The organism is Streptomyces sp. NPDC037389 (assembly GCF_040636475.1).
Taxonomy (GTDB): Bacteria; Actinomycetota; Actinomycetes; order Streptomycetales; family Streptomycetaceae; genus Streptomyces; species Streptomyces hesseae.
Map to the genome: position 1 here is coordinate 649003 of NZ_JBEZUS010000001.1, position 56841 is coordinate 705843.

Annotated in this window: 51 protein-coding genes, 1 pseudogene and 1 riboswitch (2 of these 53 cut by a window edge); of the genes and pseudogenes, 27 read left to right on the top strand and 25 right to left on the bottom strand. The window is 72.3% G+C overall.

Annotated elements, in window-relative coordinates; translation table 11 throughout:
* The 9 genes and pseudogenes from yvcK to pgi all read left to right on the top strand — a co-directional run.
* Positions 1-214 carry the 3' end of a uridine diphosphate-N-acetylglucosamine-binding protein YvcK gene (gene yvcK, locus AB0E98_RS03020; protein ID WP_361697883.1) on the top strand. 839 nt of this gene lie to the left of the window's left edge, so 214 of the gene's 1053 nt are visible here — the last part of the coding sequence; its start codon lies beyond the left edge, outside the window; the stop codon is at positions 212-214.
* Entirely contained in the window at positions 205-1212 is a 1008-nt protein-coding gene (gene whiA, locus AB0E98_RS03025; protein WP_071964484.1) for a DNA-binding protein WhiA, read from the top strand. The genes yvcK and whiA overlap by 10 nt, the downstream gene beginning before the upstream one ends.
* 191 nt (positions 1213-1403) lie before the next feature.
* A pseudogene (locus tag AB0E98_RS03030) lies at positions 1404-3656 on the top strand (M14 family metallopeptidase); the annotation flags it as partial.
* Between the two features lie 323 nt (positions 3657-3979).
* A complete protein-coding gene (gene gap / locus AB0E98_RS03035; RefSeq protein WP_311613295.1) occupies positions 3980-4984 on the top strand; it encodes a type I glyceraldehyde-3-phosphate dehydrogenase in 1005 nt (334 codons plus the stop codon).
* A gap of 146 nt (positions 4985-5130) precedes the next feature.
* Positions 5131-6342 carry a phosphoglycerate kinase gene (locus AB0E98_RS03040; RefSeq protein WP_361697886.1) on the top strand — a complete coding sequence of 404 codons (1212 nt, stop codon included), beginning with the start codon at positions 5131-5133 and terminating at the stop codon, positions 6340-6342.
* A 6-nt stretch (positions 6343-6348) separates the two neighbouring features.
* On the top strand, positions 6349-7125 hold the full coding sequence (gene tpiA, locus AB0E98_RS03045) for a triose-phosphate isomerase (protein WP_361697888.1): 777 nt from the start codon (positions 6349-6351) through the stop codon (positions 7123-7125).
* Between the two features lie 117 nt (positions 7126-7242).
* Entirely contained in the window at positions 7243-7479 is a 237-nt protein-coding gene (secG, locus tag AB0E98_RS03050; RefSeq protein ID WP_311613298.1) for a preprotein translocase subunit SecG, read from the top strand.
* A 183-nt stretch (positions 7480-7662) separates the two neighbouring features.
* A complete protein-coding gene (locus tag AB0E98_RS03055) occupies positions 7663-7998 on the top strand; it encodes an RNA polymerase-binding protein RbpA (RefSeq protein WP_003957010.1) in 336 nt (111 codons plus the stop codon).
* Between the two features lie 136 nt (positions 7999-8134).
* A complete protein-coding gene (gene pgi, locus AB0E98_RS03060; RefSeq protein ID WP_361698163.1) occupies positions 8135-9787 on the top strand; it encodes a glucose-6-phosphate isomerase in 1653 nt (550 codons plus the stop codon).
* A 145-nt stretch (positions 9788-9932) separates the two neighbouring features.
* On the opposite strand, the gene pgl is transcribed toward pgi, so the two are convergent.
* The 5 genes from pgl to tkt are packed head-to-tail and all read right to left on the bottom strand — an operon-like array spanning position 9933 to position 16497.
* Complete coding sequence (gene pgl, locus AB0E98_RS03065; RefSeq protein WP_361697891.1) at positions 9933-10712, bottom strand: 6-phosphogluconolactonase; 780 nt, start codon at positions 10710-10712, stop codon at positions 9933-9935.
* Positions 10709-11740, bottom strand: a complete 1032-nt coding sequence (gene opcA, locus AB0E98_RS03070; protein ID WP_361697893.1) for a glucose-6-phosphate dehydrogenase assembly protein OpcA — start codon at positions 11738-11740, stop codon at positions 10709-10711. Before opcA ends, pgl begins: the two co-directional genes overlap by 4 nt.
* The gene (gene zwf, locus AB0E98_RS03075; RefSeq protein WP_361697895.1) at positions 11737-13260 is read right to left on the bottom strand and encodes a glucose-6-phosphate dehydrogenase; all 1524 of its coding nucleotides are present in this window, start codon (positions 13258-13260) and stop codon (positions 11737-11739) included. The genes opcA and zwf overlap by 4 nt, the downstream gene beginning before the upstream one ends.
* A 2-nt stretch (positions 13261-13262) precedes the next feature.
* Positions 13263-14378 carry a transaldolase gene (gene tal / locus AB0E98_RS03080; RefSeq protein ID WP_361697897.1) on the bottom strand — a complete coding sequence of 372 codons (1116 nt, stop codon included), beginning with the start codon at positions 14376-14378 and terminating at the stop codon, positions 13263-13265.
* A gap of 37 nt (positions 14379-14415) precedes the next feature.
* On the bottom strand, positions 14416-16497 hold the full coding sequence (tkt, locus tag AB0E98_RS03085; RefSeq protein WP_361697899.1) for a transketolase: 2082 nt from the start codon (positions 16495-16497) through the stop codon (positions 14416-14418).
* Between the two features lie 457 nt (positions 16498-16954).
* Between tkt and AB0E98_RS03090 the strand changes: the two genes are divergently transcribed.
* From AB0E98_RS03090 to AB0E98_RS03100, 3 genes are all read left to right on the top strand, one after another.
* Entirely contained in the window at positions 16955-17896 is a 942-nt protein-coding gene (locus AB0E98_RS03090) for a heme o synthase (RefSeq protein WP_361697901.1), read from the top strand.
* Between the two features lie 91 nt (positions 17897-17987).
* Positions 17988-18323: a hypothetical protein gene (locus tag AB0E98_RS03095; RefSeq protein WP_361697903.1), complete on the top strand. Its 336-nt coding sequence runs from the start codon at positions 17988-17990 to the stop codon at positions 18321-18323.
* Positions 18324-18400: 77 nt separating this feature from the next.
* Positions 18401-19462 (top strand): amidohydrolase, encoded by a 1062-nt coding sequence (locus AB0E98_RS03100; RefSeq protein ID WP_361697905.1) that lies wholly within the window; start codon positions 18401-18403, stop codon positions 19460-19462.
* Here AB0E98_RS03100 and AB0E98_RS03105 read toward each other — a convergent pair.
* The 3 genes from AB0E98_RS03105 to AB0E98_RS03115 form a co-directional block, all read right to left on the bottom strand.
* Positions 19435-20424 carry a COX15/CtaA family protein gene (locus AB0E98_RS03105; RefSeq protein WP_361697907.1) on the bottom strand — a complete coding sequence of 330 codons (990 nt, stop codon included), beginning with the start codon at positions 20422-20424 and terminating at the stop codon, positions 19435-19437. The two genes, AB0E98_RS03100 and AB0E98_RS03105, sit on opposite strands and share 28 nt — an antisense overlap.
* Before the next feature lie 66 nt (positions 20425-20490).
* Positions 20491-21261 carry an ABC transporter permease gene (locus tag AB0E98_RS03110; RefSeq protein WP_361697909.1) on the bottom strand — a complete coding sequence of 257 codons (771 nt, stop codon included), beginning with the start codon at positions 21259-21261 and terminating at the stop codon, positions 20491-20493.
* Positions 21258-22184, bottom strand: a complete 927-nt coding sequence (locus AB0E98_RS03115) for an ABC transporter ATP-binding protein (RefSeq protein ID WP_361697911.1) — start codon at positions 22182-22184, stop codon at positions 21258-21260. Before AB0E98_RS03115 ends, AB0E98_RS03110 begins: the two co-directional genes overlap by 4 nt.
* Before the next feature lie 137 nt (positions 22185-22321).
* On the opposite strand from AB0E98_RS03115, the gene AB0E98_RS03120 reads away from it, so the two are divergent.
* The 8 genes from AB0E98_RS03120 to AB0E98_RS03155 all read left to right on the top strand — a co-directional run bounded on the left by AB0E98_RS03120 (position 22322) and on the right by AB0E98_RS03155 (position 28964).
* On the top strand, positions 22322-23122 hold the full coding sequence (locus AB0E98_RS03120; protein WP_361697913.1) for a winged helix-turn-helix transcriptional regulator: 801 nt from the start codon (positions 22322-22324) through the stop codon (positions 23120-23122).
* Positions 23119-24540 (top strand): Fe-S cluster assembly protein SufB, encoded by a 1422-nt coding sequence (sufB, locus tag AB0E98_RS03125; protein ID WP_361697915.1) that lies wholly within the window; start codon positions 23119-23121, stop codon positions 24538-24540. The genes AB0E98_RS03120 and sufB overlap by 4 nt, the downstream gene beginning before the upstream one ends.
* A gap of 61 nt (positions 24541-24601) precedes the next feature.
* Entirely contained in the window at positions 24602-25783 is a 1182-nt protein-coding gene (sufD, locus tag AB0E98_RS03130; protein ID WP_361697918.1) for a Fe-S cluster assembly protein SufD, read from the top strand.
* A complete protein-coding gene (locus AB0E98_RS03135) occupies positions 25780-26100 on the top strand; it encodes a non-heme iron oxygenase ferredoxin subunit (protein ID WP_361697920.1) in 321 nt (106 codons plus the stop codon). Before sufD ends, AB0E98_RS03135 begins: the two co-directional genes overlap by 4 nt.
* 7 nt (positions 26101-26107) lie before the next feature.
* A complete protein-coding gene (gene sufC, locus AB0E98_RS03140; protein WP_361697922.1) occupies positions 26108-26872 on the top strand; it encodes a Fe-S cluster assembly ATPase SufC in 765 nt (254 codons plus the stop codon).
* Between the two features lie 2 nt (positions 26873-26874).
* Positions 26875-28128 carry a cysteine desulfurase gene (locus AB0E98_RS03145; protein WP_311613332.1) on the top strand — a complete coding sequence of 418 codons (1254 nt, stop codon included), beginning with the start codon at positions 26875-26877 and terminating at the stop codon, positions 28126-28128.
* Positions 28129-28140: 12 nt separating this feature from the next.
* Positions 28141-28605, top strand: a complete 465-nt coding sequence (gene sufU, locus AB0E98_RS03150; RefSeq protein WP_311613314.1) for a Fe-S cluster assembly sulfur transfer protein SufU — start codon at positions 28141-28143, stop codon at positions 28603-28605.
* Positions 28602-28964: a metal-sulfur cluster assembly factor gene (locus AB0E98_RS03155; RefSeq protein ID WP_311613315.1), complete on the top strand. Its 363-nt coding sequence runs from the start codon at positions 28602-28604 to the stop codon at positions 28962-28964. Before sufU ends, AB0E98_RS03155 begins: the two co-directional genes overlap by 4 nt.
* A 41-nt stretch (positions 28965-29005) precedes the next feature.
* Here AB0E98_RS03155 and AB0E98_RS03160 read toward each other — a convergent pair whose 3' ends face one another.
* Together AB0E98_RS03160 and AB0E98_RS03165 are read right to left on the bottom strand one after the other, a co-directional pair.
* Entirely contained in the window at positions 29006-30010 is a 1005-nt protein-coding gene (locus AB0E98_RS03160) for an agmatine deiminase family protein (RefSeq protein ID WP_361697926.1), read from the bottom strand.
* A gap of 71 nt (positions 30011-30081) precedes the next feature.
* Positions 30082-31290, bottom strand: coding sequence for a S8 family peptidase (locus tag AB0E98_RS03165; protein ID WP_361697928.1), 1209 nt, complete (start codon positions 31288-31290; stop codon positions 30082-30084).
* Between the two features lie 208 nt (positions 31291-31498).
* On the opposite strand from AB0E98_RS03165, the gene dapD reads away from it, so the two are divergent.
* Positions 31499-32494 carry a 2,3,4,5-tetrahydropyridine-2,6-dicarboxylate N-succinyltransferase gene (gene dapD, locus AB0E98_RS03170; RefSeq protein WP_361697930.1) on the top strand — a complete coding sequence of 332 codons (996 nt, stop codon included), beginning with the start codon at positions 31499-31501 and terminating at the stop codon, positions 32492-32494.
* Here dapD and dapA read toward each other — a convergent pair.
* Both dapA and AB0E98_RS03180 read right to left on the bottom strand, forming a co-directional pair.
* A complete protein-coding gene (gene dapA / locus AB0E98_RS03175) occupies positions 32466-33452 on the bottom strand; it encodes a 4-hydroxy-tetrahydrodipicolinate synthase (RefSeq protein ID WP_361697932.1) in 987 nt (328 codons plus the stop codon). The two genes, dapD and dapA, sit on opposite strands and share 29 nt — an antisense overlap.
* A gap of 96 nt (positions 33453-33548) precedes the next feature.
* Complete coding sequence (locus tag AB0E98_RS03180) at positions 33549-35378, bottom strand: endonuclease/exonuclease/phosphatase family protein (RefSeq protein WP_361697934.1); 1830 nt, start codon at positions 35376-35378, stop codon at positions 33549-33551.
* A gap of 264 nt (positions 35379-35642) precedes the next feature.
* Between AB0E98_RS03180 and AB0E98_RS03185 the strand changes: the two genes are divergently transcribed.
* Both AB0E98_RS03185 and AB0E98_RS03190 read left to right on the top strand, forming a co-directional pair.
* Positions 35643-37142, top strand: a complete 1500-nt coding sequence (locus AB0E98_RS03185; RefSeq protein ID WP_361697937.1) for a hypothetical protein — start codon at positions 35643-35645, stop codon at positions 37140-37142.
* 137 nt (positions 37143-37279) lie between these two features.
* On the top strand, positions 37280-38290 hold the full coding sequence (locus AB0E98_RS03190) for an MsnO8 family LLM class oxidoreductase (RefSeq protein WP_361697940.1): 1011 nt from the start codon (positions 37280-37282) through the stop codon (positions 38288-38290).
* Between the two features lie 36 nt (positions 38291-38326).
* Here the strand turns inward: AB0E98_RS03190 and AB0E98_RS03195 are convergent, their stop codons facing one another.
* Positions 38327-39505 (bottom strand): TerD family protein, encoded by a 1179-nt coding sequence (locus tag AB0E98_RS03195; protein WP_361698165.1) that lies wholly within the window; start codon positions 39503-39505, stop codon positions 38327-38329.
* Between the two features lie 133 nt (positions 39506-39638).
* Between AB0E98_RS03195 and AB0E98_RS03200 the strand changes: the two genes are divergently transcribed.
* Positions 39639-40832, top strand: coding sequence for a serine hydrolase domain-containing protein (locus AB0E98_RS03200; protein ID WP_361698167.1), 1194 nt, complete (start codon positions 39639-39641; stop codon positions 40830-40832).
* A 69-nt stretch (positions 40833-40901) separates the two neighbouring features.
* Here AB0E98_RS03200 and AB0E98_RS03205 read toward each other — a convergent pair whose 3' ends face one another.
* Positions 40902-41612 carry a response regulator transcription factor gene (locus AB0E98_RS03205; RefSeq protein ID WP_361697942.1) on the bottom strand — a complete coding sequence of 237 codons (711 nt, stop codon included), beginning with the start codon at positions 41610-41612 and terminating at the stop codon, positions 40902-40904.
* Positions 41609-42889: a histidine kinase gene (locus AB0E98_RS03210; RefSeq protein ID WP_361698169.1), complete on the bottom strand. Its 1281-nt coding sequence runs from the start codon at positions 42887-42889 to the stop codon at positions 41609-41611. The genes AB0E98_RS03205 and AB0E98_RS03210 overlap by 4 nt, the downstream gene beginning before the upstream one ends.
* Positions 42890-43107: 218 nt before the next feature.
* Between AB0E98_RS03210 and AB0E98_RS03215 the strand changes: the two genes are divergently transcribed.
* A complete protein-coding gene (locus AB0E98_RS03215; protein ID WP_361697944.1) occupies positions 43108-44208 on the top strand; it encodes an amidohydrolase family protein in 1101 nt (366 codons plus the stop codon).
* Between the two features lie 218 nt (positions 44209-44426).
* Positions 44427-45422: an SCO1860 family LAETG-anchored protein gene (locus AB0E98_RS03220; RefSeq protein WP_361697947.1), complete on the top strand. Its 996-nt coding sequence runs from the start codon at positions 44427-44429 to the stop codon at positions 45420-45422.
* A 261-nt stretch (positions 45423-45683) separates the two neighbouring features.
* Here the strand turns inward: AB0E98_RS03220 and cobC are convergent, their stop codons facing one another.
* From cobC to AB0E98_RS03270, 10 genes are all read right to left on the bottom strand, one after another.
* Positions 45684-46886, bottom strand: a complete 1203-nt coding sequence (gene cobC, locus AB0E98_RS03225; protein WP_361697950.1) for an Rv2231c family pyridoxal phosphate-dependent protein CobC — start codon at positions 46884-46886, stop codon at positions 45684-45686.
* Positions 46887-46890: 4 nt separating this feature from the next.
* Positions 46891-47277 carry a cobalamin biosynthesis protein gene (locus tag AB0E98_RS03230; protein ID WP_361697952.1) on the bottom strand — a complete coding sequence of 129 codons (387 nt, stop codon included), beginning with the start codon at positions 47275-47277 and terminating at the stop codon, positions 46891-46893.
* Entirely contained in the window at positions 47274-48722 is a 1449-nt protein-coding gene (locus tag AB0E98_RS03235; RefSeq protein WP_361697954.1) for a cobyrinate a,c-diamide synthase, read from the bottom strand. The genes AB0E98_RS03230 and AB0E98_RS03235 overlap by 4 nt, the downstream gene beginning before the upstream one ends.
* Positions 48716-49315: a cob(I)yrinic acid a,c-diamide adenosyltransferase gene (gene cobO, locus AB0E98_RS03240; RefSeq protein WP_361697956.1), complete on the bottom strand. Its 600-nt coding sequence runs from the start codon at positions 49313-49315 to the stop codon at positions 48716-48718. Before cobO ends, AB0E98_RS03235 begins: the two co-directional genes overlap by 7 nt.
* Complete coding sequence (locus AB0E98_RS03245) at positions 49315-51435, bottom strand: putative cobaltochelatase (protein ID WP_361697959.1); 2121 nt, start codon at positions 51433-51435, stop codon at positions 49315-49317. The genes cobO and AB0E98_RS03245 overlap by 1 nt, the downstream gene beginning before the upstream one ends.
* Positions 51436-51481: 46 nt before the next feature.
* Positions 51482-53035 carry a cobyric acid synthase gene (locus tag AB0E98_RS03250; RefSeq protein WP_361697961.1) on the bottom strand — a complete coding sequence of 518 codons (1554 nt, stop codon included), beginning with the start codon at positions 53033-53035 and terminating at the stop codon, positions 51482-51484.
* Positions 53032-54009, bottom strand: a complete 978-nt coding sequence (locus AB0E98_RS03255; RefSeq protein ID WP_361697963.1) for a cobalamin biosynthesis protein — start codon at positions 54007-54009, stop codon at positions 53032-53034. Before AB0E98_RS03255 ends, AB0E98_RS03250 begins: the two co-directional genes overlap by 4 nt.
* Before the next feature lie 57 nt (positions 54010-54066).
* Positions 54067-54189, bottom strand: a riboswitch (cobalamin riboswitch).
* A 202-nt stretch (positions 54190-54391) separates the two neighbouring features.
* Positions 54392-54841, bottom strand: a complete 450-nt coding sequence (locus AB0E98_RS03260) for an ATP-binding cassette domain-containing protein (protein ID WP_361697965.1) — start codon at positions 54839-54841, stop codon at positions 54392-54394.
* A gap of 179 nt (positions 54842-55020) precedes the next feature.
* Positions 55021-55260 carry a hypothetical protein gene (locus tag AB0E98_RS03265; RefSeq protein ID WP_361697967.1) on the bottom strand — a complete coding sequence of 80 codons (240 nt, stop codon included), beginning with the start codon at positions 55258-55260 and terminating at the stop codon, positions 55021-55023.
* Positions 55261-55286: 26 nt separating this feature from the next.
* Positions 55287-56549 (bottom strand): inorganic phosphate transporter, encoded by a 1263-nt coding sequence (locus AB0E98_RS03270; protein WP_361697969.1) that lies wholly within the window; start codon positions 56547-56549, stop codon positions 55287-55289.
* A 111-nt stretch (positions 56550-56660) separates the two neighbouring features.
* Here AB0E98_RS03270 and AB0E98_RS03275 point away from each other — a divergent pair, with 111 nt between their 5' ends.
* Positions 56661-56841 carry the 5' portion of a class II aldolase/adducin family protein gene (locus AB0E98_RS03275; protein ID WP_361697972.1) on the top strand. It continues 494 nt past the right edge of the window, so only the first 181 of its 675 coding nucleotides appear in the window; it begins with the start codon at positions 56661-56663; the stop codon falls past the right edge of the window.

Below are 56841 nucleotides of genomic sequence, written 5' to 3' on the forward strand. Positions count from 1 at the left end.
CGCCCCTAAACTCGCCCTGGACGTGGTGCTGGCCGACGAGGCCGCCGTGCCCGACCGGGAAAGCCTCATCGATGCCGCGAAGCGGCTCGGGGCCACGGTCGAGCTGGCGCCGGTCGCCTCGCCCGACGGCTCCCCGACACATGACCCGGAGCTGTTGGCCGCCGCGTACGACCGTATTTTTCGGATGCATGGAAGGATCGGCCCATGGCGATGACGGCAGCGGTGAAGGACGAAATCTCCCGGCTCCCCGTCACCCGGACCTGCTGCCGGAAAGCGGAGGTCTCGGCGATCCTGCGGTTCGCGGGCGGGCTGCACCTGGTCAGCGGGCGCATCGTGATCGAGGCGGAGCTGGACACCGGGATCGCGGCCAGGCGGCTGCGCAAGGACATCCTGGAGATCTTCGGGCACGCCTCCGACCTGGTGGTTATGGCCCCGGGCGGGCTCCGCAGGGGCAGCCGGTACGTGGTGCGGGTGGTGGCGGGCGGTGATCAGCTGGCGCGCCAGACCGGCCTGGTCGACGGCCGCGGCCGGCCGATCCGCGGGCTGCCCCCGCAGGTCGTCTCCGGGGCCACCTGTGACGCCGAGGCCGCCTGGCGCGGTGCCTTCCTGGCCCATGGCTCCCTCACCGAGCCCGGCCGGTCCTCCTCCCTGGAGGTGACCTGCCCCGGCCCGGAGGCGGCGCTGGCGCTGGTCGGGGCGGCCCGCCGGCTCCAGATCGCGGCCAAGGCCCGCGAGGTGCGCGGCGTGGACCGGGTCGTCGTCCGCGACGGCGATGCGATCGGCGCGCTGCTGACCCGGCTCGGCGCCCATGAGTCCGTGCTGGCCTGGGAGGAGCGGCGGATGCGCCGCGAGGTGCGGGCCACCGCCAACCGGCTGGCCAATTTCGACGACGCCAATCTGCGCCGCTCGGCGCGGGCCGCCGTCGCCGCGGGCGCCCGGGTGCAGCGGGCGCTGGAGATCCTCGGCGAGGAGGTCCCCGAGCACCTCGCGGCCGCCGGCCGGCTGCGGATGGAGCACAAGCAGGCCTCCCTGGAGGAGCTCGGCGCGCTCGCCGACCCGCCGCTGACCAAGGACGCCGTCGCCGGCCGGATCCGCCGTCTGCTGGCCATGGCCGACAAGCGCGCCCAGGACCTGGGCATCCCCGGCACCGAGTCGAACCTCTCCGACCTGTCGGACCTGTCCGAGGAGATGGCCGAGGGCATGGTCGGCTGACTCCGCCCCGCCGTCACCTCGACGCCGCCCCGCTCACCCACAAGGGTGGCGGGGCGGTGTGCTGTCCAGGGCCGGACGGAAAGTGAACGGACGGAAGCGAGCGGGCGGAAAACGCATCGTTGACATGATCATGAGGACTCGGAACCCTGGCGTCCGTGTACCGACGTGACAGTCAATGGCAAGGGGGGCTCATGAGGCGCAGAACGAGAACGGCCCTCGCGGCGGCCGCGCTGTTATGCGGCGGCGGCCTGGCGGCGGCACCCTTGGCCCAGGCGGCGCCACCCGCGACCACGGCACCACCCGCGACCACGGCGCCACCCACGACCGTGGCACCGCCCACCGGCCCCGACACCCTGACCGCGTGGACCGCCCAGGTCACCGGCGCCCAGGTCCCACTGCTGCTCCGGGCCGGCGTCGACGGCCACGAGCTGGGCCGACGCGTCACCGACGGCCGGAAGAAGGCGCCCGTCGAGGTCGTCCTCACCGGCAGGCAGGCCGAGGAACTGCGCCGCCAGGGCGTCGACATCACCGAGAAGCGCGTGCGCGACCATCAGGGCCTGGGCGCCCGGGGTGACGGGGTCTTCCGCCCGTACAGCGGGAAGAACGGCCTCCAGCAGGAGATCACCGACACCGCCCGCACCCACCCCGGCCTCACCAAGGTCGTCAGCATCGGCAGGACCGTACGCGGCCAGGACATCCTCGCCCTCAAGGTCGCCAAGGACGCGACCGCGCGCCAGGACGGCGACCGGCCGGCCGTGCTTTACATGTCCAACCAGCACGCCCGCGAGTGGATCACCCCGGAGATGACCCGGCGGCTGATGCACCACTACCTCGACCGCTACGGCAAGGACGACCGGATCACCAGGATCGTGGACTCCACCGAACTGTGGTTCGTCCTCTCCGCCAACCCCGACGGCTACGACTACACCTTCCAGAGCCCCGCCACCCGGCTGTGGCGCAAGAACCTCCGCGACAACGACGGCGACGGAAAGATCACCGCGGCGGACGGCGTCGACCTCAACCGCAACTTCCCCTACAAGTGGGGCTACGACAACGAGGGTTCCTCCCCGCGCCCGTCCTCCGGGACCTACCGCGGACCCGCCGCGGCCTCCGAACCGGAGACCAGGGCGCTGGACTCCTTCGAGAAGGAGCACCGCTTCACCTACGCCGTCAACTACCACTCCGCCGCCGAACTCCTGCTCTACGGCGTCGGTTGGCAGGTGGCCACCCCCACCCCCGACGACGTCCTGTACAAGGCGCTCGCCGGCACCCCCGAGAAGTCCGCGATACCCGGCTACCGGCCCCAGCTCTCCTCGGAGCTCTACACCACCAACGGCGAGGCGGACGGCCACGCGGCCAACGTCAACGGCACCATGATGTTCACCCCGGAGATGTCGACCTGCGAGACCGCCTCCGCGGTCGACCCCAACGACCGCTGGGACCCGGCCGACTGCCGCTCCACCTTCATCTTTCCCGACGACGAGAAGCTGATCCAGCAGGAGTTCGCCAAGAACGTCCCCTTCGCCCTCTCCGTCGCCGAGTCCGCGGGCCACGCCGACCGCCCCTCCTCCTCGGTCGGCCTCGACGCCCCCGACCTCACCCCGCACGCCTTCACCGCGTCCCACGCCCGCGACGGCGAGCAGACCGTCGCCGTCACCGCCCGCAAGAGCCTCACCGAGCTCCGCGCCCACTACAGCGTCGACGGCGAGCCCGAGACCACCGTGCCCGTCAAGGCCTGGGACGGCGGCGACCACTACGGCGGCGAGGACAACCTCCGCTTCGACCAGTACCGCGCCACGCTCCAGGGCGCCCACCCCGGCTCCACCGTCCGCGTCCGGTTCAGCGGCCTGACGCGCGACGCCCACCGGACCGCCGGCGAGCCGTTCACCTTCACCGTGGCCGACACCCCGCGCGCGGACACCCTGGTCGTCGCCGACGAAGGCCCCGGCGGCGCCTCCCGGCACGCCGGGACCTACGTCAAGGCCCTCACCGACAACGGTCGCAAGGCCACCGTCTGGGACGTCGCCACCCAGGGCGCGCCGCCCGCGCTGGGCGTGCTCAGCCACTACGACACGGTCCTGTGGTACTCCGGGGACGCCCGCCCCGACGGCGCGACCCTGCTCGCCGTCCGCGACTTCGTCAACGAGGGCGGCAAACTGATCGCCGCCGGCACCCGGGCGGGCGGCGACTCCCGGGTCGGCGACGCCGACACCGACGACTTCGCCCAGTACTACCTGGGCGCGGACAGCCGCACCGGTCACCCGGCACCCGGACGCTTCACCGGCACCGGAGAGCTCACGGGCACCACGGCGGCCCTCGCCTCCGCCGGCGGGGCCGGCCCCCTGGCGGCGGCCGGCGCGTACCGCCCGATCTCGGACGTGCTGTCGCCCGACACCTTCCCCCGGTTCCGCAGCGCGCCCGCCGGCGACTACACCGGAAAGATCACCCTCCGTGACGGCCCGGACGGCTCCGCCCGGTACGTGGCGGCCGTCACCACCCGTGACACCGCGCTGCTCGGCTTCGGCCTGGAGAACGTCCCCGACGCCCGCGAGCGCGCCGCGCTGACCGGCGCCGCGCTCCGCGCCGTCGGGGGCTGACGCCCAGGTCCCCGGCCCCCGGCCCCGTGGTCCCGCCCGCCCCGGGGGACCACGGGGCCCGTTGCCGCCAATGTCACGTACCTTCCCTGTTAGAGGTAGGGTCGGTGGTGGTCGGGGACATCCCAATACAGCCGCCGGGCAGCCCGGCACACCAACGAGGAGATCGGTTCGTGACGATCCGCGTAGGCATCAACGGCTTTGGCCGTATCGGTCGTAACTACTTCCGTGCGCTCCTGGAGCAGGGTGCGGACATCGAGATCGTCGGTGTCAACGACCTGACCGACAATGCCACCCTTGTGCACCTGCTGAAGTACGACTCCATCCTGGGTCGTCTGAAGCAGGAGGTCAGCCACACCGACGACACGATCACTGTCGGCAACATGACCTTCAAGACGATGGCCGAGCGCGACCCGGCCGCCCTCCCCTGGGGCGAGCTCGGCGCCGACATCGTCATCGAGTCCACCGGCATCTTCACCAAGCGTGAGGACGCGGCCAAGCACCTGGCCGCCGGCGCGAAGAAGGTCCTCATCTCGGCTCCGGCCAAGAACGAGGACATCACCATCGTGATGGGCGTCAACCAGGACAAGTACGACGCGGCCAACCACCACGTCATCTCCAACGCCTCCTGCACCACCAACTGCGTGGCGCCGATGGCCAAGGTTCTCGACGAGAACTTCGGCATCGTCAAGGGCATGATGACCACGGTCCACGCGTACACCAACGACCAGCGCATCCTGGACTTCCCGCACTCCGACCTGCGCCGCGCCCGCGCCGCCGCGGAGAACATCATCCCGACCTCGACCGGTGCCGCCAAGGCCACCGCCCTGGTCCTCCCGCAGCTCAAGGGCAAGCTGGACGGCATCGCCATGCGCGTCCCGGTCCCGACCGGCTCGGTCACCGACCTGGTCCTCGAGCTCGACCGCGAGACCAGCAAGGAAGAGATCAACGCCGCCTTCCAGAAGGCCGCCGAGGGTCAGCTCAAGGGCATCCTCGAGTACACCGAGGACGCGATCGTCTCCTCCGACATCGTCAACTGGCCGGCCTCCTGCACCTTCGACTCCTCCCTGACCATGGTCCAGGGCAACCAGGTCAAGGTCGTCGGCTGGTACGACAACGAGTGGGGCTACTCCAACCGCCTGGTGGACCTGACCGTCTTCGTCGGCGGCCAGCTCTGATCCCTGTCCCGGAATCCCGGCAGCTCACCGCCGCGCCGCCGGAGTAGGGCCAGCGAGATGTGAGGGACGGGGCTCGTACGACGCATCGGAGCGTCGTCCGGGCCCCGTCCCATGACCAATCCTTACGGACGTCACGGAGTCACTGCATGAAGACGATCGATGAACTGATCGAAGGCGGCATCGAGGGGAAGCGGGTCTTCGTCCGCGCCGACCTGAACGTGCCGCTCGACGGCAGCACCATCACCGACGACGGCCGCATCCGCGCCGTCGCCCCGACGATCGCCAAGCTCGCCGCCGCGGGCGCCAAGGTGATCGTCGCCTCCCACCTGGGCCGTCCCCAGGGCGCCCCGGAGCCCCGGTTCTCCCTCGCCCCGGTCGCGAAGCGGCTCGGCGAGATCCTGGGCGAGAACGTCTCGTTCGCCACCGACACGGTCGGCGACAGCGCGAAGGCCACCGTCGCCGCCCTGGCGAACGGCGAGGTCACGCTGCTGGAGAACCTCCGTTTCAACGCGGGCGAGACCAGCAAGGACGATGCCGAGCGCGGCGCCTTCGCCGACGCGCTCGCGTCGCTCGCCGACCTCTACGTCGGCGACGGCTTCGGTGCCGTGCACCGCAAGCACGCCTCGGTCTTCGACCTCCCCGAGCGGCTCCCGCACGCCGCCGGCGACCTGATCGCCACCGAGGTCGGCGTCCTGCGCAAGCTCACCGCCGACGTCCAGCGCCCCTACGTGGTCGTGCTGGGCGGCGCCAAGGTCTCCGACAAGCTGGGTGTCATCGACAACCTGCTGAAGAAGGCGGACCGCATCCTCATCGGCGGCGGCATGTCGTACACCTTCCTGGCCGCCAAGGGCCACGAGGTCGGCATCTCGCTGCTCCAGGCGGACCAGAAGGACAAGTGCCTGGAGTACCTGGCGGAGGCCGAGAAGCGGGGCGTGGAGTTCGTCCTGCCGGTCGACGTCCTGGTCTCGGCCGACTTCCCCGACCTGAAGACCAAGGCCCCGGCCTCCTACGAGGTCGTCGCCACGGACGCCATGCCCGCCGACAAGGAGGGTCTGGACATCGGCCCGAAGACGCGTGAGCTCTACGCGGCCAAGCTGGCCGACGCGGGCACCGTCTTCTGGAACGGTCCGATGGGCGTCTTCGAGCACCCCGACTACGCCAACGGCACCAAGGCCGTCGCCCAGGGCCTGCTGAACTCGGACGGCTTCACCGTCGTCGGCGGTGGCGACTCCGCCGCGGCCGTGCGCATCCTGGGCTTCGACGAGAACGCTTTCGGCCACATTTCGACCGGTGGCGGCGCCAGCCTCGAGTACCTCGAGGGCAAGACGCTCCCCGGCCTCGCCGCACTGGAGGACTGAACCACCGTGAGTGCACGCACCCCGCTGATGGCGGGCAACTGGAAGATGAACCTCAATCACCTTGAGGCCATCGCCCACGTCCAGAAGCTCGCCTTCACCCTCGCGGACAAGGACTACGACGCCGTCGACGTGGCCGTCCTGCCGCCCTTCACCGACCTGCGTTCGGTGCAGACCCTGGTCGACGGCGACAAGCTGAAGATCATGTACGGCGCCCAGGACATCTCGGCGTACGACTCCGGCGCGTACACCGGTGAGATCTCCGGTGGCATGCTCGCCAAGCTCAAGTGCTCCTTCGTCGCGGTGGGCCACTCCGAGCGCCGCCAGTACCACGGCGAGACGGACGAGCTCTGCAACGCCAAGGTGAAGGCCGCCTTCAGCCACGGCATCACCCCGATCCTCTGCGTCGGCGAGGGCCTGGACGTCCGCAAGGCGGGCAACCACGTCGCCTACACCCTGGCGCAGCTCGAGGGCGGCCTCGCGGACGTCCCGGCCGAGCAGGCCGCGACGATCGTGATCGCCTACGAGCCCGTCTGGGCCATCGGCACCGGCGAGGTCGCCACGCCGGAGGACGCCCAGGAGGTCTGCGGTGCCATCCGCGTCCGCCTGGCGGAGCTGTACGACCAGGAGCTGGCCGACAAGGTCCGCATCCAGTACGGCGGCTCCGTGAAGTCCGGCAACATCGCGGCGATCATGGCGCAGCCCGATGTCGACGGCGCCCTGATCGGCGGGGCCTCGCTGGACGCGGACGAGTTCGTCAAGATCGTCCGCTTCGCCGACCAGTAGCAGCTATGACGACGGCCCCCCGCCGTCGTACCCTGTCGGGGCCGGGACCGGCGTAAACGCCGCTGCCCGGCCCCGTAGTGTTTTCCATCCAGTCAGTCCGAGAGAGTTGGTCCAGCCGTGGTCATCGGGTTCTCGATCGCCCTCATCGTCTTCAGCTTGCTGCTGATGATGCTGGTGCTCATGCACAAGGGGAAGGGCGGCGGCCTGTCCGACATGTTCGGCGGTGGCATGCAGTCCTCCGTCGGCGGTTCCTCGGTCGCCGAGCGAAACCTCGACCGGATCACCATCGTGATCGGTCTGCTCTGGTTCGCGTGCATTATCACGCTCGGCCTGCTGATGAAGCTCGACAGCTGACGCTCCGTCGCGGACGCGGCCTATGATTGAGGGCGCGTCCTCGCGGCCGGGCTGTAACTCCTGCCACTGGACGCGCGTTGGGCCTTACGTAGACTGAGGCGCCCGCAGCGGAGCGGACTGTCGACCCCGCGGCGCAGCCGCTGTTCGGCACAGTGCAGCACCATCACGCAGGGAGTTACGACCGTGGCAAGTGGCAACGCGATCCGAGGAAGCCGGGTCGGGGCGGGGCCCATGGGAGAGGCGGAGCGGGGCGAATCAGCACCCCGACTGCGGATCTCCTTCTGGTGTTCCAACGGGCACGAGACGCAGCCGAGCTTCGCCAGCGACGCCCAGGTGCCCGACACCTGGGACTGCCCCCGCTGCGGGTTCCCGGCCGGTCAGGACCGGGACAACCCACCGGACCCGCCGCGTACGGAGCCGTACAAGACCCATCTCGCCTATGTGCGCGAACGGCGCAGCGACGCCGACGGCGAGGCGATCCTCGCCGAGGCGCTCGCCAAGCTCCGTGGGGAGATCTAGAACGACCGAGCGGCCCGGCCGGACACCTGGGAAGGTGTCCGGCCGGGCCGCTTCCGTTTGCACCGGGAATCGACGGCTGATCAATTAGGTTGGGGAGAGCGGGGAAATCACGAGGAGAAGTGGACTGATGTCCGAGATGAACGCAGAGAGCCGCACCAGGCTGGACCGCACTCCCGAGTGGAACGCGCTCGCCAAGCACCGTGACGAGCTGGGGGAGGTGCATCTGCGGGAGCTCTTCGCCGACGACCCGAGCCGGGCCGACAAGTACACCGTCTCCGTCGGCGACCTCCACCTCGACTACTCGAAGCACCTGGTCACCGACGAGACCCTGCGGCTGCTGCGCGAGCTGGCGGCGTCGGCCGACGTCGCCGGGCTGCGGGACGCGATGTTCCGCGGCGAGCGGATCAACACCACCGAGGACCGCGCGGTGCTCCACACCGCCCTGCGCGCCCCGGAGTCGGCCGTCGTCGAGGTCGACGGCGAGAACGTCGTACCCGCCGTCCACGCGGTCCTGCGGAAGATGCAGATCTTCACCGACCGGGTCCGTTCGGGTGAGTGGAAGGGCCACACCGGCAAGCGCATCAAGAACGTCGTCAACATCGGCATCGGTGGATCCGACCTCGGTCCGGCGATGGCGTTCGAGGCGCTGCGCGCCTACACCGCCCGCGACATGACGTTCCGTTTCGTCTCCAACGTGGACGGCGCCGACCTCCACGAGGCGGTCCACGACCTCGACGCCGCCGAGACGCTCTTCGTCGTGGCGTCCAAGACCTTCACCACGATCGAGACCATCACCAACGCCACCTCCGCGCGGAACTGGCTCCTCACCGAGCTGCGCGCCGACGAGGGCGCGGTCGCCAAGCACTTCGTCGCGCTGTCCACGAACGCCGAGAAGGTCGCCGACTTCGGCATCGACACCGCCAACATGTTCGAGTTCTGGGACTGGGTCGGTGGTCGTTACTCGTACGACTCCGCCATCGGCCTCTCCCTGATGATCGCCATCGGCGGCGACCGCTTCCGCGAGATGCTGGCCGGCTTCCACCTGGTCGACGAGCACTTCCGGTGCGCGCCGCCGGAGGAGAACGCGCCGCTGCTGCTGGGCCTGCTGGGCGTCTGGTACGGCAACTTCCACGGCGCGCAGTCGCACGCCGTGCTGCCCTACAGCCACTACCTGTCGAAGTTCGCGGCCTACCTCCAGCAGCTGGACATGGAGTCCAACGGCAAGTCGGTGGACCGTGACGGCCGGCCGGTGAGCTGGGAGACCGGCCCGGTGGTCTGGGGCACCCCGGGCACCAACGGCCAGCACGCGTATTACCAGTTGATCCACCAGGGCACGAAGCTCATCCCGGCGGACCTCATCGGCTTCGCCCGCCCGGTGGAGGACCTCCAGCCCGGACTGGTCGCCCAGCACGACCTGCTGATGGCCAACCTCTTCGCCCAGGGCCAGGCCCTCGCCTTCGGCAAGACCCCCGAGGAGGTCGCGGCGGAGGGCGTCCCGGCGGAGCTCGTCCCCCACAAGACGTTCAAGGGCAACCACCCGACGACGACGATCCTCGCGACCGAGCTGACGCCGTCGGTGCTCGGTCAGCTGATCGCGCTGTACGAGCACAAGGTCTTCGTCCAGGGCGCGATCTGGAACATCGACTCCTTCGACCAGTGGGGCGTCGAACTCGGCAAGGTCCTCGCGAAGCGGGTGGAGCCGGCGCTGACGGAGGGCGCGGACGTACCGGGGTTGGACGCGTCGACGGCGGCGCTCGTGGGGCGGTACCGCGAGCTTCGGGGGCGCTAGGCCCCGGGCCCGTTCGGCGGGGGGTCCGGCACCGCCGGACCGCCCCCAGGGGGCTGCCCGCCGTCGCGGCGGAGAAGTGCCCCGATGGCGATGGCCCGCTCCCCTTCTCAGGGGAGCGGGCCATCGCCATATCCGTGTGCGTGCGTCAGGGCGACGCAGGCGGGTACAGGTCCCGCGGCAGTCGCGCCGCCGCGGCCTGGTCCAGCAGCCACAGCGTGCGGCGCGTGCCGTACGCCCCGGCGGCCGGGGCCTGGACCTCGCCCGCACCGCTCAGCGCGAGCGCCACCGCCCCGGCCTTGTCCTCGCCCGCCGCCAGCAGCCAGACCTCCCGGGCCGCCCGGATCGCCGGGAGGGTCAGGGAGACCCGCGTCGGCGGGGGCTTCGGCGCGCCGTGGACGCCGACGACCGTGCGCTCCGTCTCCCGTACGCCCGGAAGCTCCGGGAAGAGGGAGGCGACGTGGGTGTCCGGGCCGACGCCCAGCAGCAGGACGTCGAAGGCCGGCACGGGGCCATGGTCCTCGGGACGGGCCGCGGCGGCCAGTTCGGCCGCGTAGGCCTCCGCCGCCGCGTCCGCGTCGTCGTACGTGCCGTCCGCCGCGGGCATGACGTGCACCCGCTTCGGGTCCAGCGGCACCGCGTCCAGCAGGGCCTCGCGGGCCTGCGTGGCGTTGCGGTCGGCGTCGCCCTCCGGGAGGAAGCGCTCGTCGCCCCACCACAGGTCGAGCCGGGACCAGTCGACCGCGTCCCGGGCGGGCGCCGCGGCGAGGGCCGCGAGCAGCCCGTTGCCGTTGCGCCCACCGGTGAGGACGACGGACGCGGAGCCGCGGGCGGCCTGGGCGTCCACGATCTTCGTGATCAGCCGGGCCGCCGCGGCCTGGGCCATCAGCTCCTTGTCCCGGTGCACGACGATCTGGGGCGTGCTCACTTCTTCGCCGCCTTCTTGGCCGGAGCCGGGGAAGGGGCGGGCTTCGCCGGGGCGGACTCCTCGGCAGGGGACTCGGCCTCCGCCTTCGGCGCGGCCGGCGCCACGTTCAGCCGGTCCACGCCGTACTTGACCGAGGACGCGTAGATGTCGTCCGGGTCCAGCCGGCGCAGCTCCTCCGCGAGGAGCTCGGCCGTGTCGCGGCGCTTGAGCGCCACGGCCCGGTCGGGCTGGCCACGCATGGAGAGCGTGGCCAGGGCGCCGTCGGGGCGGTCCAGGGTGACGACGCCGCTCTTGGTCTCCAGGCGGACGGCCGTGAGGCCGGGGCCGCCCGAGACCGAACGCGTCACCGGCACCCCGAGGCGATCGCCGAGCCACATGGCCAGCAGCTCACCGCTGGGGTTGTAGGGCTCGCCCTCCACCTCGGCCGAGGTGATCTCGATGCCGGGCTGCTGGTCCAGGGCGGCCGCGAGCATGGAGCGCCACGGCGTGATCCGGGTCCAGGCCAGGTCGGTGTCGCCGGGCGCGTAGTGCGCGGCGCGGGCCGACAGCTCGGCGACGGGCTCCTCGGCGGTGTAGGTGTCGGTGACCCGGCGCTGGCCGAGCGCGCCGAGGGGGTCCCTGGCCGGGTCGCTCGGGGAGTTGACCGGCCACCAGACCACCACGGGGGCGTCCGGCAGCAGCAGCGGCAGCACGACCGACTGGGCGTGGTCTATGACGTCGCCGTAGAGCCGCAGCACCACCGTCTCGCCGGCGCCGGCGTCCGCGCCCACCCGCACCTCGGCATCGAGGCGGGCCTGGGCGCGGTCGCGCGGCGAGCGGCTGACGCGCTTGATGACGACGAGCTTGCGCGAGGGGTGCTCGCGGGAGGCGTTGTTGGCCGCCTTGAGCGCGTCGTAGGCGTGCTCCTCGTCGGTGACGATGACCAGGGTCAGCACCATGCCGATGGCGGGGGTGCCGATGGCCCGGCGGCCCTGGATCAGCGCGTTGTTGATCTTGCTGGCAGTGGTGTCCGTAAGGTCGATCTTCATGGCCGACGCCAGCTCCGTCCGTCTCGTGCGAGCATCTCGTCCGCCTCGACCGGACCCCAGGTGCCGGCCGGGTACTGCGCGGGCTTGCCGTGCTTGTCCCAGTACTCCTCGATCGGGTCGAGGATCTCCCAGGAGAGCTCGACCTCCTTCAGGCGCGGGAAGAGGTTCGACTCGCCGAGCAGGACGTCGAGGATGAGCCGCTCGTACGCCTCGGGGCTGGACTCGGTGAAGGACTCGCCGTAGGCGAAGTCCATCGAGACGTCCCGGACCTCCATCGAGGTGCCCGGCACCTTCGAGCCGAAGCGCACGGTCACGCCCTCGTCCGGCTGCACCCGGATGACCAGGGCGTTCTGCCCCAGCTCCTCGGTGGCGGTCCGGTCGAAGGGGGAGTAGGGGGCGCGCTGGAAGACGACCGCGATCTCGGTGACACGGCGGCCCAGCCGCTTGCCGGTGCGCAGGTAGAAGGGGACGCCCGCCCAGCGGCGGTTGTCGATCTCCAGCTTGATCGCGGCGTAGGTGTCGGTCTTCGACTTGGGGTCGGTGCCGTCCTCCTCGAGGTAGCCGACGACCTCCTCGCCACCCTGCCAGCCGTGGGTGTACTGGCCCCGCACGGTCTCGCTGCCGAGGTCCTTCGGCAGCGAGACGGCGCCCAGCACCTTGGTCTTCTCCGCGGCCACCGCGTCGGCGTCGAAGGAGGCGGGCTCCTCCATCGCGGTCAGCGCCAGCAGCTGGAGCAGGTGGTTCTGGATGACGTCACGGGCGGCGCCGATGCCGTCGTAGTAGCCGGCGCGGCCGCCGATGCCGATGTCCTCGGCCATGGTGATCTGCACGTGGTCGACGAACGACCGGTTCCAGATCGGCTCGAAGAGGGTGTTGGCGAACCGCAGCGCCAGGATGTTCTGGACCGTCTCCTTGCCGAGGTAGTGGTCGATGCGGAAGACCGCCTCGGCCGGGAACACCTCGTGGACGATCCGGTTGAGCTCCTGGGCGCTCTTCAGGTCGTGACCGAAGGGCTTCTCGATGACGGCGCGCCGCCAGGAGCCCGCCTTCTGGTCGGCCAGGCCGTGCTTCTTCAGCTGCTGGACGACCTTGGGGAAGAACTTCGGCGGTACGGACAGGTAGAAGGCGAAGTTGCCGCCCGTGCCCTGCGCCTTGTCGAGCTCCTCGATGGTGGTGCGCAGCGTGTCGAAGGCGTCGTCGTCGTCGAAGTCGCCCGAGACGAACCGGCAGCCCTGGACCAGCTGCTGCCAGACCTCCTCGCGGAAGGGGGTGCGCGCGTGCTCCTTGACGGCGTCGTGCACCACCTGCGCGAAGTCCTCGTCCGCCCACTGCCGGCGGGCGAAGCCGATCAGGGAGAAGCCCGGCGGCAGCAGGCCGCGGTTGGCCAGGTCGTACACCGCGGGCATCAGCTTTTTGCGGGACAAATCGCCCGTGACGCCAAAGATGACCAGGCCCGACGGCCCCGCGATGCGCGGGAGCCGTCGGTCCAGAGCGTCACGCAGCGGATTGCTGCTGCTCAATTTCATGCCTCCGGAGCGAGGCGCTTGAGCTCCGCCTCAGTGGACTTCAGCAGGTCGTTCCACGACGCCTCGAACTTCTCGACGCCCTCGTCCTCCAGCAGCTGGACGACCTCGTCGTACGAGATGCCCAGCTTCGCGAGCGCGTCGAGCTCGGCCTTGGCCTGCTCGTACGTGCCGCGCACCGTGTCACCGGTGATCTGACCGTGGTCGGCGGTGGCCTCCAGGGTGGCCTCCGGCATGGTGTTCACCGTGTTCGGCGCCACCAGGTCGTCCACGTACAGCGTGTCCTTGTAGGCCGGGTCCTTGACGCCGGTCGAGGCCCACAGGGCGCGCTGCTTGTTGGCGCCGGACTTCTCCAGGGCCAGCCAGCGGTCCGAGGAGAAGACCTCCTCGTAGGCCTGGTAGGCCAGGCGGGCGTTGGCCAGGGCGGCCTTGCCGCGCAGCTCCTTGGCCTCGGCGGTGCCCAGCGCGTCCAGCCGCTTGTCGATCTCGGTGTCCACGCGGGACACGAAGAAGGAGGCGACCGAGTGGATCAGGGACAGGTCCTGGCCCTGGGCCTTGGCCTTCTCCAGACCGGTCAGGTAGGCGTCCATGACCGCGCGGTAGCGCTCCAGGGAGAAGATCAGCGTGACATTGACGCTGATGCCCTTGCCGATCACCTCGGCGATGGCCGGCAGGCCCGCCTTGGTGGCCGGGATCTTGATCAGGGTGTTGGGGCGGTCCACCAGCCAGGCCAGCTGCTTGGCCTCGGCGACCGTGGCGGTGGTGTTGTGCGCCAGACGGGGGTCGACCTCGATGGAGACCCGGCCGTCCTGGCCGCCGGTGGCGTCGAAGACCGGGCGCAGGATGTCGGCGGCGTCGCGGACGTCCGCCGTCGTGATCATGCGGATGGCCTCGTCGACGGTGACCTTGCGGGCGGCGAGGTCGGTGAGCTGCTGCTCGTAGCCCTCGCCACCGGAGATCGCCTTCTGGAAGATCGACGGGTTGGTCGTCACACCCACCACGTGGCTCTGGTCGATGAGCTCGGCCAGGTTGCCGGACGTGATGCGCTTGCGGGACAGGTCGTCCAGCCAGATCGCGACGCCTTCGTCGGAGAGGCGCTTGAGTGCGTCTGTCATGGGTTCTGCATCTCCTACAGGTTGTGTGCGGGCGCCGTCAGCGACGGGCGGCGTCGGCGATCGACTCGCGGGCGGCCTCGACCACGGCGTCCGAGGTCAGGCCGAACTCGCGGTAGAGCACCTTGTAGTCGGCGGAGGCGCCGAAGTGCTCCAGCGAGACGATCCGGCCGGCCTCGCCGACGTAGCGGTACCAGGTCAGGCCGATGCCGGCCTCGACGGCCACCCGGGCCTTGACGTCCGGCAGCAGCACGCCGTCGCGGTACGCCTGGTCCTGCTCCTCGAACCACTCGACGGACGGCATCGAGACCACGCGGGTCGGCACGCCGTCGGCCTGGAGCGCCTCGCGGGCCTCGACGGCCAGCTGGACCTCGGAACCGGTGGCGATCAGGATCACCTGCGGGCGGCCGCCCTCGGCGTCGAACAGGACGTAGCCGCCCTTGGCCGCGCCCTCGTTGGCCTCGTACGTCGGGACGTTCTGGCGGGTGAGGGCCAGACCGTGCGGCGCGGGCTTGGCGGTGTGCCGCTTGACGATCTCGCGCCAGGCGATGGCCGTCTCGTTGGCGTCGGCCGGGCGGACCATGTTCAGGCCCGGGATGGCGCGCAGCGCGGCCATGTGCTCGACCGGCTGGTGGGTCGGGCCGTCCTCGCCGAGACCGATGGAGTCGTGCGTCCAGACGTAGGTGACCGGCAGCTTCATCAGCGCGGCCAGGCGCACGGCCGGGCGCATGTAGTCGGAGAACACCAGGAAGGTGCCGCCGTAGACGCGGGTGTTGCCGTGCAGCGCGATGCCGTTCATGGTCGAGCCCATGGCGTGCTCGCGGATCCCGAAGTGGATCGTGCGGCCGTACGGGTTCGCCTCCGGGAGGGGGTTGCCCTCGGGGAGGAAGGACGACGACGGGTCGATCGTGGTGTTGTTCGAGCCGGCGAGGTCGGCGGAGCCGCCCCACAGCTCGGGGATCACGCCGCCCAGCGCCTTGAGGACCTCGCCGGACGCCTTGCGGGTCGCGACGTCCTTGCCGGCCGGGAAGACCGGGAGGGCCTTCTCCCAGCCGTCGGGCAGCTCGCCTGCGGTGATGCGGTCGAGGTCGGCGGCGCGCTCCGGGTTGGCCTCGCGCCAGATCTGGACCTGCTTGTCCCAGGCGGCACGGGCCGCGCGGCCGCGGTCGACGACCTGGCGGGCGTGGGCGAGGACATCGTCATCGACCTGGAAGTGCTGCTCGGGGTCGAAGCCCATGACCTTCTTGGTCGCGACGATCTCGGCCTCGCCGAGCGCCGAGCCGTGCGAGGCCTCGGTGTTCTGGGCGTTCGGGGCGGGCCAGGCGATGATCGTGCGGGCCGCGATGATCGACGGGCGCTCGGTCTCGGCCTTGGCGGCCTGGAAGGCCGCGTACAGCGCCTGGACGTCGAAGTCGCCGTTGGGGGCCTGCTCGATGCGCTGGACGTGCCAGCCGTAGGCCTCGTAGCGCTTGAGGACGTCCTCGGAGAAGGCGGTCTCGGTGTCGCCCTCGATCGAGATGTGGTTGTCGTCGTACAGGGCGACGAGGTTGCCCAGCTTCTGGTGACCGGCCAGCGAGGACGCCTCGGCGGAGATGCCCTCCTCCAGGTCGCCGTCGGAGACGATCGCCCAGACGGTGTGGTCGAAGGGGGACTCGCCCTTCGGGGCCTCCGGGTCGAACAGGCCGCGCTCGTAGCGGGCGGCCATGGCCATGCCCACGGCGTTGGCGATGCCCTGGCCCAGCGGGCCGGTGGTGGTCTCCACACCGACGGTGTGGCCGTGCTCCGGGTGCCCCGGGGTCTTGCTGTCCCAGGTGCGGAAGGCCTTGAGGTCCGCGAGCTCCAGCCCGTAACCCGCCAGGAAGAGCTGGGTGTACAGGGTCAGGCTGGTGTGGCCCGGGGAGAGGACGAATCGGTCCCGGCCGAGCCAGTCGGCGTCACTCGGGTCGTGCCGCATCAGCTTCTGGAAAAGCAGGTAGGCGGCGGGAGCCAGACTCATGGCCGTGCCGGGATGGCCGTTGCCGACCTTCTGCACGGAGTCCATGGCCAGGACGCGGGCGGTATCGACGGCCCTCTGGTCCAGTTCGGTCCATTCGAGGTCTGTGGTGGTCGGCTTGGTGCTCACCCTCGGATCAGGGCTCCTCTCCACATATGCGATCTGCCGGGGGCGGTATGTTCCGCCACGACGCGGCGCTGACGAGCCTACCCCCGCCTGGACGGGCGTTTTTTCGACTCACAGTCGGGCCGCACGGCTCTCATTTGATCGTCGAGTTCGCGTCGAGCGATCCTCGATCATCTGATCGCCGACCCGGGCAACCGCACCCGGAGGGGATTCATTCCCTCCCCGGTGCGGGGGCCTCCACTCCAGCCTGCCGGGCCCGGCGCCCGCCCGCCTCCCGGAGGGGACCGTTCTGCCGGGGTTCGGCCCCGTTCGGCCCGGTGGACCCGGCGCCTCAACACGACCCCACCCCGGCGGAGGCCCCGCTGTCCCCTGCGTCTAGAGTGGCGTAGTACGCGCAAGCCTTTACCCGGGATTTCACGCCCGGACGAGCTTGCTGGCCTTATCTCTCTCAGGGGTGTGCGTGACGGCCGTCGAATCCCGTCCTGCGGGGGTGCTCGTCGAGAGCCCTGGTCACCGGCCGTTCGGGGCCCGGGTCAAGGGTTTCGTGGCACTGACGAAGCCGCGCGTCATCGAGCTGCTGCTGATGACGACGGTGCCGGTGATGTTCCTCGCGGCCGAGGGCGTCCCGGACCTGTGGCTGGTGCTGGCCACCTGCGTCGGCGGTTACCTGTCCGCCGGTGGCGCGGGTGCGTTCAACATGTACTACGACCGTGACATCGACGCGATGATGGACCGTACGTCCCAGCGTCCGCTGGTCACGGGCATGGTCTCCCCCCGCGAGTGCCTGGTCTTCGCCTCCGCGCTGACCGTCGGCTCGACGGTGTGGTTCTGGTTCCTGGTCAACCCCCTGTCGGCGATGCTCTCGCTCGGCGCCAACGCGTTCTACGTCGTCGTCTACACGATGATCCTCAAGCGGCGTACCGCGCAGAACATCGTCTGGGGCGGCATCGCGGGCTGCCTGCCGGTCATCATCGGCTGGTCCGCGGTGAAGAACGAGGTCTCCTGGGCCTCCCTGATCCTCTTCCTCGTCATCTTCTTCTGGACGCCGCCGCACTACTGGCCGCTGTCGATGAAGGTGAAGGACGACTACGAGCGCGTCGGCGTGCCGATGCTGCCGGTCATCGCGGGCAACAAGGCCGTGGCCAAGCAGATCGTCCTCTACAGCTGGGTGATGGTCGGCGTCTCGCTGCTGCTCCAGCCGCTGGGCTACACCGGCTGGTTCTACACGGCCGTCGCCGTGCTGTGCGGCGCCTTCTGGCTGAAGGAGGCCCACGCCCTCCAGTCCCGCGCCAACGCCGGCGTCACGGGCGCGAAGCTCAAGGAGATGCGGCTGTTCCACTGGTCGATCACCTATGTGTCGCTGCTGTTCACGGCGGTCGCGATCGACCCGTTCCTGCGCTAGGACCGCGGACCGTCCGATGGGCGGCGGGGGTGGCCAAAGCCACCCGCGCCGCCCATCGCCGTTTGTGCTACCCGTCGGTAGCATCCTGGCCATGGCAGACACCAAGCAGGCAGCCACCAAGCAGGCTGCGAAACTGGCGAAGCAGATCACCGCTTTCGCCAAGAGCCACGGCGGTGGCGCGGAGGGCCAGCTCGCGCACATCGCCCGCGGCACCACCCGGATCGCCCTCGTCGGCGCCAACGGCGAATGGGGCAACCTCGTCGCCCGCGACTTCGAGACCGCGCGGCAGGCGGCCGAGCTCGCCGGGATCACCCTCCACGACGACTTCGACGGGGAGATGGCCGCCAAGGTGCGCACGGGCCCCTACGAGTGGTCCCGTATGGCCGGCATCCAGATCGGCGGGCCGAGGAACCCCGGCGATAACTGACGGCCCCCTCGTCCGTTAGACCCACCGGGAGCGGCGCCCCGGCGCCGCGCGGTGGGGACCGGCGAGGAGGGGGCGCGATGGACGGCAGGATGGACGGCGGCATACCGCCGCTCGTCGACCAGCACAGCCACGGCGCCGTCCACGCGGATCTGGGGCTGGGGGAGTTCGAGACCCATCTGGCCGAGGCCGCCGGGTCCACCGGGCCCGCGCCGCCCGGCACCACCTTCTTCGACAGCCGCGCGGGCCTGGCCGTACGCCGCTGGTGCCCGCCCCTGCTGGGGCTGGAGCCGCACTGCGCGCCCGTGAGCTATCTGGCCCGCCGCCGCGAACTGGGCGCCTACCGCGCCGGCCGGCTGCTGCTGCGCGGCGCGGGCATCGGGACGTTCCTGCTGGAGGCGGGCGCGACGGGCGCCCTCACCTCGCCGGACGAGCTGGCCCGCGCCGCCGAGGGCCGCGCCCACGAGGTCGTCCGGCTCGAACCGCTGGCCGCGCGGATCGCCGACACGACCGGAGGTTTGGACGCCTTCCTCGCGTATACGGCCGAAGCCCTCTACACGGCCTCCGGCAGCGCCACCGCCTTCGCCACCGGCGTCGCCTTCTGCGACGACAGCCCACCGGACGCGGCCGAGGTGCGCGAGGCCGCCGGACGGTGGCTGCGCACGCGTCGCACCGGCGACACGCCGGACGACCCCGTGCTGATCCGCCACCTGCTGTGGAGCGCGGTCGCCACGGGCCTGCCCGTCCAGCTGCACTGCGCGCGGCCGCAGCGGCTGACCGGCTTCCTGCGGGCCACCGCGAGCCGGGGCGTGGACCTGGTGCTGCTCGCGGACCCCTGGCACCGGCGGCAGGCGGCCCAGCTGGCCGCCGCCTTCCCGCACGTCTACGCGGACGTCGGGGCCCGGCCGGAGGAGACGCTGCGCGAGGCGCCGTTCGGCAAACTGCTGTTCTCGACCGGGGCACGGGCCCTGGCGGAGCTGTACGTGGTGGCCGCCCGGCTGTTCACCCGCGCCATGGAGCGGCTGATGCGCGACTGGGTGGCCGACGGGTGGTGCCGGGCGGCGGAGGCGGTACGGATCGCCTCCCTCGTCGCGGCCGGCACCGCGCGCAGGGTCTACCGGCTGGACGCGGCGGCCGTCTGAAGCGCCTCGTGCTCACCGGCGGGAGCGGGCAGCACCGGCGCCTCGCCGCGCTCGCGCAGCGACAGGAAGACCCGCAGCACGGCGACCCACATCAGGCAGGAGCCGAGCATATGGGCGCCGACGATCACCTCGGGCGAGTCGTTGAAGTACTGCACATAGCCGATCATGCCCTGGAGCATGATCACGACGAACAGCTCGACGACCTTGCGGCGCGGCCCCTCGGGGGACTTCACGGCCCGCAGCGCGAACCACAGCGCCACGGTGAGACCGACGACGATGTAGACGAAGTCGACGTGCAGCTGGGTGACCTCGTGCCAGTCCAGCGGGATGCGGTGGACGTCCTTGGAGGCGTCGCCCGCGTGCCGGCCCGAGCCGGTGACCACCGTGCCCGCCACGATCAGCAGGGCGCTCGCGACGACCAGCACCCAGCCGAGCTGGCGCACCGGACGGGCCACCACGTCGCGCGGCTCGTCGTCGCCCTCGCGGGTCCGCAGCCACATGACGGTGGCCACCGTCAGCAGCGAGGTGGCCGCCAGGAAGTGCGCGGCGACGATGTACGGGTTGAGGCCCGTCAGCACCGTGATGCCGCCGATGATGCCGTTGCTCGCGACGATCCAGAACTGGGCCCAGCCGAGCTTCGTCAGGCTGCGGCGGCGCGGGGCACGCGCGCGTGCCGCCACGATCGCCACACCGACCACCGCGCACAGCACGTACGTCAGCATGCGGTTGGTGAACTCGATGACGCCGTTGATGCCCATCGCGGGCGTGGGCGTCAGGCTGTCCTCGGTACAGGTCGGCCAGGTGGGGCAGCCGAGCCCGGACTGGGTGAGCCGCACCGCGCCGCCCGTCACGACGATGATCACGGACATGACCACGCAGGCGAGCGCGGCCCGCTCGACGAAGCGGGCGGAGGGCTGCCAGCGGTCGGCGACGAGCTGGAGGGGGTTCAGCGTTTTCGGCACGGAAGTCATCGTAAGGGGATGCTTGTGCACGGATTCACGAGGGTCCCGATGTGCCCCGGGCGCGTCCTACTCCCAGCGGAAGAACCGCGCGGCCGCGCCCAGGCCCAGGACGGCCCAGACGGTGAGGATGCCGAGGTCGGCCCAGGGCATGCCCGCGCCGTCGCGCAGCACGTCGCGCAGGCCGCCGGAGAGCGCGGAGATGGGCAGCGCCTCCAGCGCCGTGCGCACGGCGCCCGGGAACTTCTCCAGCGGGACGATCACGCCGCCGCCGACCAGCAGGAGCAGGAAGACCAGATTGGCCGCCGCGAGCGTCGCCTCGGCCTTGAGCGTCCCGGCCATCAGCAGGCCCAGCCCGGAGAACGCGGCCGTCCCCAGGACGAGCAGCAGGACGACGGCGAGCGGGTTGCCGTGCGGCGACCAGCCGAGCGCGAACGCGATGACCGTCAGCAGCGTGATCTGAAGGACCTCGGTGACCAGCACCGAAGCCGTCTTCGCGGTCATCAGCCCCCAGCGCGGCAGCGGGGAGGCGCCGAGCCGCTTGAGCACGCCGTAGCGGCGCTCGAAGCCCGTCGCGATGGCCTGCCCGGTGAAGGCCGTGGACATCACGGCGAGCGCCAGGACGCCCGGTGTCAGGAAGTCGACGGCCTTGCCCTCGCCCGTGTCCACAATGTCGACGGCGCTGAAGAGGACCAGCAGGAGCGTGGGGATGACCACGGTCAGCAGCAACTGCTCGCCGTTGCGCAGCAGCATCCGGGTCTCCAGCGCGGCCTGCGCGCGGATCATCCGCGACAGCGGCGCGGCCCCGGGCCGGGGGACGAAAGTGCCGGTGGCCGTCATGCGCGCAGCTCCCTACCCGTGAGTTCCAAGAAGACGTCCTCGAGCGTGTGCCGCTCGACCGTTATGCGGTCCGGCATGACCCCGTGCTGGGCGCACCACGACGTCACCGTCGCGAGCAGCTGCGGGTCGACCGTGCCGTTGACGCGGTACGAGCCGGGGACCGGCTCGGCGGCGGCGGAGTCGGCGGGCAGCGCCTTGAGGAGCGAGGCGAGGTCCAGGCCGGGCCGGCCGCTGAAGCGCAGGGTGTTCTCGGCGCCGCCCTTGCAGAGCTCCTCCGGGCTGCCCTGGGCGATGACCTTGCCGCCGTCGATGATGGCGACGTCGTCGGCGAGCTGTTCCGCCTCGTCCATGTAGTGCGTGGTCAGGACGACCGTGACGCCGTCGGCGCGCAGCTCGCGCACCAGGTTCCAGGTGGCGCGGCGGGCCTGCGGGTCCAGGCCGGCCGTCGGCTCGTCGAGGAAGACCAGCTCGGGGCGGCCGACGACGGCCATGGCGAGCGAGAGGCGCTGCTGCTGGCCGCCGGAGAGCCTGCGGTACGTCGTACGGCCGCAGTCGCCCAGCCCGAGCCGCTCGATCAGCATGCCCACGTCCAGGGGGTGGGCGTGGAGGGACGCGGTGTGGCGCAGCATCTCCTCGGCGCGCGCGCCCGCGTGGACGCCGCCGCTCTGGAGCATCACTCCGACACGTGGGCGCAGGTCGGCGGCGTCGGCGAGGGGGTCCAGGCCGAGAACGCGTACGGTGCCGGCGTCGGGCCGCCGGTAGCCCTCGCAGGTCTCGATGGTGGTGGTCTTTCCGGCGCCGTTGGGGCCGAGGACGGCGGTCACGCCGCCGCGCGCGACGGTCAGGTCGAGACCGTTCACCGCGTTTTTCGTCCCGTACCGCTTGACCAGGCCGTGGACCTCGACCGCGGGCTCTTCATGCATGCGGGGAAGTGTACGGAGGGCGGGGCGGAACGGACCCCGGCGGGGGGCGCGGTTAGGTGACCCTAAGTGATCAAAGCCACCGTTCCGTGACCCGGTGGAGCTTGTCGCCCTTCGGGCAATTACGCAACAATGGTGTTGTGAAATACGCGGGCGAGGCTTCACAGAGCCCCGTGGCCGAGGTGGCCGCCGGGCCGCGCCCGGCCCTGCCCGCACCGTCGCGGGAGGTGCCGGCTCCCGAGCAGCGCGCTCATGACGAGCAGCACGGCACCCGCAATCGCGTCGCCCGGTCCATCCTCGACCACGGGCCCTCCACCGCCGCCGAGCTGGCCGTGCGGCTGGAGCTGACCTCCGCCGCCGTCCGCCGGCACCTCGACACCCTCGTCGCCGACGGCGTCGTCGAAGCCCGCGAGAAGCGCGTCTACGGGGCGCGCGGCCGCGGCCGGCCCGCCAAGGTCTTCGCCCTCACCGACTGCGGCCGGGACGCTTTCGACCAGGCCTACGACAAGCTCGCCCAGGACGCCCTGCGCTGGATCGCCCAGTCCGCCGGGGGCGGCGAGATGGGCGAGGCCGCCGTCGCGGCGTTCGCCCGGGCCCGGATGGCCGCCCAGGCCGAGGGATATCGCGAGGCCCTGGAGGCCGTCGCCCCCGAGAGCCGCGCAGAGGCTCTCGCCCGGGCATTGACCGCGGACGGGTACGCTGCTACGGCGCGTAGCGCACCGGTCGGCGAACAGCTTTGCCAGCACCACTGCCCGGTCGCCCATGTCGCCGAGCAGTTCCCGCAGCTGTGCGAGGCGGAGACCGAGGTCTTCTCCCGCCTGCTCGGGACACATGTGCAGCGTCTTGCCACCATCGCCCACGGCGACGGAGTGTGCACGACGTTCATCCCCAAAAAGACCACCACCGCATCCACCAGCACGGCCGGGAGGAACCCCGCATGACTCTCCCCACGGAGACTGCCCACCCTGAGCTCGAGGGCCTGGGCACGTACGAATACGGCTGGGCCGACTCCGACGAGGCCGGTGCCGCGGCCAAGCGCGGCCTCTCCGAGGAGGTCGTCCGCGATATCTCGGCGAAGAAGTCCGAGCCCGAGTGGATGCTCAAGCTCCGCCTGAAGGGCCTGCGGCTCTTCGACAAGAAGCCCATGCCGACCTGGGGCTCGGACCTGACCGGTATCGACTTCGACAACATCAAGTACTTCGTGCGCTCGACCGAGAAGCAGGCCGCTTCCTGGGAGGACCTGCCGGAGGACATCAAGAACACCTACGACAAGCTGGGCATCCCCGAGGCGGAGAAGCAGCGCCTGGTCGCGGGTGTGGCCGCCCAGTACGAGTCCGAGGTCGTGTACCACCAGATCCGTGAGGACCTGGAGGAGCAGGGTGTCATCTTCCTGGACACCGACACGGCGCTGAAGGAGCACCCGGAGCTGTTCCAGGAGTACTTCGGCACGGTCATCCCGGTGGGTGACAACAAGTTCGCCTCGCTGAACACGGCTGTGTGGTCGGGTGGCTCGTTCATCTACGTCCCCAAGGGTGTCCGCGTCGACATCCCGCTCCAGGCCTACTTCCGGATCAACACGGAGAACATGGGCCAGTTCGAGCGGACGCTGATCATCGTCGACGAGGACGCCTACGTCCACTACGTCGAGGGCTGCACCGCCCCGATCTACTCCTCGGACTCGCTGCACAGCGCGGTGGTGGAGATCATCGTGAAGAAGGGCGGCCGCTGCCGCTACACGACGATCCAGAACTGGTCGAACAACGTCTACAACCTGGTCACCAAGCGCGCCGTGGCCTATGAGGGCGCGACCATGGAGTGGGTCGACGGCAACATCGGCTCGAAGGTGACGATGAAGTACCCGGCCGTCTACCTGATGGGCGAGCACGCCAAGGGAGAGACCCTCTCGATCGCCTTCTCGGGTGAGGGCCAGCACCAGGACGCCGGCGCGAAGATGGTCCACATGGCGCCGAACACCTCCTCCAACATCGTCTCCAAGTCGGTGGCGCGAGGCGGCGGCCGTACCTCCTACCGCGGTCTGATCGAGATCGGCGAGGGTGCGCACGGCTCGAAGTCGAACGTTCTGTGTGACGCGCTGCTGGTGGACACGATCTCCCGCTCGGACACCTACCCGTATGTCGACGTCCGTGAGGACGACGTCTCCATGGGTCACGAGGCGACGGTCTCCAAGGTCAGTGACGATCAGCTCTTCTACCTGATGAGCCGTGGTCTGTCCGAGGACGAGGCCATGGCGATGATCGTGCGTGGTTTCGTCGAGCCGATCGCCCGCGAGCTGCCCATGGAGTACGCGCTGGAGCTCAACCGGCTGATCGAGCTGCAGATGGAAGGCTCCGTCGGCTGACCGCCGCCCCCGCCCCATCGCAGCGAACCCTTTGTGACAGGAAGAGAGCACGACGACAGCCATGGCTGACAACACTCCCGCCGGCAGCACGACCGACGGCGCCATCCAGGTGGGCGGCCCCCGGCAGCCCATCGACGCGCGAGTGAGCGCGCCCGCCTCGTACGACGTCGCCGATTTCCCCGTGCCCCACGGCCGCGAGGAGGAGTGGCGGTTCACCCCGCTCCAGCGTCTGCGCGGTCTGCACGACGGCACGGCGGTCACGGACGGCGCCGGCGTCAAGGTCGAGGTCGAGGCCCCCGAGGGCGTGACCGTGGAGACCGTCGGCCGGGACGACGCCCGGCTGGGCCGGTCCGGCAAGCCGGTCGACCGGGTCGCCGCCCAGGCGTACAGCTCCTTCGAGAAGGCCTCGGTCGTCTCGATCCCCAAGGACACCGTGCTCTCCGAGCCCGTGCGGATCTCCGTGCGCGGCCAGGGCGGCGTGGCCTTCGGCCACCAGGTCGTCGAGATCGGCGCCTTCGCCGAGGCCGTCGTCGTCATCGACCACACCGGTGACGCCACCCTCGCCGCCAACGTCGAGTACCTCATCGGCGACGGCGCCAAGCTCACCGTCGTCTCCGTCCAGGACTGGGACGGCACCGCCGTCCACGTCGCCCAGCACACCGCGCTGGTCGGCCGTGACGCCTCCTTCAAGTCCGTGATCGTCACCTTCGGCGGCGACCTGGTCCGCCTCCACCCCCGGGTCGTCTACGGCGCCCCCGGCGGCGAGGCCGAGCTCTACGGCCTGTACTTCACCGACAACGGCCAGCACCAGGAGCACCGGCTCTTCGTCGACCACGACACTCCGCACTGCCGCAGCAACGTCGTCTACAAGGGCGCGCTGCAGGGCAAGGACGCCCACGCGGTCTGGATCGGCGACGTCCTCATCCGTGCGGAGGCCGAGGGCACCGACACCTACGAGCTCAACCGCAACCTCGTCCTCACCGACGGCGCCCGCGTCGACTCGGTCCCCAACCTGGAGATCGAGACCGGTGAGATCGTCGGCGCCGGCCACGCCTCGGCGACCGGCCGCTTCGACGACGAGCAGCTCTTCTACCTGATGGCCCGCGGCATCCCGGAGCACGAGGCCCGCCGCCTGGTCGTCCGTGGCTTCTTCGCCGAGCTCGTCCAGCAGATCGGCATTCCCGAGCTGGAGGAGCGCCTCATCGCCAAGATCGAGGAAGAGCTGAAGGCGGCGGTCGCATGAGCGATTTCGTGAAGGTGGCCTCCCTCGGCGAGCTCGAGGAGGACACGCCCAAGCGCGTCGAGGTCGACGGCACCCCGGTGTCCATCGTCCGCACCGAGGGCGAGGTGTTCGCGATCAACGACATCTGCTCGCACGCGAACGTCTCCCTCTCCGAGGGCGAGGTGGAGAACTGCCACATCGAGTGCTGGCTGCACGGCTCCAGCTTCGACCTGCGCACCGGCAAGCCCGACTGCCTCCCCGCGACGCAGCCCGTCCCCGTTTACCCCGTCAAGATCGAAGGGGACGATGTGCTCGTCTCCGTCACCCAGGAGTCCTGAGTTCCCCATGGCTACGCTTGAGATTCACGACCTGCACGTTTCCGTCGAGGCCGAGAACGGCTCCCGGGAGATCCTCAAGGGCGTCGACCTGACCGTGAAGCAGGGCGAGACCCACGCCATCATGGGCCCCAACGGCTCCGGCAAGTCCACCCTGGCCTACTCCCTGGCCGGTCACCCCAAGTACACGATCACCGGCGGCACCGTCACCCTCGACGGTGAGGACGTCCTGGAGATGTCCGTCGACGAGCGCGCCCGCGCCGGTGTCTTCCTCGCCATGCAGTACCCGGTCGAGGTCCCCGGTGTCTCGGTCTCCAACTTCCTGCGCACCTCCGCCACCGCCGTCCGCGGCGAGGCCCCCAAGCTGCGCACCTGGGTGAAGGAGGTCAAGTCCGCCATGGAGCAGCTCCAGATGGACCCGGCCTTCGCCGAGCGCAACGTCAACGAGGGCTTCTCCGGCGGTGAGAAGAAGCGTCACGAGATCCTTCAGCTGGAGCTCCTGAAGCCGAAGATCGCGATCCTCGACGAGACGGACTCCGGCCTGGACGTCGACGCGCTGCGCATCGTCTCCGAGGGCGTGAACCGTGTCCGCGAGACGGGCGAGGTGGGCACGCTGCTGATCACCCACTACACGCGCATCCTGCGCTACATCAAGCCCGACTTCGTGCACGTCTTCGCGAACGGCCGCGTCGTCGAGTCCGGCGGTGCCGAGCTGGCCGACAAGCTGGAGAACGAGGGCTACGAGGCGTACGTGAAGGGTGGCGTAACGGCGTGACGATACTGCTGCCGGGCCTGCTGGACACCGACGCGATCCGTAAGGACTTCCCGATCCTGGACCGTGTGGTCCATGGCGACAAGAAGCTCATCTACCTGGACAACGCGGCGACCTCGCAGAAGCCGCGCCAGGTCCTGGACGTGATCAACGCCCACTACGAGCGGCACAACGCCAATGTCCACCGTGGCGTGCACGTGCTCGCCGAGGAGGCCACGGCCCTCTACGAAGGCGCCCGCGACAAGGTCGCGGCCTTCATCAACGCCCCGAGCCGCGATGAGGTGATCTTCACCAAGAACGCCTCCGAGTCGCTCAACCTCGTGGCGAACATGCTCGGCTGGGCGGATGAGCCCTACCGGGTGGATCACGACACCGAGATCGTCATCACGGAGATGGAACACCACTCCAACATCGTCCCGTGGCAGCTGCTCTCGCAGCGCACCGGCGCGAAGCTGAAGTGGTTCGGCCTCACCGACGACGGCCGCCTCGATCTGTCGAACATCGACCAGGTCATCACGGAGAAGACCAAGGTCGTCTCCTTCGTCCTGGTCTCCAACATCCTGGGCACCCTCAACCCGGTCGAGGCGATCGTCCGCCGCGCCCAGGAGGTCGGTGCGCTCGTCGTCATCGACGCCTCCCAGGCCGCCCCCCACATGCCCCTCGACGTCCAGGCCCTCCAGGCGGACTTCGTGGCCTTCACCGGTCACAAGATGTGCGCTCCGGACGGCATCGGCGTGCTGTGGGGCCGCCAGGAACTGCTGGAGGACCTCCCGCCGTTCCTCGGCGGCGGCGAGATGATCGAGACCGTCTCGATGCACTCCTCCACCTACGCCCCCGCGCCGCATAAGTTCGAGGCCGGTACGCCCCCGATCGCCCAGGCCGTGGGCCTGGGTGCCGCGGTGGACTACCTCACCTCCATCGGCATGGAGAACATCGCCCGTCACGAGCACGTGATCACGGAGTATGCGATCCGTCGGCTCCAGGAGGTGCCCGATCTGCGGATCATCGGCCCCACCACGGCCGAGGACCGCGGCGCCGCCGTCTCCTTCACCCTCGGCGACATCCACCCGCACGACGTGGGCCAGGTCCTCGACGAGCAGGGCATCGCGGTCCGGGTCGGCCACCACTGCGCCCGCCCCGTCTGCCTGCGCTACGGAATTCCGGCGACCACGCGAGCGTCGTTCTACCTGTACTCCACGCCCGGCGAGGTCGACGCGCTGATCGAGGGCCTGGAGCACGTACGGAACTTCTTCGGGTGACAAGGGCTGACTGTGAAGCTTGATTCGATGTACCAGGACGTGATCCTGGACCACTACAAGAATCCCCATGGGCGCGGCCTGCGGGACGGCGACGCCGAGGTCCACCACGTCAACCCCACCTGCGGCGACGAGATCACGCTGCGTGTGCGGATGTCCGGTGAGACGATCGAGGACGTCTCCTACGAGGGTCAGGGCTGCTCCATCAGCCAGGCGAGCGCCTCGGTGCTCAACGAGCTGCTGGTCGGCAAGGACCTCGACGAGGCCCGCCGGATCCAGGAGACCTTCCTGGAACTGATGCAGTCCAAGGGCCGGATCGAGCCGGACGACGCGATGGAGGAGGTGCTGGAGGACGCGGTCGCGTTCGCCGGCGTCTCCAAGTACCCCGCACGCGTCAAGTGTGCTCTGCTGAGCTGGATGGCGTGGAAGGACGCGACCGCCCAGGCACTGGGCGAGGGCGCTGAGAGGAAGACCGCATGAGCGACAACGCAGACGCGACCACGGAGGCGGCCGGCGAGGTGACCACCAAGCCGGCCACCGAGGAGGAGGTCCGCGAGGCCCTCTACGACGTGGTCGACCCCGAGCTGGGCATCGACGTCGTCAACCTCGGCCTGATCTACGGCATCCACATCGACGACGCCAACATCGCCACCCTCGACATGACCCTGACGTCCGCGGCCTGCCCGCTGACCGACGTCATCGAGGACCAGGCGAAGTCGGTGACCGACGGCATCGTCAACGAGCTCCGGATCAACTGGGTCTGGATGCCGCCGTGGGGCCCCGACAAGATCACCGACGAGGGTCGCGAGCAGCTTCGCGCGCTGGGCTTCAACGTCTGAGCGACACGCCTTCGACAGCGGCCGGCCCGCCTCCTGAACCGTCAGGAGGCGGGCCGCTGCTGTGTGGCGCAGTGGATGCCGCCGCCGCCCTCGGCGAGCGTGGGGATGGCGACGGCGCGCACCTCGCGGCCCGGGTGGAGGGAGCCGATGATCGAGGCCGCCTCCTCGTCGGCGTCGCGGTCGCCGAAGCGCGGGACGACCACCGCGCCGTTCGCCACGTAGTAGTTGACGTAGGAGCCCAGGAAGTCCTCGCCCCGCTCGCCCAGGGCGGCCGGGTCGGGCTCCGGGAGCTCGATGATCTCCAGGGCGCGGCCCCGGGCGTCGGTGGCCGACTCCAGGGCGGCGCGGGCCTCTTCGTACACGCGTGTCCACACATCGGGCGCCGTGCCCGCGGGCGGGCGGCTGAGGAGCACGGTGGCGGGCCCGGCGAAGCGGGCGAGGGCGTCGACGTGGCAGTCGGTGATGTCCTCGCCGCACACACCCGGAAGCCAGATGACCTTCCGGACGCCGAGCAGCCGGGACAGGGCTTGTTCGATGTCGTCGCGGGTCCGGCCCGGGTTGCGGTTGTCGTTGACCAGCGAGCTCTCCGTGACGAGCAACGTGCCGTCGCTGTCGGTCTCCAGGGAGCCGCCCTCGGCCACCAGGGGCGCCTCGATCCGCGGGACGCCGAGCAGCTCCAGCAGACGGCGGGCCACCAGACCATCCCGGGAGTGCTCCTGCTTCCCGCCCCAGCCGTTGAAGCCGAAGTCGACGCCGGAGACCGTCCCGTCCTCGCCGGTGACGAACACCGGCCCGGAATCGCGCAGCCAGAGGTCGTCCACCGGCACCTCCACGACCTCCACCGCGCCGCCGCACGCCCTCCGGGCGTCCGCCGCGTCCTTCGGCGACGCGAGCATCACCACCGGCTCGTAGTCGGCGACCGTCCGGGCGATCGCGGCGACGTCCTCGCGCACGGCGGCCGTCCACTCGCCCCAGACCGGGCCGACCGGGGGCCAGCCCATGAAGGTCGCCGCGTGCGGCCGTGCCTCGGACGGCAGATGATTCATCGTCGGATTCCCTCGCGCTGACGGCATGGTTCCCCACGATTGTCCCCGGCGCCCGCCGGGGACCGGGACCGTCAGAGGCCGCCCGTGTACAGCAGCCGGTTCGGCGTGCCCGGCTTCACATCCGTCACCACGTCCTTGGTGGACTGCGAGATGAGCCAGTTGACGACCGTCGCCGAGCTCGCGGCCGGGTTCTGCGCCTTGTACAGGGCCGCGACGCCCGTGACGAACGGGGTGGCCTGCGAGGTGCCGCTCTTGGTGGTGGTGCCGCCGCCCACCCGCAGCGAGAGGATCTCCTCGCCCGGGGCGAGGATCCGTGCGCACGGGCCGTAGCTGGTGAAGTCCGTCATCTGGTCCATGCGGTTGGTCGCGCCCACGGCCAGGGCCTGGAGGGCGGCGGCCGGGGAGTGGTTGCAGGCGCCGTCGTTGGAATTGCCGGCCGCGACCAGCGCCGGCGTCCCCTTGGCGGCGACGCTGTTCGCGGCGTTGTCCATGGCCTGCGACACCGGGCCGACGAGGGACGCGTTGAGGACCGAGGCGGGCGGCGCGCTCGTGGCCACATACTCGAAGCCGGACACGATGGCCGACGTCGTACCCCGCCCGGCGCAGTCCAGCACCCGCACACTGACCAGGGACGCCCGGCGCGCCACGCCGTACGTCGCGCTGCCCACCACCCCCGCCACATGCGTGCCGTGGCCGCTGCCGCTCGCGCAGTCCCGGCCGTCGCCGCCCGGGGTCACCTCGTCGACGCCCTTGCGGGCCCGGCCGCCGAAGTCGGGATGGGAGTAGTCGATGCCGGTGTCCATGATGTAGGCGGTGACGCCCTCACCTGTGCCGTTGACGGTGAACCGGCCGTCCAGGGGGAGGTTGCGCTGGTCCACGCGGTCCAGGCCCCAGGAGTCCGTCGCCGCCCGGGAGCGTATGGACGGGGGGCCCTCGGCCGCCTGGGCGTAGACCGCGTCCTCCTCGACGGCCTCGACCTCCGGGGAGCTGCGCACGGCCTCCAGCTGCTGCGGGGTGAGCCGGGCGGCGAAGCCGGTCAGGGTGTGGGTGTAGATGCGGTCCGGGACGACGCCCAGCACGCTCGTCAGCGTGCGCGGGCTGGCGCCCTTGCGCAGGGTGACGATGTAGTGCGCGGGCACCGGCTCGCCGGCCGTCCTGCGCAGCGGCGCCCGGTGGTGCCCCGAGCGCCCGGGGCCGTGGTCGGCCGCCGCGAACGGGGCGGCGGTGAGCGGGAGGGCCAGGACCAGGGCCGTGGTCAGGCAGCGTCGGAGCTGTCTCATGCGGCATCCGTTCACGACGGGACAGTGGAGTGGGCGGGACCGCCCACTCCACTGGATATGCCGGTTCATCCGCGCGGGCGACGCGAGCGCGGCCGACCGGCTGGCGGGGCTGCGCCATCCGTGTGAGCGGGGCGCGCAGCGGCCGGTAAGGGGTGGGGAGGGGCGGCCGGTTCGCCTTGGACGGGCCGGTCCGGTTAGGTTTCCGGACATGACCGATGCTGTTGCCACCGCTTCCCGTACCACCGGCGCCGTCGCCGCCGGCCTCGCCACCCTCGCCGCGGACGGTACCGTCCTCGACACCTGGTTCCCGGCCCCCGAGCTGGCCGACGCGCCCGGCCCGGCCGGCACCGAGCGGCTGACCGCCGAGCGGGCCGCGGAGCTGCTCGGCGAGGGCGCTCTCAAGGCCGTGGGCCCGGACCCGCGTCGCGGGGTCGAGGTCGTCGCCGTCCGCACGGTCATCGCCTCGCTGGAGGACAAGCCGTCCGACGCGCACGACGCCTACCTGCGGCTGCACCTGCTCTCCCACCGTCTGGTCAAGCCGCACGGCCAGAACCTCGACGGCGTCTTCGGCCTGCTCGCCAACGTCGCCTGGACCTCGCTGGGCCCGGTCCCCGTCGACCGGGTCGAGGCCGCGCGCCTCGCCGCCCGCGCCGAGGGCCTCCACCTCCAGGTCACCAGCGTCGACAAGTTCCCGCGCATGACCGACTACGTGGTCCCCTCGGGCGTCCGCATCGCCGACGCCGACCGGGTCCGCCTGGGCGCCCACCTGGGCTCCGGCACCACCGTCATGCACGAGGGCTTCGTCAACTTCAACGCCGGTACGCTCGGTACCTCCATGGTCGAGGGCCGGATCAGCGCGGGCGTCGTCGTCGGCGACGGTACCGACATCGGCGGCGGCGCCTCCACCATGGGCACCCTTTCCGGTGGCGGCAAGCAGATCATCTCCATCGGCGAGCGCTGCCTGCTCGGCGCGGAGTCGGGCATCGGCATCGCGCTGGGCGACGAGTGCGTCGTCGAGGCGGGCCTCTACGTCACCGCCGGCACCCGGGTCACCATGCCGGACGGCGAGATCGTCAAGGCCCTGACCCTCTCGGGCGCCGACAACATCCTCTTCCGCCGCAACTCCACCACTGGCGCCGTCGAGGCCCGCCCGTACAAGAGCACGTGGGGCGGGCTCAACGAGATCCTCCACAGCAACGACTGAGGCGGCCGGGGCGGGGTTCGCACCCCGCCCCACTCTGCCCCGTCCCTTCCCGGACGGGCGGGATCACCGCCTGCCCAAGGCCCTCGTACACCTTCAACAGCGCCTCGGTGCGCTCCTTCGAAGCCTCACGCAGCGGCGCCCGCACGGGCCCGCCCGGGAGGCCCAGCGCTCCCAGCAGGGCCTTCGCCGTGACCGTGCCGGGGAGGCCCGCGGCCATCATCTGTTCCGCCAGGGGCAGGACGCGCTGGTGGAGCCGGGTGGCCTCCGCGTTCTCGCCGCGGTCGAACGCGTCCAGCACGGCGGCCAGCGCCGGGCCGGCGACGTTGGCCACGGTGCTGACATAGCCCGTCCCTCCCACCGCACGCAGCGGAAGGTTGAGCTCCTCGCAGCCGGAGTAGTAGGCGAGGCCCGTCGCCGCGATCACCTTCGAGCTGCCGAGCAGGTCGTAGGCGCAGTCCTTGACCCCGGCGACGCGCGGGTGCTCGGCCAGCCGCAGCATGGTGTCGGGCTCGATGCGGGTGCCCGTGCGGCCCGGGATGTCGTAGAGCATCACCGGGACGCCCACCGCGTCGGCCACCGTGCGGAAGTGCTCCGCGATGTCCTCCTGCGGCGGCCTGCTGTAGTACGGGGTGACGACCAGGACGCCGTGGGCGCCGGCCCGTTCGGCGGCCCGGGCCAGTCCGGCGGTGTGCCGGGTGTCGGCCGACCCCACCCCGGCCGTGATCCGGGCGCGGTCGCCCACGGCCTCGACGACGGCCGTGACGAGAGCGCTCTTCTCCGCGTCGGTGGTGGTCGGCGACTCGCCGGTGGTGCCGCTGAGGACGAGGCCGTCGCAGCCGCCCTCCGTGACGAGGCGGTCGGCGAGCCGTTGCGCGCCGTCGAGGTCGAGTGCGCCGTCGGCGGTGAACGGCGTCACCATCGCACAGACGGTACGGCCGAAGGGCTTGGTGGGTGGCATGGCGTCACGCTCCGGGTTCGGGTGCCTCCCCCGGATTCTGGGCCCTTCGACCGTACAGGTCCATTTAAATGTTCTGAGCGAATTACCTAAGCACTGCTACGGCTTCCAGCGCAGCACCTGCGGGTCGTGGTCGCTCGCCTGGTCGGCGAACTCGGCGTTGATGTGGACGATGTCGTAGTCCACGCGGCTCACATGACGGCTGGTGAGGATGTGGTCCAGCACCTGGGAGTTGCCCTGGAAGACATAGCCGTACCGCTCCTTCGCGGGGAGCCGGGTGACCTGGTCCGTCAGGGCGCCGCCGGCGGTGAGGGCCTTGAGGGCGGGGGAGAACTGGTAGTCGTTGAGGTCGCCCGCGACGATCACGTCGGCGTTCCGGTCGGCGGCGAGGAGCTGCTTGACGAAGCCGTTGACGAGCTTCGCCTGCTGGAGCCGCTGGGTCTCGGACGTCCGGGCCGGGGACTGGAAGCGGCTGTCGAGGCCCTGGTCGCCGCCCTTGGAGTTGAAGTGGTTGGCGACGACGAAGACGTCCTTGCCCCGGAAGGAGAACTGGCCGGCCAGCGGCTTGCGGCTGTTGGTCCAGGCGGCGTCGCCCGGCTCGATGCGACCGGGGGAGGCGGAGAGCACGGCCTTGCCGCCCGCGCGGCCGACCTTCACGGCCGTGGTGGAGTCGCCGCCCGGGATGTCCTTGAAGGAGACCCGGGCGGGGTTGAAGAGGAAGGCGGTACGGATGTTGCCGCCGGGCTGGCCGCCGTCCTTGCCGTCGACGGGGTCGATCTGCCGCCACTGATAGGCGGGGCCGCCCGCGGCGGCGATGGCGTCCGTGAGCTTCTTCAGCGTCTGCGTGGCATCCACGACACCGCCGTTCGTCGTGCCGTCGTTGTCCTGGACCTCCTCCAGGGCCACGACGTCGGGCGAGGCGAGGTTGGTCACCAGGGCCCCGGCGAGGCGGTCGAACTTCGCCTGCGGGGTCTTGGGGGAGAGGTTCTCCACGTTGTACGTGGCGACGGCCAGCTCGTCGCCGCGCTGCTTGCGCGTGGTCTCGCGCTGGAGCTTGTGGTCGGCGAGCGCGCCCAGTTCGGTGGCCTGGATGGTGTAGCCGCCGTGGTTGTCGTAGTCGAGTGGGCCGGCCGTGACCCCGGAGAGCTCGTCACCGACGTTCGCGACCGGGAAGGGGTGCTGGGCGTAGGGGAGGAGGGAGGCGACCTTCACCCGGCCGGCGTTGGGGTCGTCGTAGGAGCCGTAGAGGGTGCCGCCGCGCCCGGTGCGGTTGTGGCGGGGCGCCGCGGTGACCCACAGGTCCTTGTACTCGCTGGTGGCGCCGACGACGGGGGCGTCGACGACCTCGACCCGCATGCCCTCCAGGGACTCCAGCCGGTCGAGCGCGTAGCGGCGGGGCTTCAGCGGCAGCTTCTCGATGGAACCGCCGTGCGCGTCGGGCGCGTAGCGGGACGGAACGGCGGCCGCGTTCAGCCGGACGGCGGCGGGCAGGGCGTTGCCGGAGGACCGCACGGTCACGGTGGGCTTGGTCAGCTGGGTGACCGACTGGCCGCCCGCCGCCTCGCCGCCGGGGTAGTACTCGGTGACGGTGCCGGAGACGAGCACGGAGTCGCCGACGGCGACGGCCGGGGCGGTCGCGCCGGTGAAGACGAAGATCGCCTCGCTGGTGGCCTCGTCGCGGTCCGGGTGGGGGTCCTGGACCCAGAAGCCGCGCGCCGGGCCGAAGTTCTTCACGGCCGTGACGATGCCCGGTACGTCCGTGACCTGCTTGCCGGCGAACGGCGAGATACGCGTGGTGCCCTGGATGTCGTGGACGCGGACACCGGCGTCGGCGGCGCTCGCGGACTGGGCCGGGGCGATCAGCCCGGCCGCGAGCGCGCCGGCTATGAGGGAGCCGACGGTCGCGGCACGGCGGCGGTGGGACAGCACAAAGTCCTCCGGTGGGAACGATGAGGGGGCGACCGGGATGCCGATCGGATGAGATCACCCGCCGTCATCCGAGCAACAGATGATCTACGCGCGTCAATGTCCGCTGAATTCCGGCCAGTTGTCAAGGGTCCGCGGGTAACCCGTGGACGAACCGCCGGTAACGGGCCCCGCGACGCGCGAGCCGGCGCGGAAAACCCGTCTAAGGTGGGGCACTGCGCGCCCGGGACCGCGGCGCGGCCGTCACGACGAGGAGATGCCCCCCTGATGTCAGGAGACCGCCCGACCATGCCGCCGGTGCGGCTCCCCTCCGACGCCGAGCTCGCGCGCGACGCGCTGTCCGCGCCGCTGTTCGTCCGCGCCGCGAAGCTCGCCCGCTGGGCCGGCGAGGGCACCCCGGTCGGCGCGGGCGGCGAGCTGCTCGCCGGGCAGCTGAAGACGGCGACCGGACTGCTCGGCCTGGAGGACGACGAGGACGGCCCGGCGTACGCGGCCGAGGCCTGGCAGCTGGCGCTGGACACGGGCCTGGTCGAATTCACCGAGTCCGCCGACGAGCCCGCCGACGCCTCCTCCGACGAGCCCCACGGCACGGCCGTCGCCGGGGAAGAGCTGGCCACGCTCACCTCCGGCAGCCCCCAGGACATCCTGGACCTGTGGCTCGGCGGCCTGGAGACCGTCCTGGCCGACGCCGCCGCGCCCGACCTGGGCGACCTCGTCGAGCAGCTCTCCGAGAGCGGCGACGGCGACCTCGACCTCGACGCGATCGACTGGAACCCCGAGGAGGAGGCCGACTTCCTCGATGGCGTCCTCGGCAACCTCTACCTGCTGACCGCGCTCGACGAGGGCTCGCCCGACCGGCCCGTCCCGCTGCCCGCGCTCGCCGCCTCCATGATCGTCCCGGATGACATGGACGAGCCCACGGACGACGTCCTGGAAGAGGTCTCCGACGCGATGATGCGCCTGGACGACCAGTTCCGGATCCTCGCGCCGACCGGCCTGGTGCGCTACCAGCCGGTGGACGAGTCCCTGATCGAGGTCGTCGACGGCGAGGGCCACATCCGGGAGTCCGTCGACGGCGTGACCTCCGACCTCCCCGAGGAGGAGGACGTCAGCCGCTACGGCATGGTGGCCCTCACCCCGCTCGGCCTCTTCGCCGTACGGTCCCGCATGCTCGACGCCGGCATCGACGCCCCGGCCGTCGGCGACCTCGCCGAGTCCTCCGCCACCGACCTCCTCGCGGCGCTCCCCGGTCACCCCGGCTTCGCCGTGCGCGCCGAGGCCGAGCTGTGGCTCGCCCGCCGCACGCCGCTCGACGCGGCCCGCGAGCTGCTCGCCGCCGCGCGCGGCGCGGACGAGGAGGCGCCGGGGCGCCGCCTCGTCTGCCAGCAGACGCTGTCCCTCGTCGGCCCCGAGGCCGAGCCCGCCCTCCGCGAGGTCCTCGACGACCCGCAGCTCGGCGGCCTCGCCCGCGTCTGGCTCGCCGAGCAGGGCGCGACGGACGTGCCGCCGCCCGGCGAGGACATGGTCTTCTGGCTGACCGTCGACACGATCGCCGCCCGGCTGGACACGGAGGCGGACGACCCGGAGGAGCTGCGCGAGCTCGTCGAGGGCCTCGTGAGCGGGCACAGCGGCTTCTTCGACGCGGTCTGGCGGGTGGAGCACCCGGCGACGGCGGACGTCCTGGAGGCGATGGGGAGGCTGCACCCGGACAAGGCGACGGCGAAGGCGGCCCGTAAGGCCGCCTTCAAGGCGCGATCGCGGGGTTAGCCCCTGCCGGGTTCCGTGGACTTCCGGCTCGCCGCCGTGGGGGTGCCCGCGCCTTCGGCGCGGGTTTCGCCCGTCCACCCCGCCCCCGCCCCACCCACCGGCGGGAATCCCCCGCACCCCACCGCGTTGACCCATACGTGACGTTCAAGCTCTCCGTACTCGACCGTTCCCGCACCCGCCGGCACGAGGAGCCCGGTGACGCGCTGCGGAACACCGTGGCCTTCGCCCAGCAGGTCGAGGCACTCGGCTACCACCGCTTCTGGGTGTCGGAACACCACGGCGTCCCCGGCGTCGCCGGCTCCGCCCCCACCGTGCTCGCCGCGGCCGTCGCCGCCGCGACCTCCCGCATCCGCGTCGGCACCGGCGGCGTGATGCTGCCCAACCACCGCCCCCTGGTGGTCGCCGAGCAGTTCGGGGTGCTCGCCTCCCTCTTCCCCGGCCGGATCGACATGGGCCTCGGCCGCTCGGTCGGTTTCACGGACGGCATCCGGCGGGCCCTGGGCGTGGAGAAGGACGCGATGGACGGCTTCGCGGACCGGCTGGCGGAACTGGCCGGCTGGTTCACGGGCGAGCCCGCCCCGCACCCCGGGGTACACGCGCTCCCCGCCGAGGGCCTGCGCCCACCGCTGTTCGTGCTCGCCAACAACGCGGGAGCAGACACGGCCGCCCGCGCCGGAGCCGCACTGGTCATCGGAGGCCTCAACGGCGAGGAGGCGATGACGGCCGCCATAAACCGCTACCGGGCGGCCTTCACGCCCTCCCCGTGGTGGCACGAGCCCTACGTAATGGTCGCCGGGAACGTGGCCGTGGCCGAGACCCGCGAGGCGGCCCGGCGCCTGCTCGTCCCCGAGGCATGGGCCCTGGCCCACTCGCGCACGCACGGCGTGTTCCCGCCCCTGCGCCCCGCCGAGGAGGTCGAGGAGACGCTGGTCCCGGCGATGACGGAACGGGAGCGCGGGTTCTACGAGGCCGGGCTGCGCGGCCACGTCCACGGGACCGAGGACGACGTGGCGACAGCGCTCGACTCCCTCGTGGCCCGCACCGGGGCGGACGAGGTGCTGGTCACGACCAGTTCGTACGACAGGGACGCGCTGCTGGACTCGTACCGGCGGCTGGCCACGGTGGCGGCGGGCAGGATCCCCGCCTGATCCGGGCCCGCCCGTTCGCCCCGGCGGGGCGAACGGCTACAGCGCCTGCGCCGCCGGCTTCACCAGATCCCGTACCGTCTTGGCCTTGACGAAGTCGCCCAAGGCCGTCATCTCCCACTCGCCCGAGAACTGGCGGATGAACTTGCACATCAGGACGCCGGTCTGGGACTCGGCGCCGGTGAGGTCGAAGCGGACCAGCTCCTCGCCGGTCTGGGCGTCCAGCAGGCGGCAGTACGCCTTGGCGACCTCGGTGAACTTCTGGCCGTTGAAGGAGCTGACGGTGAAGACGAGGCCCGTCACCTCGGGCGGCAGGCCGCCCATGTGCACGGTGATGGTCTCGTCGTCGCCGGAGCCCTCGCCGGTGAGGTTGTCACCGGAGTGCTGGATGACGCCGTTGAGGATCTGGAGCCGGCCGAAGTAGCAGGCGTCGATCATGTTGCGGTCGGGGCCGTAGGCGATGACCGAGGCGTCGAGGTCGATGGCCCGACCGTTCCAGGCGGGCTCCCAGCCGAGGCCCATCCTGACCGAACGGGTCAGCGGCTGACCGCCCTTGACCAGGGAGACCGTCTCGTTCTTCCGGAGGCTCACCCGGCCCTTGTCCAGGTTGATCTTCCCGGGGACCGCGGGCGGGGCGGCGGGGACCGGCGGCGCGACGGGGGCGACCACGGGCGCGGGCGCGGCCACCGGCGCCGGTACGGGAGCGGCCACCGGCGCGGCCGCCGGGTCCTCCACGCTCACCCCGAAGTCCGTGGCGATGCCCGCCAGACCGTTGGCGTATCCCTGACCGACCGCGCGGAGCTTCCACGCGCCGTTGCGCCGGTAGATCTCCACGACCACCAGTGCCGTCTCCGTGTTCAGCCGGGGCGGGGTGAACGTGGCGATCACCGAGCCGTCGTCGGCGGCGCGCACGGTCGCCGTCGGCTCGGTGCCCGCGAAGGTGGCGCCCTGGGCGTCCGGGCTCGCGGTGACCACGATCTTGTCGATGTCGGCGGGGACGGCCGCCGTGTCGACGATGATCGCGTCGGGCGTGGCGCCGGAGGCGGCGCGGTGCGTCACACCGGGGGCGCCGGGCTGGTTGTAGAAGACGAAGTCGTCGTCGGAGCGCACCTTGCCGTCGGCGGTGAGCAGCAGGCCCGAAACGTCGAGCCGCACGGGGGCGGTGACGTCCACCGTCACACGGGCGACGGAGAGCGGGATGTTCGAGCCGGGTGTCATAGCGGTCATGTACGAGGTAACGAGCCATGGGCCTTTACGGTTCCATGACCCGAGGGTCGAATCAGGCTGGGAATATTCGAACGCGGCCGGAAGCTGTGCAACCCGTCATTCGACTTTGATCATGGGGGAGCACATGTCGGACAACGGCTTGGACAACGGCACGGACAACGGCGACGCACATGTCGCGCAGGGCACCGTCGCCGAGGGCTTCGAGCCCGTGCGCGAGGCGTTCGAGGCCACGCTGGCCGAGGAGCGCGCCGGGCACTCGGCGCAGCTGGCGGCGTACGTGAACGGCAGGCAGGTCGTGGACCTGTGGGGCGGGCCGGAGATCACGGGGGACTCGCTGACCGGCGTGTTCTCGTCCAGCAAGGGCGCGGCGCACCTCGTCGTGGCCCTGCTGGTCCAGGACGGCACGCTGGACCTGGACGAGGAAGTGCGCCACTACTGGCCGGAGTTCGGTTCGGCGGGCAAGGAGCACGTCACCCTGCGCGACCTGCTGGCCCACCGCGCGGGTCTGATGGGCGCCGACGGCGGGTTCACCCCGGAGGAGCTGGCCGACGACCGGCTGATCGCCGAGCGGCTGGCGGGCCAGCGCCCGTACTGGCGCCCGGGCACGGCCTTCGGCTACCACGCGTTCGTGATCGGCGCCCTGACCGGTGAGGTCGTCCGCCGGGTCACCGGGCAGACGCTTCAGGAGGTGTACGAGGACCGGATCCGCGCCCCGTACGGCCTGGACTTCTACCTGGGCCTGCCCGAGGAGCAGGAGCACCGCTGGCTCTCCACCCAGCCGATGGACCCCACGCCCGAGCAGCAGCGGGAGCTGGCCCTGGGCGCCGCCGGGCCCGAGAGCTTCCAGGGCATAGCCTTCAACATCAACCACCCGAAGCACCCGACGAACCTCGAGTCCCTGCCCAACTCCCGCGAGGTGCGCGCCGGCGGTCAGGCCTCCGCCGGCGGTGTGGCCTCCGCCCGGGGGCTGGCCCGGATGTACGCGGCCGCGATCAGCGGGGTCGACGGGAAGACGCCGCTGCTCACCGCCGAGACGGCCGCTCGTGTCGCGGAGGTCCACTCCTTCGGGCCCGACCTGGCCCTGGGCGGCGTGACCCACGCCTTCGGCCTGGGCTTCGCCGTCACGGGCGTGGACTACCCCTTCCTCGGTGCCCGTTCCTTCGGCCACAGCGGCGCCGCGGGCTCGCAGGCCTTCGCCGACCCGAGCGCCGGCCTGGCCTTCGGCTACAACCGCCGCCGGTTCGCCTTCCCGGGCGGCGCGGCCCCGGAGGCGGCCACCCTGGCCAAGGCGGTCCGCGACTGCGCGACGCGCGTCTGACGCGACGGGGGGCCGGGGCGCCCGCCCCGGCCCCGCGCCCCTCGCCGGGGGCTACGGGGGTACCGGGGGCTACCGGGGGCTGACGAACCCGCACTCGTACGCGGCGATGACCGCCTGCGTGCGGTCCCGTACCCCCAGTTTGGCGAGTACGCCCGCCACGTGGGTCTTGATCGTGGCGGGGCCCAGCGTCATCCGGGTGGCGATCTCGGTGTTCGACAGACCGGTCGCCAGCAGGCGCAGGACCTCCGCCTCCCGTTCCGACAGCTGTTCCCGCAGTGCCGCCGCCCTGTCGTCGCTCCTGGGGGCGGCGTGGGCGGCGGCCAGGGCGCGTACGGCGGCGGGGAAGAGCAGCGAGTCGCTCCGGGCCACCAGCTTCACGGCCTGGACGAGTTCGTCGGCGCCCGCGCGCTTGAGGAGGAAGCCCGACGCCCCGGCGCGCAGCGCGTCGTAGACGTAGGCGTCGTTCTCGAAGGTGGTCACGACGACGCGCGGCGGGTCGTCCATGCCGGCCAGGATCCGCTCGGTGGCGCGGATGCCGTCGGCCTCGGGCATCCGGACGTCCATCAGCACGACGTCGGGCCGCAGCGCGCGCACCACCGACACCGCCTCGGCGCCCGTGGTCGCCTCGCCGACGACCTCCACGCCCGGCTCGGCGCCCAGGATGGCCCGCAGGGCGGTGCGGACGAGGTGCTCGTCGTCCGCGAGGACGACACGTATCGGGCCGGCAGCCGGCCCAGGGCCGACGGTCGACACGGCCGGCACCGGTTCGGTCGCGGTCATCGGGCCTCACCCCGCAGCGGCAGCCGGGCCGACAGGCGCCATACGCCGTCGTGTTCGCCGGACTCGCTCGTGCCGCGCAGCAGCCGGGCGCGCTCGGCGATGCCGGTGAGGCCGCGGCCGCCGCCGGGGCGGGGGACGCCGGCCCGGGCGCCGGGCTTCACGGGGTTCTCCATCAGTATCTCCAAAGTGTCGTCGTGCACGGCGACGCGCAGCCGCACGGGCAACCCGCCCGCGTGCCGCAGGGCGTTGCCGAGACCTTCCTGCACGATCCGGTAGGCCTCGCGGGAGGGCACCGGGGGGATCTTCTCCAGGCCGCCGGACGGCAGGACGCACTCGACCGTGCCGCCCGCCGCGCGGGTGCGTTCCAGCAGGCCGCCGACGTCGGCCAGGGTGGGCGCCGGGGCGGTGGGGGAGGAGCCGTCCTCGCGCAGCAGCCCCAGCACGGCGTCGAGTTCGCCGACCGCCTCGCGCGCGGCCTCCTCGATCGCGGCCAGGGCCTGCCGGGCGAACTCGGGGTCGTGGTCCAGGACCCGGCGCGCGGCGCTCGCCTGGAGGCTCACCGCGCTCAGCGCGTGCCCGACCGAGTCGTGCAGCTCGCGTGCCAGCCGGTTGCGCAGGGCCAGCCGGTGCGCGTGCTCCTCGGCCGCCACGAGCCGGTCCGCCGCCGTGGGCCCCAGCAGGACGGGCGCCCAGCGCGCCAGCAGCGAGCCCGCCGCCCAGGAGGTGCCGACGACCAGCGCCAGCAGCGCGCATCCGGCCACGGGCGTGAGCAGCACGCCCGGCCCGGTGAAGACGCGCAGCCAGGCGACCTCGGAGAGCTTGCCCGGCTCCTCCAGGAACGGCAGGGCGATCAGGTACAGCGCCGCCGGCGGCGTGGCCAGCGACATTCCGCTCACGACGGCCCCCGCCGCCAGGTGCAGCGCGCACCACGCGGCGGTCCGGCCCCGGGCGGCCCACGACCGGCCGGGCTCCAGGGCCAGCGCCTCCCCGGGCACCCCGCACAGCACCCGGGCCGCCTCGCCCTCGAAGGGCCGGACGAGCGGATGCAGCGCCGTGACGGCCACCGGGCCCAGCGCGAGGAACAGCACGCCGAACTGCCGGACGAGGGAGGAGGGGAAGAGGATGTTGCCGTCCGGGCGGACCAGTGACACCAGCGTGTTCGTCAGCAAATAGAACGGCATCGACAGGGCGCCGCCGAGCAGCAGGTGCACCCAGCGCAGCCGGGCGCGCCGGCCCAGCACCGCTCCCGCCGGGCGCCGGAGCGCGGCCGTCACCATCACTCGCTCAGCGTAGATCACTTGCGCCCGGCGGCTCCGGCGGGATGCGCCGGAGCCGAATCGACCGTGATTGGCCACACGTGGCGGCGGGCTCGTACAGTGCCTGCGTGACTCCGCTCCCCCACCTGAAGGCGGGGGGCTTCCAACCCGAGGGTTGCGGTCCAGCCCGAACCGACCCCTTGCAGGGCAAGGGGAAACTACCACAGGCCAGGGAAGTGATGGACGACAGCGCGGTGTTGCACATCAAGGGACGGATACTCGTCGGACCGGACCCGCTGGACGGGGTGCGCGACGAGTTGTGGGTGGTGGGCGGGCGGATCACCTTCGACCGGCCGGCCGGGGCGCGGGACGTCACCACTGTCGAGGGCTGGGTGCTCCCCGGCCTGGTGGACGCCCACTGTCATGTGGGACTCGACGCGCACGGCGCGGTCGACGACGCGACCACCGAGAAGCAGGCGCTGACCGAGCGTCACGCGGGCGCGCTGCTGCTGCGCGACGCCGGATCGCCCTCCGACACCCGCTGGATCGACGAGCGCGAGGACCTGCCGCGCATCATCCGCGCGGGCCGGCACATCGCCCGCACCCGCCGTTACATCCGCAACTACGCGCATGAGATCGAGCCCGAGGACCTGGTGGCCTATGTGGCGCGCGAGGCGCGGCGCGGGGACGGCTGGGTGAAGCTGGTGGGCGACTGGATCGACCGCGAGACGGGCGACCTGGGGGCCTGCTGGCCGCGTGGCGAGGTCGAGGCCGCCATCGCCGAGGCCCACCGGCTGGGCGCCCGGGTCACGGCCCACTGCTTCGCCGAGGAGACCCTCGCCCCGCTCGTGGAGGCGGGCATCGACTGCGTCGAACACGCCACGGGGCTGACCGAGGAGACGATCCCGCTCTTCGCCGAGCGCGGCGTGGCCATCGTGCCGACGCTGGTCAACATCGCCACCTTCCCCCGGCTCGCGGAGGGCGGCGAGGGCAAGTTCCCGCGCTGGGCGGACCACATGCGCCGGCTGCACGCGCGCCGCTACGCCACCGTGGGCGCCGCCTACGACGCGGGAATCCCCGTCTACGTGGGTACCGACGCGGGAGGATCGCTGCCGCACGGCCTGGTCGGCCAGGAGGTCGAGGAGCTGGTCAAGGCGGGCATCCCCGCGTCGGCCGCGCTGTCGGCGGCCACGTGGGGAGCGCGGGAGTGGCTGGGACGGCCGGGCCTGGAGGAGGGCGCCCCGGCGGACCTCGTCGTCTACGACGCGGATCCGCGCGCGGACGTACGGGTGCTCGGCGCGCCGAGCAGGGTGGTGCTGCGGGGGCGCGTGGTGGCCTGAGCCGGTGGGCCGAGTGGGTGAGCTGAGTGTGCCGCGCCGGCACTCCTGCGACAGTTGGCTCGAATACGGACGCGAAACCCACCCTTTGGAGTGAACTGGCGGTAGAGCGCTGCCCGTTCACCCTCCGGGCGTCGAACATTGCGGGGTCAAGCCGTCGGCGCGCGATGTCCCCCATTGGCGCGCCGGCGGCTCCTTTCTCCCGTGGGGGTTCCACACACGTGTTCAGCACCACCAGCTCTTCCTTCGGCATGCCCGCGCACCGGTTCACGGCCCTGGCCGCGACGGTCACCGCGACCGCGCTCGCCCTGGGCGCCGCGCCCGCGAGCGCCACCGGATCCGGGACCGGCACCGCCGGCGGGTCCGGCCGGGCCGACGCGACCGTCCTGCGGACCGGGCTCGACGTCTCCCTGCTCGGCAAGGCCGCGCACGTCCCTGTCGAGGCCGCCCTCAACGACGTCAAGGCGCCCGCCGACGCCTCGAAGACCGCGCTCAGCGTCACCCTCGACGGCATCGAGGGCGGCAAGGCCGTCGACATCCTGCGCGCCGACGCCGCCACCGCCCGCGCCACGGCCGACCGCCGGGCCGCCAAGGGCTACGCCAACCTCGCCCACGCCAAGGTGCGCCTCCCCGGCCTGCCCCTGCGCTCGCTCATCGAGATCCAGCAGGTCACCTCCGAGGCCGTCTGCGAGGCGGGCGCGAAGCCGAAGGCCACCGCGAACCTCCTGGGCTCCGTCTCGGTGCTCGGCAAGAAGGTCACGCTCACTCCGAACGGCCCGACCAAGGTGACCGTGCCGGGGGTGGGGGACGTGCGGCTGGACCTGTCGAAGACTGTCACGACCTCCCGTACCGCCGCCGCCACCGCGCTCGACCTCGACGTCTCCGTGGACCCGCTGGCGCTGGGCGTGGCCAAGGTGGTGGGCAAGGTGACGCTGGTACGGGCCTCCTGCGAGTCCCCGGCGGACCGGCCCTCCGACCCGGTGAAGCCCGGGGACGGCCCGGGCGCGCCCGCGAAGAACGGCACCGGCACGGAGGCGAAGCAGGCGGCCGCCGAACGGACCGGCGAACCGGCCGGGCAGGGGCAGGACCTCGCCGAGACCGGCGGCGGCTCCGCCACCCCCTACCTCGCGGCGGCGGCCGGACTGCTGGTCGTCGGGGGAGGCGGCGCGCTCATCGCCGCACGGCGCCGCAAGGAGAACGGACGCGAGGAGAGCTGAGCGGATGGCCGTCCGGCCGGATGGCTGGACGACGGGGAGGCCGGCCGCCCGGGCACTGGGCGGTGAGGCACGAGGCCGGGGCCGGGGCGCGGGCTGACGCCGTGGCCTGGGCGTGAGGCCGAGGCGGGGCGAGCCGGGCCGGGCTGTGCGAGGCGGGGGACCGAGGCCGGTACTGGAGCCAGGGCCAGGGGCCGGGACCGGGATCAGAGCCGGGGACCGGGGCCTGGGGCCGGGGCCAGGCCCCGGTCCCCGGCGGGGCGCTCAGCGCGCCGCCGGTGCCTCGGCCAGGCCGGGGCCTGTGGCCCCGGCAGCCGGGCCGCCGACAGCCCCGCCGTGGCCGGCCCCGCCGCCCGTCTCGTCGTCGGCCCCGGCGGCCCGGCCGCCCAGGTCGTCGAGGGCGGTCCGCAGGGCGGTGGCGAAGCGGTCGGACGTCGCGCGGTCCCGGACCGCGAGGCGGAGGTAGTCCGGCCCCAGCCCCGGGAACGTGTCGCCCCGGCGCACCGCGAAGCCGAGGCCGCGCAGCCGGGACCGTACCGCCGCCGCCCCCGGCAGCCGGACGAGGACGAACGGTCCGGCCGCCGGGCCCTGCACGGTCAGCTCCGGGAACTCCGCGAGCCGGGCCAGCAGATGGGCCCGGTCGGCGGCGGTCACATGCGCCGCGAGCGAGGACTCGGCCACCGCGCGCGGCGCGCTGCACGCCTCCGCCGCCACCAGCGCCGGCGACGACACCGGCCACAGCGGCTGGGCCCGTTCCAGCGTGGCCACGGTGTCGGGCGCGGCGAGCACGTAGCCGACGCGCAGCCCCGCCAGGCCCCAGGTCTTGGTGAGGCTGCGCAGTACGACGAGCCCCGGCAGGTCCGTGCGGGAGGCCAGCGACTCCCGCTCGCCGGGCACCGCGTCCATGAAGGCCTCGTCCACCACGAGGATCCGGCCAGGCCGCGCCAGCCGGGCCAGGGTCGAGGCCGGGTGGAGAACCGAGGTGGGGTTGGTGGGGTTGCCGACGACCACCAGATCCGCGTCCCCGGGTACCGCGCGCGGGTCGAGCCGGAACCCGTCCTCCGGGTCCAGCACCACACGCTCCACCGCGTGCCCGGCGTCCCGCAGGGCCGCCTCCGGCTCGGTGAACTGCGGGTGCACCACCACGGCCCGGCGCACCGGAAGGGCCCGCGCCAGCAGCACGAACGCCTCCGCCGCCCCCGCCGTCAGCAGCACCCGCTCCTCCGGCAGCCCGTGCCGCGCGGCGACGGCCCGCCGGGCCGCCCGCCCGTCCGGGTACGCCGCGAGCGTGCCCAGCGACTCCGCTATCCGCTCCCGCAGCCACTCCGGGGGCGTCCCGGACCGCACATTGACGGCCAGGTCGGTCAACTCGGCGCCCATGCCGCGTACTTCCACGTCCCCGTGATGCCGGAGGTCGGGCTCGGGAGACGACGCGTGAGGCGTGCGCGCGGATTGCGATATGTGCATGAAATCAGACGGTACAGGCGATCGCGCACGTCGCTCGCGCGGACTTCCGCTTCCCGACGAGGAGGACACCGCCGGCCCCGGCCGACAGCAGCGCGGCGGCCTCCGCGACACCGGGCGCGCCCGTCGCCCAGCGGGCCGCTTCGGAGGGGTGGGGCACCGGCTGGGCGGCGAGCGCGTCGGCGCCGTACGCGGTCAGCGGCACGCCCAGGCGGCGGGCCGCCGCGCGCAGCCCGGGCTCGTCCGCCTTGACGTCGACGGTCGCGAGGGCGGTGATCGCGGCGGCGTCGGCGCCCGCCTCCGCGAGGGTCCGCTCGACGAGGGCCATCACCTCATCGGGGGACACGCCGCGGCGGGCGCCGACGCCGACGTGGAGGGGCGTCACCTTGGTCACCCCGTGATGCCCGCTCCCGCGACGAGGCGGGATGCCATGCCGGGGGCGCCCGCCCAGTGGGTGTGCAGGTAGGAGGCGTGCACGCCTCCCTGTACGAAGCCCTCCACCTGGCGGCGGGGGTGCGTGATCCCCCATGCGGGGGTGGCGCCCGCCGTCGGCTCGATCACCGTGCGGTGGAACTCGTGGCCCCGGACGCGGGTGCCCGCGGGGGCGAGCGGGTTGTCCGTGAGCGCGACGGCCTCGCGATAGCCGAGGGTGAGGCGCTCCGACATGCGGGCGTCGGCGTCGAGGACGCCGCACATGGGTTTGCCGTCGAGGGTGCGGGCCAGGTAGAGGAGGCCCGCGCATTCGGCGGCGATCGGGGCGCCGGTGGAGGCCAGCGCCGCCACCGCTTCGCGCAGGGGCTCGTTGGCGGAGAGCTCCGCGGCGTACATTTCGGGGAAGCCGCCGCCGATGACCAGGGCGGCTGTGCCGGCCGGGAGGGTTTCGTCCCGCAACGGGTCGAAGAGCGCGACCTCCGCGCCGGCCGCGGTGAGCAGCTCCGTGTGCTCGGTGTACGCGAACGTGAATGCCGGACCGCCGGCGACGGCCACCACTGGGCGAACCCTGCTCGGGTGCGGGCCGGTGTCATCCAGCCCCTCCGGCGTTCGAGGAGCGGGGTCCGGGGCGGAGCCCCGGTTTCGGGAAGGGGCGGGGCCGGGGCCCGGCTCGCCGCAGGCGCTCCATGCCTCGTCCGCCAGCGGCGGCGCGCTGCGGGCCAGGGCCAGGAGGGCCTCCAGGTCGCAGCCCTGCCGTACCCGGGCGGCGAACTCCGCCACCGCCTCCACCGCGTCCGCCCGTCGTTCCGCCACGGGCACCAGGCCCAGGTGGCGGGACGGCGTGTGCACCTGCCCGGCGCGCCGCACGGCGCCCAGCACCGCCACGCCCGACTCTCCCAGTGCCTCCCGCAGCAGCTCCTCGTGGCGGTCCGAGCCGACCTTGTTGAGGATGACGCCCGCGACCCGTACTTCCGGGTCCCAGGAGGCGAAGCCGTGCACCAGGGCGGCCACCGACCGCGACTGGGACGACGCGTCGACGACGAGTACCACCGGTGCCCGCAGGAGCTTCGCCACATGGGCCGTCGAGGCCAGCTCACCCTGCCCGCCGGCGCCGTCGTAGAGGCCCATGACGCCCTCGACCACCGCGAGGTCGCAGCCCGCCGCCCCGTGGAGGAACAGCGGGGCCACGCGTTCCGGGCCGCACATGTAGGCGTCGAGGTTGCGGCCCGGGCGGCCGGTCGCCAGCGCGTGGTAGCCCGGGTCGATGTAGTCGGGCCCCACCTTGTGGGGGGAGACCGCGAGCCCCGCGTCGGCGAAGGCCCGCATCAGCCCGGTGGCCACCGTGGTCTTGCCGCTGCCGGAGGCCGGCGCGGCGATGACCAGGCGGGGGACGCGCGTACTCACCACTCGATGCCCCGCTGGCCCTTCTGGCCCTCGTCCATCGGGTGCTTGACCTTGGACATGTCCGTCACCAGATCCGCGAAGTCCAGCAGCTTCTCCGGTGCGTTGCGGCCGGTGATGACGACGTGCTGGGTGCCGGGGCGGTCCCGCAGCACCGCGATGACCTCGTCGGTGTCGATCCAGCCCCAGTGCATCGGGTACGCGAACTCGTCCAGCACATACAGCTTGTACGACTCGGCCGCCAGGTCGCGCTTGACCTGCTCCCAGCCCTCGCGCGCCTTCTCCTCGTTGCTGAGTTCGGAATCGCGCTGGATCCAGGACCAGCCCTCGCCCATCTTGTGCCAGTCGACCGTGCCGCCCTCGCCGGAGGCGCCCAGCACCCGCAGTGCGTTCTCCTCGCCGACCTTCCACTTCGCGGACTTCACGAACTGGAACACTCCGATCGGCCAGCCCTGGTTCCAGGCGCGCAGCGCCAGCCCGAAGGCCGCCGTCGACTTGCCCTTGCCGATGCCGGTGTGGACGAGGACCAGCGGCCGGTTGCGGCGCTGACGTGTGGTGAGCCCGTCGTCGGGCACGACGGTCGGCTGTCCCTTGGGCATTACGCGGCCCTCCGTGAGTCGGTGTTCCGTACGGTGCGTACCAGCGCGGAGACATTCTCCGCGCGCAGATCGTCGAGCGTCACGACCGGCCCGCCGAGCGCCCGGCCCAGCTCGCCCGCCAGGCCGAGCCGCACCGGCCCGGCCTCGCAGTCCACGACCACCGACGTGACGCCGGTGCCCGCGAGCAGCCCGGCCGCGCGCGCGGCCCGTGCCAGCGGCTCCACGCCGCCCGTCGCCCGCCCGTCGGTCACGACGACCAGCAGCGGACGGCGCGAAGGATCGCGCATGCGCTCCACGCGCAGCACCTCGTGCGCCTGGAGCAGGCCCGCCGCCAGCGGCGTCCGGCCGCCCGTCGGCAGCTTCTCCAGCCGGGCCGCGCCCGCCTCCACGGACGACGTCGGCGGCAGCGCCACCTCCGCGCCGCTGCCCCGGAACGTCACCATCCCGATCTTGTCGCGGCGCTGGTAGGCGTCCATCAGCAGGGAGAGCACCGCGCCCTTGACCGCGCCCATCCGCTTGCGGGCCGCCATGGAACCGGAGGCGTCCACGACGAACAGCACCAGATTCCCCTCGCGTCCCTCGCGCACGGCCTCGCGCAGGTCGTCGCGCCGGACGACCAGCCCGGGACCGCTACGGCCCCGCGCCCGCTGGTGCGGGGCGGCGGCCTGGACGGTCGCGGCGAGGTGCAGCTTCGACAGCGCGCCCCCGCGCGGCCGGCGCGCTCCCGTCGTCCGGCCGTGCGCCGTGAGCGCGCGCGAACGGCGCCCGTCGGCCCCCTCGCCGAGGCCGGGGACGGTGAATCGCCGGGTCCGGAACGGCTCCGCCGCCGCCACGGCGGGGGCTTCGGGAGCCTCCCCGCCGTCACCGGGCGATGACGCCTCCCGCGGGGCGGGCTCGCGCCCGGGCTCCGGCCGTTGCGGCGGTACGTCCGTGGTGGCGGCCGGTCCGTCGCCCGCGTCCTGCGGGGGCCGCCCACCGCCGTCCGGTCCGCCATCCGGCCCGTCGTCCGGGCCACCACCGGGGTCCTCCGGGCCTTCGGGCCCGTCACCATCCGGCTCGGGCTCCGGCTCCGGCTCCTCGTCCTCGAACCCGGCGAGGATCTCGTCCAGCCTGTCCTCGTCCAGACCGGGCGCGTCGAACGGGTTCCGGCGGCGTCGGTGCGGCAGCGCCAGCAGCGCCGCCTGCCGTACGTCCGCCGTCGTCACATCCGTACGCCCCGCCCAGGCGGCCAGCGCGGCGGAGGTGCGCGCTGTCACGATGTCCGCGCGCATGCCGTCCACCTCGAACCCGGCGCACACCGCCGCGATCCGGCGCAGCGCGCCGTCCCCGAGCCGTACGCCCGGCAGCAGCGCCCGCGCGGCGGCGATGCGCTCGCGCAGTGTGTCCTCCTCCGGCGCCCACTTGGCGGCGAAGGACGCCGGGTCCTCGTCGAAGGCGAGGCGCCGGCGCACGACCTCGACGCGCTCCTCGGTGTCGCGGGAGGCGGCGACCTCGACGGTCAGCCCGAAGCGGTCGAGGAGCTGCGGGCGCAGCTCGCCCTCCTCGGGGTTCATGGTGCCCACGAGGAGGAAGCGGGAGGCATGGCGCACGGAGACGCCCTCGCGCTCGACGGAGGAGACACCGGTCGCCGCCGCGTCCAGCAGGCTGTCCACGAGGTGATCGCCCAGCAGGTTGACCTCGTCGACGTAGAGCACGCCCCGGTGCGCGGCGGCCAGCAGGCCGGGTTCGAACGCCTTGACGCCCTCGCCCAGTGCCCGCTCGATGTCGAGCGAGCCGACGAGGCGGTCCTCGGAGGCGCCGACGGGCAGCTCGACCATCCGGGCGGGACGGACGGCGCTGTCACCGGCGCTGTCACCGGCGCCGGCGCCGGTGACAGCGTGCGGCCCGTCGGGGCAGTTCGGGTCCGGCGCCGCCGGGTCGCAGGAGAACCGGCAGTCCGCGACGGTCACGACCTCGGGCAGCAGTGCGGCCAGGGCCCGGACGGTGGTGGTCTTGGCGGTCCCCTTCTCGCCGCGCACGAGGACACCGCCGATCGATGGCGAGATCGCGTTGAGCAGGAGGCCCAGCCGCATGTCGTCCATGCCGACGATCGCGGTGAAGGGGTAGGTGGACGAGGACATCAGCGGTTACCTCCCTGGTGGGGACGGTTCGGGACGGTACGGGTGCTCACGGCGCCCCCGGCGGGATGAAGGGGGCGCCGGCCGGTACCCCGTCCTCGATCAGGCGCAGCAGCGCGTCCGTGTCCGCGTGCTCCTCGATCAGATCGCCGAGACGGTCGAGCTGTTCCTCCCGCAGCGCCCCGAAGGATGTGTCCGGCGCGGGGACGAACGCCCGTCCAGCCGCCGCCGCGACCCGACGCAGGAACGCCCGGCGGAAGCCGTCGCTCTCCAGCGAGCCGTGCCAGTGCGTGCCCCACACCGCGCCCACCCGGCAACCGTCGAGGAAGGGCTCGTCCCCACCTCTCACATCTGCCACGCCGTGGTGGATCTCGTACCCCTCGACGTGCTCGCCCAGGGCCTCGCCGACCGGCCGGGCCAGGGTCTTCTCGACCGCGAACCGCACACGCACCGGCAGCAGGCCCAGGCCCTCGACCGTGCCGGCCTTCGACTCGACCTCGTCGTCGATCCGCTCGCCCAGCAGCTGGAAGCCGCCGCAGATGCCCAGCACCGGGCGGCCCTCCGCCGCCCGCCGTACGAGCGCGTCGGCGAGCCCGCGTTCGCGCAGCCACGCGAGCGCCCGTACCGTGCCGCGCGTGCCCGGTACGACGACCAGGTCGGCGTCGGCGAGCTCCTCGGGGCGGTCCACGAACCGTACGACGACCCCCGGTTCGGCGGCCAGCGCGTCGACGTCCGTGAAGTTCGACATCAGCGGCACCGCGCACACGGCGACCCGCAGGACGTCCGCGCCGTGCGGCGGGGCGACCACGGACTCGCGGACCGCGCCGCGCAGGGACACGCGCAGGCCGTCCTCCTCGTCGATGCCCAGGCCGTGGGCGAACGGCAGCACGCCGAACGTCCGCCGGCCCGTCAGGTCGCGCAGCATTTCCAGCCCCGGCTCCAGCAGACTCACGTCGCCCCGGAACTTGTTGACCACGTAACCCGCTATCAGCTCCTGGTCCTCGGGGGAGAGCAGCGCTGTCGTACCGAAGAAGGAGGCGAAGACTCCGCCCCGGTCGATGTCGCCGACGACGACCACGGGCAGCCGCGCGGCCCGGGCGATGCCCATGTTGACGATGTCGGAGCGGCGCAGGTTGATCTCGGCGGGGCTGCCGGCCCCCTCGCAGATCACGGCGTCGTGGGTGCGCCGCAGCTCGGCCAGGCACTCCGTCACCGTGCCGAACAGCTGCTCCTGGCGGCCCTGGTGGTAGCCGCGGGCGCTGAGCTCGCCCACCGCCTTGCCCATGAGGACGACCTGGCTGCTGCGGTCGCTTCCCGGCTTGAGCAGCACCGGGTTCATGAGGGCGCTCGGCTCGACGCGGGCGGCGGCGGCCTGCATGGCCTGCGCGCGCCCTATCTCCGCGCCGTCGCGCGTCACGAAGGAGTTGAGGGACATGTTCTGCGCCTTGAACGGCGCGACCTTGACGCCCTCGCGGACCAGCCAGCGGCAGATGCCGGCCGTGACCACGCTCTTGCCCGCGTCCGAGGTGGTCCCGGCCACCAGCAGGCCCCCGCCCGGCGGGCCCGTACGCCCGCTCCTGTCGGCTGTCACCGAGACTGTCACCGATTCCTCCCCGCCTTCCTGAACAGGCTGCCCACCGTACGGGCCGTCACCGCCGTTCCCAGGGCCAGCAGCGACACCCGGCGCGAGAGCCGGACCGCGCGCTCGATGTCGGCCGACCGCACCGGGCGGTTCTCCCCGCCCAGCACGGGACGGTGCTCGACGCGCCCGGCGTAGGCGAGGGTGCCGCCCAGGCGGACGCCCAGGGCCCCGGCGAAGGCGGCCTCGACCGGCCCGGCGTTGGGGCTGGGATGGCGGGCGGCGTCGCGCCGGGCCACGCGCAGAGCGCCGCGCGGATCGGGCCCGGCGAGGACCGTGAGCGCGGCGGTCAGCCGGGCGCCCGGCCAGCCGACGACGTCGTCGAGCCGGGCCGACGCCCAGCCGAACCGCCGGAGCCTGGGCGACTTGTGACCCACCATGGCGTCCAGGGTGTTGACCGCACGGAAGCCCACGAGCCCGGGCACCCCGGCCAGCGCGCCCCAGACCAGGGCGCCCACGACCGCGTCGGAGGTGTTCTCGGCGACGGACTCCACCACGGCCCGGGCGATCTGCTGCGCGTCCAGCGCCTGCGGGTCGCGGCCGCACAGATGCGGCAGCCGCTCCCGGGCGACCTCCAGGTCCCCGGCGGCCAGCGCCCCACCGATGGCCCGGGCCTCCCGGCCCAGGGACGTGCCGCCCAGGACGGACCATGTGACGGCGGCGGTCAGCGCGATCTCGGCAGCGGGGTGACGTCGCGCGGCACGGGTCAGCAGCCCGGCCCCGGCGACCGCGCCACCGGCGCAGACCAGGGTGTGGAGGGTGCCGTAGCCCCGGTGGTCGCGCCACAGCCGCCGTTCGACGGCCTGCGCGGCCCGGCCGAAGGCGGCCACGGGATGCCCGCGGCGGGGGTCGCCGAGGAGCAGGTCGCAGGCGAAGCCCAGGGCGGTGCCGTACGCGAAGGGGCCGTACGCGAAGGAAAAACGGTCGCGGCCGGGCATGGCGAAGCGGTGTCCTCACTCAGGGTCCGCGCCCTGGCTCGACGTGACCGGCGACCAGAGTCTCCTGGCTCCCGGATCCGCGCCGCCCCCGGCCTTCCGGCTCGCGCCGTGGCCATCGGTTGGGGGGACACTCCCCGGTGACAGTGGCGGGACCGCGCCGGATTCGCACCGGCTTCCTCTGCTGTCGCCGTTTGGCTCGGGAAGTCCACCACGGGGCGGGAAGGGGCGTCAACTCGCCCTGACCTGCGCCCCGCCGCTGCGACGCCCCTGTCGTCAGGCAGGTCCCGGCCCGCCCCGGCAGCCCCGGCAGGTCTACTCCCGCGGCACGCCACTCCGCGAGGCAGTCCACGAGGACTTGATGGGTACGGGCGTCGAGGCCGGATCACGGTTCGTCGAGGATCAGCAGCCGGCGGCCGCCGAGCATGGCCTGGGCGAGGGCGACTTTCTGGGCGTTTCCTTTGGACAGCGTGCTGATGGGCGCGTCGATGTCGCCCTCGATGCCCAGCCGGTCCAGCAGTTCACCGCCGCGACGATCGGCGCCCGCGGTGCGGAGTCCTTGGACGCGCCCCATGTGCAGGAGGTACGAGCGCGCGCTGAGCCGCATGCCCGCCGGGAGCCGCTCGGGCACGTAGCCGATCCTGTCCGGGCGCCCGTGAACGGAGCCGGAGCCGGGTCTCCTCAGCCCGGCGGCCACCTTGAGCAGGGTGGACTTGCCCGGCCCGTTCCCGCCGACCACCGCGGTGACCGTCCCGGAGGCCAGGTCGAGGGTGATGCCATCCAGTACGCGCGGTCCTCGGCGTGTGTACCGGACGCCGACCGAATCCAATCGCACCGCTGAGAACCCCGTCCGTCCGTCGAACGCCGTCACAACCGTGCACGCAAGAGCTCACGCAAGAGGTACTGAACGCGCGATCGGCGGCTCGGGTTCCCCGCGTTGACGCACGCCGGCAACGACGGAGGGGCGGGACCGGAAAGCCCGGTCCCGCCCCTCCACGAACGTACGGTGTCGCGTCAGGCGACGATCAGATAGATCCCGTACCCCACCGCCGCCGCGCACAGCGCGAAGCACGCGTACGCGCCGGTGCGGGCCAGTGCGGTGCTGCCGCCCGCGTCGGCCGCGGACGTCGCGCCCGCGGCTTCCGGCTTGCGGGACGTGCCGACGATGCCGAGCGTGAAGACGCCCACGAGGCCGACGGTGACCACGAGGCTCACGCCGAAGACCTGGCCGAGAGCTGCCCAGTCGATGTGCATGGTGGTTCTTCCTCCGTTGCCCGGCGTCAGCCGGTCGTCGCGGCGGCGGGGGCGGCCGGGGTGGCGGGTGCCGGGATGACCTGGGCGGCCGGGGCCGGGGTCAGGGTGCCGGCGGGCGGCGGGGCGACGGCCTGAAGGGCGGCCGTGACCACACCGACGGGCTCCTCGGGGAGGCCCTGCGGCGTATTGAGCTCGTTGACGGTCTCGTGGGTGACCGGCTTGCGGCGCGAGGCCGCCCAGATGGCGCCGGAGACCCCGAGGCCGAGGACGGCGACGGCGGCGACGCCCCAGTCGCCCTGGTCGGCCAGGAGCGCGGCGCCGGCGGCGACGAGGCCCGCGGCCGGGAGGGTCAGGCCCCACGCGGCGACCATGCGGCCGGCGGTCGACCAGCGCACCACGCCGCCCTTGCGGCCCAGGCCGGAGCCCATGATCGAGCCGGAGCAGACCTGGGTGGTGGAGAGCGCGAAGCCGATGTGCGAGGAGGCGAGGATCACGGTCGCGGCACCGGTCTGGGCGGCGAAGCCCTGCGCCGGCTTGATGTCGGCCAGACCCTTGCCGAGCGTCTGGATGATGCGCCAGCCGCCCAGGTACGTACCGAGCGCGATGGCCAGGCCCGCGGAGACGATGACCCACAGCGGCGGGTCGGAGTGCGGGGCGACGACGCCGCCGGCGACCAGGGCCAGGGTGATGACACCCATGGTCTTCTGGGCGTCGTTGGTGCCGTGGGCGAGGGAGACCAGGGCGGCCGAGGCGATCTGGCCCGCGCGGTAGCCCTTCGCGGTGTCCGCCTCGTCGCGGCCCTTGGCCAGGCGGAACGTCAGGCGGGTGGCGACCCAGGCGGCGATGCCCGCCACGATCGGGGCGGCGACCGCGGGGATGAGGACCTTCATGACGACCTTGTCGGCGTTGACCGCGTCGAAGCCGACGGACGCGACGGTGGCGCCGATCAGACCGCCGAAGAGGGCGTGCGAGGAGCTGGAGGGCAGGCCCGCCAGCCACGTCAGGAGATTCCAGACGATCGCGCCGACCAGCCCGGCGAAGATCACCTCTGGTCTGATGCCGGCACTCTCATCGATGATGCCTCCGGAGATCGTCTTCGCGACCTCGACGGACAGGAACGCCCCGACCAGGTTGAGCACGGCCGACATGGCCACTGCGGTCTTGGGCTTGAGCGCTCCGGTCGAGATGGTGGTGGCCATGGCGTTGGCCGTGTCGTGGAAGCCGTTCGTAAAGTCGAACACCAAGGCCGTGACGATCACGATCCCGATGAGAAGCGTGATGTTTTCCATTCACCCAGGCAATCAGTTCGATGGTCAGTACGCGGCGACCGTAGGGACTCCGGGTGAACGGAAGGTGAACTGGTTCGGGATCCCCGATGGCACCACCCGGAGGCGAAGATCATGAAGACCGGAGAACGGACCCCCGCCGCACCCGACGACATCAGCCGGACCTGGGCCGATGTCGTGGCCACGGCCCGCAGGAGCACCGCCGACGGACTGGTCGTCGGCACCTCGGGGAACGTCTCCGCAAGGGTCGGTGACGTGGTCCTTGTCACGCCCAGCGGGGTGCCCTACGACCGGC

Bases quoted from the DNA above. Each gene is read 5' to 3' on its own strand.
- AB0E98_RS03270 (WP_361697969.1), bottom strand. From the start codon at position 56,549: ATGGAAAACATCACGCTTCTCATCGGGATCGTGATCGTCACGGCCTTG.
- AB0E98_RS03255 (WP_361697963.1), bottom strand. From the start codon at position 54,009: ATGCCCGGCCGCGACCGTTTTTCCTTCGCGTACGGCCCCTTCGCGTAC.
- AB0E98_RS03200 (WP_361698167.1), top strand. From the start codon at position 39,639: ATGTCGGACAACGGCTTGGACAACGGCACGGACAACGGCGACGCACAT.
- tal (WP_361697897.1), bottom strand. From the start codon at position 14,378: ATGACAGACGCACTCAAGCGCCTCTCCGACGAAGGCGTCGCGATCTGG.
- AB0E98_RS03160 (WP_361697926.1), bottom strand. From the start codon at position 30,010: ATGAATCATCTGCCGTCCGAGGCACGGCCGCACGCGGCGACCTTCATG.
- sufB (WP_361697915.1), top strand. From the start codon at position 23,119: ATGACTCTCCCCACGGAGACTGCCCACCCTGAGCTCGAGGGCCTGGGC.
- AB0E98_RS03095 (WP_361697903.1), top strand. From the start codon at position 17,988: ATGGCAGACACCAAGCAGGCAGCCACCAAGCAGGCTGCGAAACTGGCG.
- whiA (WP_071964484.1), top strand. From the start codon at position 205: ATGGCGATGACGGCAGCGGTGAAGGACGAAATCTCCCGGCTCCCCGTC.
- opcA (WP_361697893.1), bottom strand. From the start codon at position 11,740: ATGAAGATCGACCTTACGGACACCACTGCCAGCAAGATCAACAACGCG.
- cobO (WP_361697956.1), bottom strand. From the start codon at position 49,315: ATGCCCAAGGGACAGCCGACCGTCGTGCCCGACGACGGGCTCACCACA.
- AB0E98_RS03215 (WP_361697944.1), top strand. From the start codon at position 43,108: ATGGACGACAGCGCGGTGTTGCACATCAAGGGACGGATACTCGTCGGA.
- AB0E98_RS03195 (WP_361698165.1), bottom strand. From the start codon at position 39,505: ATGACACCCGGCTCGAACATCCCGCTCTCCGTCGCCCGTGTGACGGTG.
- AB0E98_RS03115 (WP_361697911.1), bottom strand. From the start codon at position 22,184: ATGCATGAAGAGCCCGCGGTCGAGGTCCACGGCCTGGTCAAGCGGTAC.
- sufD (WP_361697918.1), top strand. From the start codon at position 24,602: ATGGCTGACAACACTCCCGCCGGCAGCACGACCGACGGCGCCATCCAG.
- AB0E98_RS03040 (WP_361697886.1), top strand. From the start codon at position 5,131: ATGAAGACGATCGATGAACTGATCGAAGGCGGCATCGAGGGGAAGCGG.
- AB0E98_RS03245 (WP_361697959.1), bottom strand. From the start codon at position 51,435: ATGTCCTCGTCCACCTACCCCTTCACCGCGATCGTCGGCATGGACGAC.
- AB0E98_RS03165 (WP_361697928.1), bottom strand. From the start codon at position 31,290: ATGAGACAGCTCCGACGCTGCCTGACCACGGCCCTGGTCCTGGCCCTC.
- AB0E98_RS03205 (WP_361697942.1), bottom strand. From the start codon at position 41,612: ATGACCGCGACCGAACCGGTGCCGGCCGTGTCGACCGTCGGCCCTGGG.
- dapD (WP_361697930.1), top strand. From the start codon at position 31,499: ATGACCGATGCTGTTGCCACCGCTTCCCGTACCACCGGCGCCGTCGCC.
- AB0E98_RS03135 (WP_361697920.1), top strand. From the start codon at position 25,780: ATGAGCGATTTCGTGAAGGTGGCCTCCCTCGGCGAGCTCGAGGAGGAC.
- cobC (WP_361697950.1), bottom strand. From the start codon at position 46,886: ATGCACATATCGCAATCCGCGCGCACGCCTCACGCGTCGTCTCCCGAG.
- pgi (WP_361698163.1), top strand. From the start codon at position 8,135: ATGAACGCAGAGAGCCGCACCAGGCTGGACCGCACTCCCGAGTGGAAC.
- AB0E98_RS03185 (WP_361697937.1), top strand. From the start codon at position 35,643: ATGTCAGGAGACCGCCCGACCATGCCGCCGGTGCGGCTCCCCTCCGAC.
- AB0E98_RS03155 (WP_311613315.1), top strand. From the start codon at position 28,602: ATGAGCGACAACGCAGACGCGACCACGGAGGCGGCCGGCGAGGTGACC.
- dapA (WP_361697932.1), bottom strand. From the start codon at position 33,452: ATGCCACCCACCAAGCCCTTCGGCCGTACCGTCTGTGCGATGGTGACG.
- AB0E98_RS03210 (WP_361698169.1), bottom strand. From the start codon at position 42,889: ATGGTGACGGCCGCGCTCCGGCGCCCGGCGGGAGCGGTGCTGGGCCGG.
- AB0E98_RS03110 (WP_361697909.1), bottom strand. From the start codon at position 21,261: ATGACGGCCACCGGCACTTTCGTCCCCCGGCCCGGGGCCGCGCCGCTG.
- AB0E98_RS03265 (WP_361697967.1), bottom strand. From the start codon at position 55,260: ATGCACATCGACTGGGCAGCTCTCGGCCAGGTCTTCGGCGTGAGCCTC.
- AB0E98_RS03100 (WP_361697905.1), top strand. From the start codon at position 18,401: ATGGACGGCAGGATGGACGGCGGCATACCGCCGCTCGTCGACCAGCAC.
- sufC (WP_361697922.1), top strand. From the start codon at position 26,108: ATGGCTACGCTTGAGATTCACGACCTGCACGTTTCCGTCGAGGCCGAG.